General features: G+C 31.4%; 53 protein-coding genes and 1 other RNA gene (2 of these 54 cut by a window edge). 4 read left to right on the top strand and 50 right to left on the bottom strand.

Annotated features, from left to right (window positions below):
* The 21 genes from BMX03_RS00530 to BMX03_RS00430 all read right to left on the bottom strand — a co-directional run.
* Positions 1-563, bottom strand: partial view of an ABC transporter ATP-binding protein gene (locus BMX03_RS00530; protein ID WP_022228081.1) — the 5' end (the start) only. The gene continues 1171 nt to the left of window position 1, outside the view; the window shows 563 of its 1734 coding nt (coding positions 1-563); the start codon lies at positions 561-563; its stop codon lies beyond the left edge, outside the window.
* A gap of 5 nt (positions 564-568) precedes the next feature.
* Entirely contained in the window at positions 569-1723 is a 1155-nt protein-coding gene (lpxB, locus tag BMX03_RS00525; RefSeq protein WP_022228082.1) for a lipid-A-disaccharide synthase, read from the bottom strand.
* Between the two features lie 76 nt (positions 1724-1799).
* Positions 1800-2606, bottom strand: a complete 807-nt coding sequence (locus tag BMX03_RS00520; protein ID WP_008539757.1) for an LpxI family protein — start codon at positions 2604-2606, stop codon at positions 1800-1802.
* A gap of 15 nt (positions 2607-2621) precedes the next feature.
* Complete coding sequence (lpxA, locus tag BMX03_RS00515; RefSeq protein ID WP_008539756.1) at positions 2622-3425, bottom strand: acyl-ACP--UDP-N-acetylglucosamine O-acyltransferase; 804 nt, start codon at positions 3423-3425, stop codon at positions 2622-2624.
* Between the two features lie 93 nt (positions 3426-3518).
* A complete protein-coding gene (gene fabZ / locus BMX03_RS00510) occupies positions 3519-3959 on the bottom strand; it encodes a 3-hydroxyacyl-ACP dehydratase FabZ (RefSeq protein ID WP_008539755.1) in 441 nt (146 codons plus the stop codon).
* Positions 3960-3978: 19 nt separating this feature from the next.
* Positions 3979-4806: a UDP-3-O-acyl-N-acetylglucosamine deacetylase gene (lpxC, locus tag BMX03_RS00505; RefSeq protein WP_015561623.1), complete on the bottom strand. Its 828-nt coding sequence runs from the start codon at positions 4804-4806 to the stop codon at positions 3979-3981.
* A 49-nt stretch (positions 4807-4855) separates the two neighbouring features.
* Positions 4856-5746, bottom strand: a complete 891-nt coding sequence (locus tag BMX03_RS00500) for a lysophospholipid acyltransferase family protein (RefSeq protein ID WP_091693180.1) — start codon at positions 5744-5746, stop codon at positions 4856-4858.
* Positions 5747-5880: 134 nt separating this feature from the next.
* Positions 5881-6912 (bottom strand): UDP-3-O-(3-hydroxymyristoyl)glucosamine N-acyltransferase, encoded by a 1032-nt coding sequence (gene lpxD / locus BMX03_RS00495; protein WP_022228084.1) that lies wholly within the window; start codon positions 6910-6912, stop codon positions 5881-5883.
* Positions 6913-6926: 14 nt separating this feature from the next.
* The gene (locus BMX03_RS00490) at positions 6927-7388 is read right to left on the bottom strand and encodes an OmpH/Skp family outer membrane protein (RefSeq protein WP_008539751.1); all 462 of its coding nucleotides are present in this window, start codon (positions 7386-7388) and stop codon (positions 6927-6929) included.
* A gap of 24 nt (positions 7389-7412) precedes the next feature.
* Complete coding sequence (locus tag BMX03_RS00485) at positions 7413-8525, bottom strand: hypothetical protein (RefSeq protein ID WP_091693177.1); 1113 nt, start codon at positions 8523-8525, stop codon at positions 7413-7415.
* A gap of 87 nt (positions 8526-8612) precedes the next feature.
* On the bottom strand, positions 8613-9164 hold the full coding sequence (locus BMX03_RS00480) for an OmpH/Skp family outer membrane protein (protein WP_075554784.1): 552 nt from the start codon (positions 9162-9164) through the stop codon (positions 8613-8615).
* Between the two features lie 131 nt (positions 9165-9295).
* Entirely contained in the window at positions 9296-11302 is a 2007-nt protein-coding gene (locus BMX03_RS00475) for a BamA/OMP85 family outer membrane protein (RefSeq protein WP_091693174.1), read from the bottom strand.
* A 142-nt stretch (positions 11303-11444) separates the two neighbouring features.
* Positions 11445-15764, bottom strand: coding sequence for a translocation/assembly module TamB domain-containing protein (locus tag BMX03_RS00470; RefSeq protein WP_091693172.1), 4320 nt, complete (start codon positions 15762-15764; stop codon positions 11445-11447).
* 125 nt (positions 15765-15889) lie between these two features.
* Positions 15890-17221, bottom strand: coding sequence for a TolC family protein (locus BMX03_RS00465; protein WP_015561634.1), 1332 nt, complete (start codon positions 17219-17221; stop codon positions 15890-15892).
* Positions 17222-17238: 17 nt separating this feature from the next.
* Positions 17239-18519 carry an MlaD family protein gene (locus tag BMX03_RS00460; RefSeq protein ID WP_018998778.1) on the bottom strand — a complete coding sequence of 427 codons (1281 nt, stop codon included), beginning with the start codon at positions 18517-18519 and terminating at the stop codon, positions 17239-17241.
* A gap of 4 nt (positions 18520-18523) precedes the next feature.
* Positions 18524-19261 carry an ABC transporter ATP-binding protein gene (locus BMX03_RS00455; protein WP_008539741.1) on the bottom strand — a complete coding sequence of 246 codons (738 nt, stop codon included), beginning with the start codon at positions 19259-19261 and terminating at the stop codon, positions 18524-18526.
* Positions 19262-19270: 9 nt separating this feature from the next.
* Entirely contained in the window at positions 19271-20041 is a 771-nt protein-coding gene (locus tag BMX03_RS00450; RefSeq protein WP_015561637.1) for an MlaE family ABC transporter permease, read from the bottom strand.
* Between the two features lie 143 nt (positions 20042-20184).
* Positions 20185-22278, bottom strand: coding sequence for a SpoIVB peptidase S55 domain-containing protein (locus BMX03_RS00445; protein ID WP_091693169.1), 2094 nt, complete (start codon positions 22276-22278; stop codon positions 20185-20187).
* A 28-nt stretch (positions 22279-22306) separates the two neighbouring features.
* Entirely contained in the window at positions 22307-22609 is a 303-nt protein-coding gene (locus BMX03_RS00440; protein WP_008539736.1) for a biotin/lipoyl-containing protein, read from the bottom strand.
* A 103-nt stretch (positions 22610-22712) separates the two neighbouring features.
* Positions 22713-24152, bottom strand: a complete 1440-nt coding sequence (locus BMX03_RS00435; RefSeq protein ID WP_091693166.1) for a phosphodiester glycosidase family protein — start codon at positions 24150-24152, stop codon at positions 22713-22715.
* A gap of 83 nt (positions 24153-24235) precedes the next feature.
* A complete protein-coding gene (locus tag BMX03_RS00430; protein ID WP_008539734.1) occupies positions 24236-25273 on the bottom strand; it encodes a rod shape-determining protein in 1038 nt (345 codons plus the stop codon).
* Positions 25274-25601: 328 nt separating this feature from the next.
* Here BMX03_RS00430 and BMX03_RS00425 point away from each other — a divergent pair, with 328 nt between their 5' ends.
* Complete coding sequence (locus tag BMX03_RS00425) at positions 25602-26552, top strand: L-lactate dehydrogenase (protein WP_091693163.1); 951 nt, start codon at positions 25602-25604, stop codon at positions 26550-26552.
* 128 nt (positions 26553-26680) lie between these two features.
* On the opposite strand, the gene sucD is transcribed toward BMX03_RS00425, so the two are convergent.
* The 10 genes from sucD to BMX03_RS00375 form a co-directional block, all read right to left on the bottom strand.
* A complete protein-coding gene (sucD, locus tag BMX03_RS00420; RefSeq protein WP_008539732.1) occupies positions 26681-27583 on the bottom strand; it encodes a succinate--CoA ligase subunit alpha in 903 nt (300 codons plus the stop codon).
* An 18-nt stretch (positions 27584-27601) separates the two neighbouring features.
* Positions 27602-28774 carry an ADP-forming succinate--CoA ligase subunit beta gene (gene sucC, locus BMX03_RS00415; protein WP_022228093.1) on the bottom strand — a complete coding sequence of 391 codons (1173 nt, stop codon included), beginning with the start codon at positions 28772-28774 and terminating at the stop codon, positions 27602-27604.
* 296 nt (positions 28775-29070) lie between these two features.
* Positions 29071-29826 carry a glucosamine-6-phosphate deaminase gene (gene nagB, locus BMX03_RS00410; RefSeq protein ID WP_008539730.1) on the bottom strand — a complete coding sequence of 252 codons (756 nt, stop codon included), beginning with the start codon at positions 29824-29826 and terminating at the stop codon, positions 29071-29073.
* 38 nt (positions 29827-29864) lie between these two features.
* Complete coding sequence (locus tag BMX03_RS00405) at positions 29865-30722, bottom strand: MurR/RpiR family transcriptional regulator (RefSeq protein ID WP_008539729.1); 858 nt, start codon at positions 30720-30722, stop codon at positions 29865-29867.
* Between the two features lie 15 nt (positions 30723-30737).
* Positions 30738-31634, bottom strand: coding sequence for an ROK family protein (locus BMX03_RS00400; protein ID WP_091693160.1), 897 nt, complete (start codon positions 31632-31634; stop codon positions 30738-30740).
* A 36-nt stretch (positions 31635-31670) separates the two neighbouring features.
* A complete protein-coding gene (locus BMX03_RS00395; RefSeq protein ID WP_015561644.1) occupies positions 31671-32810 on the bottom strand; it encodes a cyclically-permuted mutarotase family protein in 1140 nt (379 codons plus the stop codon).
* Between the two features lie 27 nt (positions 32811-32837).
* A complete protein-coding gene (locus tag BMX03_RS00390) occupies positions 32838-33287 on the bottom strand; it encodes a NanQ anomerase/TabA/YiaL family protein (protein ID WP_091693158.1) in 450 nt (149 codons plus the stop codon).
* A gap of 103 nt (positions 33288-33390) precedes the next feature.
* Positions 33391-34896, bottom strand: coding sequence for a sodium:solute symporter family protein (locus BMX03_RS00385; protein WP_008539725.1), 1506 nt, complete (start codon positions 34894-34896; stop codon positions 33391-33393).
* A 132-nt stretch (positions 34897-35028) separates the two neighbouring features.
* Positions 35029-35910 (bottom strand): N-acetylneuraminate lyase, encoded by an 882-nt coding sequence (locus BMX03_RS00380; protein ID WP_008539724.1) that lies wholly within the window; start codon positions 35908-35910, stop codon positions 35029-35031.
* A gap of 14 nt (positions 35911-35924) precedes the next feature.
* Positions 35925-36605 carry an N-acetylmannosamine-6-phosphate 2-epimerase gene (locus BMX03_RS00375; protein WP_022228095.1) on the bottom strand — a complete coding sequence of 227 codons (681 nt, stop codon included), beginning with the start codon at positions 36603-36605 and terminating at the stop codon, positions 35925-35927.
* 389 nt (positions 36606-36994) lie between these two features.
* On the opposite strand from BMX03_RS00375, the gene ssrA reads away from it, so the two are divergent.
* Both ssrA and BMX03_RS11195 read left to right on the top strand, forming a co-directional pair.
* Positions 36995-37345, top strand: a transfer-messenger RNA (tmRNA) gene (gene ssrA, locus BMX03_RS00370).
* Positions 37346-37977: 632 nt separating this feature from the next.
* A complete protein-coding gene (locus BMX03_RS11195; RefSeq protein ID WP_218138516.1) occupies positions 37978-38310 on the top strand; it encodes an ion channel in 333 nt (110 codons plus the stop codon).
* A 49-nt stretch (positions 38311-38359) separates the two neighbouring features.
* On the opposite strand, the gene BMX03_RS00360 is transcribed toward BMX03_RS11195, so the two are convergent.
* The 12 genes from BMX03_RS00360 to BMX03_RS00305 form a co-directional block, all read right to left on the bottom strand.
* Entirely contained in the window at positions 38360-39235 is an 876-nt protein-coding gene (locus BMX03_RS00360) for a DMT family transporter (RefSeq protein WP_091693155.1), read from the bottom strand.
* 73 nt (positions 39236-39308) lie between these two features.
* A complete protein-coding gene (locus tag BMX03_RS00355; protein WP_091693153.1) occupies positions 39309-40355 on the bottom strand; it encodes a glycosyl hydrolase family 18 protein in 1047 nt (348 codons plus the stop codon).
* Between the two features lie 29 nt (positions 40356-40384).
* Entirely contained in the window at positions 40385-41254 is an 870-nt protein-coding gene (gene sdaAA, locus BMX03_RS00350; protein WP_008539715.1) for an L-serine ammonia-lyase, iron-sulfur-dependent, subunit alpha, read from the bottom strand.
* Positions 41255-41266: 12 nt separating this feature from the next.
* Positions 41267-41929, bottom strand: coding sequence for an L-serine ammonia-lyase, iron-sulfur-dependent subunit beta (gene sdaAB / locus BMX03_RS00345; RefSeq protein ID WP_008539714.1), 663 nt, complete (start codon positions 41927-41929; stop codon positions 41267-41269).
* A gap of 18 nt (positions 41930-41947) precedes the next feature.
* Entirely contained in the window at positions 41948-42442 is a 495-nt protein-coding gene (locus tag BMX03_RS00340; RefSeq protein ID WP_091693150.1) for a hypothetical protein, read from the bottom strand.
* 171 nt (positions 42443-42613) lie between these two features.
* Entirely contained in the window at positions 42614-43279 is a 666-nt protein-coding gene (locus BMX03_RS00335; RefSeq protein WP_008539712.1) for a PAQR family membrane homeostasis protein TrhA, read from the bottom strand.
* Positions 43280-43523: 244 nt separating this feature from the next.
* On the bottom strand, positions 43524-44549 hold the full coding sequence (locus tag BMX03_RS00330; RefSeq protein ID WP_022228100.1) for a phosphatase domain-containing putative toxin: 1026 nt from the start codon (positions 44547-44549) through the stop codon (positions 43524-43526).
* A 120-nt stretch (positions 44550-44669) separates the two neighbouring features.
* Positions 44670-45317, bottom strand: coding sequence for a phosphate signaling complex protein PhoU (phoU, locus tag BMX03_RS00325; RefSeq protein WP_018998760.1), 648 nt, complete (start codon positions 45315-45317; stop codon positions 44670-44672).
* 33 nt (positions 45318-45350) lie between these two features.
* Entirely contained in the window at positions 45351-46115 is a 765-nt protein-coding gene (gene pstB, locus BMX03_RS00320) for a phosphate ABC transporter ATP-binding protein PstB (protein ID WP_008539709.1), read from the bottom strand.
* A 2-nt stretch (positions 46116-46117) separates the two neighbouring features.
* Positions 46118-46993 (bottom strand): phosphate ABC transporter permease PstA, encoded by an 876-nt coding sequence (gene pstA / locus BMX03_RS00315; protein WP_091693147.1) that lies wholly within the window; start codon positions 46991-46993, stop codon positions 46118-46120.
* On the bottom strand, positions 46990-47895 hold the full coding sequence (gene pstC, locus BMX03_RS00310) for a phosphate ABC transporter permease subunit PstC (RefSeq protein WP_075554797.1): 906 nt from the start codon (positions 47893-47895) through the stop codon (positions 46990-46992). The genes pstA and pstC overlap by 4 nt, the downstream gene beginning before the upstream one ends.
* Before the next feature lie 83 nt (positions 47896-47978).
* Entirely contained in the window at positions 47979-48863 is an 885-nt protein-coding gene (locus BMX03_RS00305; RefSeq protein ID WP_008539703.1) for a phosphate ABC transporter substrate-binding protein, read from the bottom strand.
* Positions 48864-49157: 294 nt separating this feature from the next.
* Here BMX03_RS00305 and BMX03_RS00300 point away from each other — a divergent pair, with 294 nt between their 5' ends.
* Positions 49158-49565, top strand: a complete 408-nt coding sequence (locus tag BMX03_RS00300) for a hypothetical protein (protein WP_008539702.1) — start codon at positions 49158-49160, stop codon at positions 49563-49565.
* 49 nt (positions 49566-49614) lie between these two features.
* On the opposite strand, the gene BMX03_RS00295 is transcribed toward BMX03_RS00300, so the two are convergent.
* From BMX03_RS00295 to BMX03_RS00265, 7 genes are all read right to left on the bottom strand, one after another.
* Positions 49615-50103, bottom strand: coding sequence for a GNAT family N-acetyltransferase (locus BMX03_RS00295; protein ID WP_255361379.1), 489 nt, complete (start codon positions 50101-50103; stop codon positions 49615-49617).
* Positions 50087-51808: a phosphoethanolamine transferase gene (locus BMX03_RS00290; protein ID WP_091693143.1), complete on the bottom strand. Its 1722-nt coding sequence runs from the start codon at positions 51806-51808 to the stop codon at positions 50087-50089. The genes BMX03_RS00295 and BMX03_RS00290 overlap by 17 nt, the downstream gene beginning before the upstream one ends.
* A 95-nt stretch (positions 51809-51903) precedes the next feature.
* Positions 51904-53229, bottom strand: coding sequence for a glutamate-1-semialdehyde 2,1-aminomutase (gene hemL / locus BMX03_RS00285; protein WP_008539699.1), 1326 nt, complete (start codon positions 53227-53229; stop codon positions 51904-51906).
* Positions 53230-53355: 126 nt separating this feature from the next.
* Positions 53356-54675, bottom strand: a complete 1320-nt coding sequence (locus BMX03_RS00280; protein WP_091693140.1) for a type II secretion system protein GspD — start codon at positions 54673-54675, stop codon at positions 53356-53358.
* Positions 54676-54712: 37 nt separating this feature from the next.
* Positions 54713-55339, bottom strand: a complete 627-nt coding sequence (locus BMX03_RS00275; RefSeq protein ID WP_091693137.1) for a hypothetical protein — start codon at positions 55337-55339, stop codon at positions 54713-54715.
* Positions 55340-55415: 76 nt separating this feature from the next.
* Entirely contained in the window at positions 55416-56870 is a 1455-nt protein-coding gene (locus tag BMX03_RS00270; RefSeq protein WP_008539696.1) for a glucose-6-phosphate isomerase, read from the bottom strand.
* 160 nt (positions 56871-57030) lie between these two features.
* Positions 57031-57671, bottom strand: the 3' end of a protein-coding gene (locus BMX03_RS00265; RefSeq protein WP_022228107.1) for a phosphohexomutase domain-containing protein. 712 nt of this gene lie beyond the right edge of the window; only the last 641 of its 1353 coding nucleotides appear in the window; its start codon lies beyond the right edge, outside the window — the gene reads right to left on this strand; it ends in the stop codon at positions 57031-57033.

Below are 57671 nucleotides of genomic sequence, written 5' to 3'. Positions count from 1 at the left end.
TGAATTAGTGAACCACTTTTTTTGAGCTTTCTACCGAAAATTTTCATAGCTTGCCCAATCAATGGTACAACTATCAACGTAACTAAACTCAATTTCCAATCCAAATAAAACATCATAACTAAAGAACCTATCAAAATTGATGATTCTGTAACTAATTCTATTAAACTATCAACTAATGCTGCTTGAAGTGCTGCTACGTCATTAGTTATATAGCTCATTATTGTTCCTGTTTGTTTTTTTTCATAATATGCTAACTGCAACTTCTGAAATTTCACATAAAGCATTTCACGAACATCAATAATTACTCTTTGTGCTATATATGATACTAAATACGACTGACCATAGAAGAATATCCCTCTAAAGAAAAATACTACCACTATGCCTACTGCAATTAAATTTAACAGTACCATATCTCTTTCCATAAGTACCTTATCAATCATATCCTTTATAATCCAAGGTACATATAAATTTGCTGCTGCTGACATTATGATACAAACAATAGCTAATAAAAGCCTTTTCCAATATGGTTTTATAAATAAAATCAATCTCTTATAATCATTCATATCATTTATCCCTTAATCTCATTTTTAAATCTATCAGCTGTTTGTAATATTAACTCAGCTGTCTTATCAGCCACTCCTGGTGAACCTAGCTTTTCCTTTACCATTAATAATTCTTCTTTTACTCTTTTAGCAGATTCAGTATCTTTATATAAATCTCTAGCAAGTCGAGCTATATTTTCACCATTTACTTCATCTTGTAACAATTCTGGCAAAACTTGTTTATCAACTAAAATATTTGGCAAACTAAAATATTTTATCTTCACAAAAATTTTAGCTATGCGATATGTGATAGCAGACATCTTATATAAAACAATTGATGGAAGTCCCATAAGTGCAGCTTCCAAAGTAACTGTTCCCGAAGTTGCAATAGCAAAATCACAGCAATTCATCAAATCATATGTCTTTGTTTCACATAATTTTACTGTTAAACCATATTCATTTATCTTTTCTTCTAAATATTTTTTATCAATACCAGTAGCTACAGGTAAAAAAAACTTTATTTCTGGTCGTTCTTTCTTTATTAACTGCGCAGCTTGAAGCATTGGTTCTAATAAATTAGCTATTTCTTGCTTTCTACTTCCTGGCAATAATAAAATATTATCTTCTTTCAAATCTATGCCAAAAAATTCCGCTGCCATCTCGCGACTCATTGAAGCCTTTACATTATCCATCAATGGATTTCCTACAAATGAAATATCTGCACCTGCTTTTTTATATACATCTAATTCAAAAGGAAAAATCGCTACAATCTTATCAGCAATTTTAGCTACCTCTTTAGCTCTGCCCTTGCGCCATGCCCAAGCTGAAGGTGGTATATATGAAAATACAGGTATATTCATTTTCTTAGCTTCTTTAGCGAGACGCCAATTAAAATCTGGATAATCTATTAAGACTAAAATATCAGGCTTTTGTTTTTTCATTTCTGCTACTAAAGCATCTTTTAATTTAAACATTTTACGTAAATTAACTAATACTTCCCAAAAACCCATCACACTATAATCTAACATGTTTTTACAAAGCTTTACTCCAGCTTGTTCCATTTGTGGACCACCAAAGCCAAACATTTCAATATCACTACAGATATTTTTCAAAGCTTTAGCCAAATTCGCTCCATGCATATCACCAGAAGTTTCCCCTGCTGAAAACATAATTTTATACATACAAACCTCCAGCCTTTATCAAGCAGAAAAAGACGCGATGATAACATTTTATAATGTATCGCCGCGTCCTACCATACTACATTGCCACAATAGTTATAGCATTTTCATCAGCTAGTGATAAAACTTTTTCTCTATCTACAATTAAAGTGCGTCCTGCTTCAATTACTAAGCCAGAAGCTTTTACTTCTATCATAGATTCAATTGTTTTTACACCAACAGCTGGCATATCAAAACGATTATCTTGAGCTGGTTTTGCCACTTTTGCTACAACTGCATTTCCGCAAGCGAGTTTTCCGCCACGTAAAATACATGCATCAGTTCCTTCAATAGCTTCTAAAGCCATTACTGCTTTATCTTTAACAACTACAGTCTGACCAATATCCAAGCCGCCAAGAGCTTTTGCCATTTTGAAACCGAATTCCATATCTAAATTTTCTCTCTCTGTTGGTTGACGTTTAGTCAATACACCTTTTTTAGGCATAATCATTTTCAAAAGCATAGTTTGGTCAAATGTGGTAATTCCTTCTTTAGCAAGTTCTGCCACAAATGCCAACATCATAGTATCATCACTTCTATCTTTTAATGATGATAACAAAGCTATCATTCTAGCGTCAGGTAATTCATGTTGCCCTGAAAATAAAATTTCCTTAGTAACTTTACCAATCATGACAACATCTGTTACTTCTTTGCCTTTTAAATAATCAATTATACTACCTAATTGAGCTACATTGATGGATTTAAAATCTGTTGCTACATTTTTTAAATCTTCTTCTACACCATCAACTAAACCTACAGCATAAACATCTATACCCATAGCTCTTGCTGCTTTTGCTACTTCAACTGGTAATCTACCTATCCCAGATAATAAACCTATTGATTTCATACTAAAATCCCCACTTTAATTATTACCTTCATGGTTTTCTCTGCAAATACCACGATCAGCATTTCTTAAGAATCGTAAAAAATGTTCTACTTCAGCACAAGAATCAACTTCTTGTTCAATTACAGATATTGCCTGCGCTAATTTTAATCCTGAACGATACAAAATTCTATATGCTTGTTTAATAGCTTTTCTTGACGATACAGAAATTCCTGCACGAGCTATACCTACACTATTTAAACCACAAACATTTGCAGGTCTACCATCTACAATTGTATATGGCACAACATCTTGTACTAATTTAGAAAAGCCTCCAACCATTGCATTTCTACCAATTTTTACAAATTGATGAACACCGGCAAAGCCACCAAGAACAGCTCTATCTTCTACAATAACATGCCCTGCAACAGATGCATTATTTGCCATAATAACATTATTACCAATAATTGCATTATGTGCTACATGCGTATAAGCCATTAATAAGCAATCATTGCCAATACGAGTTTCTTCTTCAGCTCCACAAGCTCTATGAATTGTAGCATATTCACGAACTTTTGTTCTATCGCCAATATATACATAAGATTTTTCGCCCACAAATTTTAAATCCTGTGGTTCTGCACCAATAGATGCTCCTGGAAAAATCACGCAATCTTTGCCAATTTTTGTCCATCCAGTAATAACCGCATGTGGTTCAATTCTTGTACCATCACCGATTTCTACATTTTCGCCAATAACTGCAAATGGACCAATTTCTACATTTTTTCCGATTTTGGCATTTTCATGAACTATTGCTAATGGATGTATTTTGCTTTCTGCCTCCATTTGTATTCACTCCTTAAAAACTACACCATTTGGTGAAATTCCATCATAGTAAAAGAGCCAATTAATTGGCTCTTTACACCTTAATTAATCATTTTATAAGTTTTCTGGTTTTTGTAAAGCAAAAGTAAAGTCACCTTGAGCTACTAATTTATCATCAACAAAACCTTCACAATGAACTTTACCAAAATCGCCACGAATTTTCACAATTTCAGATTTCATAATAAGCTGATCACCAGGAACTACTGGTTTTTTAAATTTAACATTATCCATACCGCCAAAATAAGCTAGTTTACCGCGGTTTTCTGCTGGATATAATAAAGCAAAACCACCAACTTGTGCCATTGCTTCTAAAATTAGCACGCCTGGCATAATTGGATGACCTGGAAAATGTCCTCTAAATTGGTCTTCATTTATAGAAATATTTTTTATACCTACTGCATATTTCATAGGTTCTAATTCAATAATACGATCGATCAATAAAAATGGGGGACGATGTGGTAAAACTTTTTCAATTTCAGGAATATCAATTCTCATAGTATAACCTCTCTTCTGCTTAAGTAAAGTCTGCAAGAATTTTCTTTGCTAACTTTGTATTTAATTCATGACCTGATTTTACAGCAATTACATGACCTTTTATTCTACCTGCTAATCTCAAATCACCAATAGCATCTAAAATTTTATGACGAACTAATTCATCTGGGAAACGAAGTTTATTCATCCAACCTTCATCATTGTAGACGATTACATTATCTAAATTTCCACCTAAACCTAATCCCATTTTACGTAAAGCTTCTACTTCTTTTTCATAAGCAATAGTTCGTGCTATAGCTATTTCCTTCTTATATAAATCTTTACTAGTAAATTCAAAATCATGATATTGTATACCAATTAATGGATGTGGATTTATGGAAGTAAAGCTCACACGAAAACCATCATAAGGCAATACCATTATAAATCTTTCTTTATCATCTATGCGATATACTTTATTAATTGTTATTATATCTGCTTCTTTTTCCTGTTCTTTTATTCCTGCTTTTTCTAGCAATTCTAAAAAAACATTTGCTGAACCATCTGTTACTGGTGGTTCTTCACTGTCAATTTCAATATAACAATTATCTATATCACTAGCAAATAGTGCTGACATTAAATGTTCTATTGTAAAAATCTTGACATCTCCATTACTAATCGTTGTCGCTCTTAATGTAGATGTAACATTACTTGCTATTGCTTTTATCTGTGTTTTTTCTGGTAAATCCGTTCTAATAAATACAATTCCTGTATCTACTGGAGCAGGACGCAATTTCATATTAACCTCTGTGCCTGAATGCAGACCAATTCCAGTATATGAAACATCTACCGCAATTGTTTTTTGCTTTATCATCGTCGTCCTCCTAAAAATTATATATAATTATTTTACAAGACAACGCTATTTACTGCAAGTTATTTGCTTCTTTTTTCTTTCTTTCAACATATTTCCATCTATCATGAAGCCAGAACCACTCTTCTGGATAATCTCTTATATGTTGTTCTACTAAACTAGTTAAGCTTGCCATCATATCATATATATCTTTTTGTTTGTCTTTTGTTTTAGCTGTAAAAACTGGTTCTAATACTGTTAAAATATGATGTCCTGGTCTTTTTTTATCTTCAGTAATAAAAGCTGGTAATATCGGTGCCGATTTAAATCTGCTCATCACTGCTGGACCTTGCACACAAGATGCTTCATAACCTAAAAATGGCATAATAATCCCTGTAGAACCACCATCTTGGTCCATAATTAACCCAATAAAATATTTTTGTCCAAGCATTTTCATCATTTCTTTGATATCCAATTTATCTGTTATATGCATACCTGTAAATGCTCGACAATAATTTATAAAATTATTTACACCTTCATTGCGTTGATGTTGAGCCACTCCTGCTATCTTCATTCCTTTATGAGTGAGTGCTGCTCCTATAATCTCCCAATTTCCACTATGTGCTGTGGCAATGACACCACCATTTCCATAGAACATAGCTTTTTTTATATTTTCTTCACCTTTTATAGTTACATATTTATCAATATTTTTACATATAACTTTAAATCGCAATACTTCCATGATCATTGGTCCAAATCTAGTCCAACTTTTCTTGGCAATTTGCTCAGCTTTATCAGTTGATACTTTTAAACAACGCTCAATATTATGGATTGCCATTTGTTTTCTTTTTTTAGGAACAACAATCCATGTTAATTCACCTAAAATCTTACCTATAAATCTTGCTACACTAGCTGGTAATAAACAACAAATATCACTTAAAAATACTAATATATGATATAGCATTTGTATCTCCTTTCACTTTATATTCCTATCTTATTTTTTCACAATATCAATTACTTTCTAAACTAATAAAATCTATAAAAAAAGTAGCTAAGCATTAGGGCTTGGCTACTTTAATAATCAAAGAATTACTCGATTTAATTATTTTTCTCTTCTAACGCTTTTAAACGCTTTTCCATTAATTTCAATTTTTTCATCATATCTGGCAAACGAGATTCATTTGCTTTAATTCTAAGCCATTCTTGATGAGGGCGAGCAGGAAAACCTGCATAGAATGAATTTTCTGGTACATCTGCAATAAGACCTGTACGTGCTGCCATAACTGAATTACTGCCAACCTTTATATGACCTTTAGAGCCAACTTGACCTGCAAATGTAACATTATGACCAACAATTGTTGAACCAGCAAGACCTGTTTGTGCTACAACTAAACAATTTTCTCCTAATACACAGTTATGACCAATGTGAACAAGGTTATCTACTTTTGTTCCTTTGCCAATCACTGTTGAACCTGTTGTTGCTCTATCAATTCCTGCATTACAGCCAATTTCAACATCATCTTCAATTACTACATTACCTACTTGTGGTACTTTTGTATGTTTTCCATCTTTAGTTATAAAACCAAATCCATCTGCACCAATTACTGTATTATCATGAATAATTACATTTTTTCCTACTTTGCAATATTCGCGAACACTAACACCTGAATGAAGAATTGTATTTTCATCTACACTAGCATATTGACCAATATAAACATTTGGATATATTTCCACATTATCGCCAATAATTGCATTATCATCAATATAGGCAAAATCCATTATAGCTACATCTTCACCAATTTTTACATTTTTACCTATATGTGCCTTAGAGCTGATGACTTTTTCTACTTTCAATTCAGGTTTAAAAATATTTAATAAAATATTGAAAGCTTCTCGAGGATTTTTTACTTTTATACAAGTTTTTGAAAAACCATCTACATCTTCTTGTATAATCACTGCAGCCGCATTACAAGCAATAGCTTCCTCTAAATGTGGGTCTACAGCAAAAGTTATTTCACTTGGACCAGCTAAAGCAATTCCTGTTGCACCTGTAATGACTAAATTCTCATCATAATCCCCACAAAGTTTACCATTTATTAAATTTGCTATCTCTGCTAGTGTTCTTTTCATAATATTACCCCTTTTTATTGCAACTTCTGAATTACATCGTCTGTAATATCAATTCCACCTTGAACTACAAACTCTTGTTTTTGAACTTGCATACCATTTGAACGCACTAATGTTTTTGGCACTACAGCAGATAATTCTTTTTCTGTTGATACTTCTGCGAGTACCTTATCCATTGTATTTTTTACTTGAGATTTATATTGCATATCTAAGCCTTGATATTGACGTTGAATATCCATCTGTGCTTTTTTAAATTCTTCATCAGACATAGTTGCTTTTTTGCTCATTAAATCTGTTTCTTTAGCTTCGATTTCTTTATTCTTAGCATCAATATTATCTCTAATTGTTTTTATTTGTGGTGCTTCATTCATAACTCGTTCAGCATCTAAATAACCTAATTTAGTTTCGCTTCCACAACCTGACATAAATACACTCATCAATGTAACAAGTGCTATTACTAACATTAATTTTATTTTCATGACACCCTATCGCCTTTCCATATATTATTTACCATTATTATTTTGCATTTGCTCATTTGTAAGTTCAGCCATTACATCGTCTGTAATATCAATTGCATCAGCACCAACTACCATACCATTTAAAACTGTATCATCAAAATTATCTATTTTTATATTACCAAAAAAATCTAATGTAGCTGGAACATCAGCAATAACTAATTTTAGATGTTTTTGAATTGCTATTTTCATAGCCTTACTAGCAATGTCTTTTAATATGCTTCTCTTTAATAAATTTATTTCATTTTCTTTTGTATGCAATAATATTATTAATCGTTCACTATCTTTTTTTCTAGCTTGAAGCATCTGCAATCTATCTTGAAGATATTGTGCCTCTCTTTTTTGTTCAGCTTGTTGTCTTTCTAAAGAGTTTTGTACATCTATTTGATGTATCTTTTGAACATTTATACCTAATTCTTGTTCTCGTTGTGCTCGCCACTTCATTAATTCATCAGCAACTTTTAAATTATATTGTTGCTCAATCAGCGCTACATTTTCTCCGCGTTCTTTTTTTAGCTGTTCTAATAATGTTAATAGATTATCTTTTTCTTCTTGAGTCAATCTCAAGTTTTCAGCATTATCTAATTTCATAGTGCAATTAAAAATAGCGTTTGTATATTTATCAGTTATTAATGTTTCTGCTTTATTTTTTTCAATAGATAATCTTTGTCTTATTTCATGTTCTTTTGTTATCGTTTCTTCTTTTAATTGTTGTTTAGCTTTTATTTCTTGTAAATTATTTTGTTCATCTACAACTTGTTCAAATACTTGACTTGCCGGATTTACTTGCGGTGGTTGCAATTGTTCTGTATTTAATGCATATGATTTTAATTTTATTAAAATCAATATCTTCTCGGCTTGCAATTTTTCTAATTTAGCATAATCACTATGTTTAGACATCAATTTATCTATATCTACCGTAGCTATTGCTGAATTAACATCTAATTGCACTGGAGGTTTTTGTGTTTGTTTATGCCAAATATATAAAGCTCCTATAATACATAATAATACACAAATACCACCTGTAATAATAGCACTTTTTCTACTCTTATCCTTTTTGTTCTCTTGCATATCATCATCTTTATCTTGCTCATTTGCCATAAAGCCACCTCCCTACAAATTTATTTAGATTATTAAAATACCGAGCATCACTGCATTTGCTCGGTATTTCATCTAAAAGCATAAAAATTAATTTTGACCAGAAGAATTTGTTGTATCTGTAGCTTCAGCAGAAGTTGCATCAGAACTATTAGTATTATCTGTAGTTACATCACCCTGAGCTTGAATTTTTGTTAAAACATCTTGAGTGATATCCTGTCCACCATATAATACATTGTTTTTATCTAATACAACATTAATATCTCTAGAATCAGCTACTGCTTTTACTTGTTCTTCTATGCTATTGCGAATAGGATCGATTAATTCTTTTTGCTTATCTTGCATTTCTTTTTGTTTTTGTTCTATAAATTGTTGCTGCTGTTCAGGTGTCATATTTGCAGCTTGATTTTGGAAATCTTCTTGAACTTGTTTTGCTGCTGCTTCATATTTTTCACGAGCAGGTTGCATTCCTGGATGTTCTGCAATAAGTTTGGAATAATCTACAATACCAACATTAGAAGAAGATGCTCCTGCCATACCAGATTGATATTGTGAAACTCCAAGAGCGACAATACTAAATACAAATACTGCTGCAATAATAACACTAATAATTTTTACTTGTTTCTTTTCGAAATTAATCAACTTTATCTTCTCCCTTTATAAGGCTTTTGCCTCTTAGTTAAAACACTTTAATTATAACAAACTAAAAATTCTTATTCAAGGAAAGAATTAACTGCAGAAAAAATTCTGCAGTTAATCTAAAAATATTACTGTTAGAAGTTTCCACCTACATTAAAATGAAGTCTTCCGCCATCTTCACCCCAACCATAATCAAGGCGAAGAGCACCTATTGGAGTTTGCATTTGTAGTCCTAAACCTACACTAGCATGTAAATCCAAATCATCTTCAATGGAACTCCATGGTCCCCAAGATTTACCACCCCAAGCATCACCTACATCTGTAAACAAAGCACCTTGTACTTTATTTACTAATGGGAAACGATATTCTACTGTACCCATTAACATTTTATTACCAGAAAATTGTCCATCACGATAGCCACGAACAGAATTTTGACCACCTACTTCAAATAAAGCAGCTTCTGGTAAATCTTCATTTGCATAACCTGCACTACCACGCAATGCCAAAACTTGTGCATGACCTACTTTATAATATTTTTGTATACTACCTGTCAATTTAGTATAATCAAAATCTCCACCTAAACCAGCATATTCAACAGATAGACTAGTTCTAGTTCCTTCTGTTGGATAGAAAATATTATCTCTTGTATCGCGTACTTGAGAAGCTATAATACTTCTAGTTTCCCCAAAATTATTATCTCTCCATGCTTCATACTGGCTAGTATCGCGATTATATGGACCATCTTCATGTCCACGATATTCTGTATTATTTATTTTAAAACCTAAATAATTCATTGTATATTCATCTGTTGGACGACCAAAGTTTAATTCATACCCTTGATTTTTTTTATCGTAAGTTTCAATAAGATCACCGCCATTATCGTAATCATCATATTCAAACTTACGATCATAAATACGGAAAGTACCTGTAGTTTCTTTTTCATCAAGCCATGGTTTTGTATAAGAGATGCTATAACCACTGTCATCGCCATCTTCTCCACCAAATTCGTACATAGCTTTTACAGAATCACCAATTCCCATAAAGTTGCTATCACTAACACTAACCATACCTAAAAGACCATCTTCACTGCTATAACCAGCACCAATACCAAAAGAACCTGTACGTTTTTCAATAACAGTCAATTCCATGATGATATTATTTGGATCTTCTTTACCTGGTAAAATTTTTACACTAACATCTTCAAAAAATCCTAAATTATATACACGTTGCATACTACGACGTGCTTTCTTAGCATCAAATACTTCGCCTGGTTTTATACGCATTTCACGAGTAATAACATAATCTTTTGTTTTATCATTACCTTTTACTACATAACCTTCAAGAATACCTTCATTAAAAGTTAAAGTTAAATTACCACTTTCATCAATAGATATATCTCTTAATTTTGCCAAAATATATCCATCTTGGCGATAGCTAGCTTCAATATTTGCTAAATCTGTATTCAATTGACGAATATTTAAAATTTCGCCTTTTTTTACAGTTAACATATCTTCAATTTTATCTGTGGAATAAACTTGATTTCCCAAAATCTCTACAGAATTCAACACAGGATTTTCCATTACATGATAAGTTATTTTTACACCTTCAGGAACAATTTCATAAGAAGGATAATTATCATAAAAATAGCCTGTATTATAAATATTATTTCTATCTTGTTCTATATTTTTTATATTGAATTTGTCTCCAGCTTTTATAGTTAAAACATTTAAGATATCTTCTTTAGCTATTTTTTCATTTCCCACAACATCTACACTGACTACTGTCATATCTGTATATGCACTATTATTATTTTTAATAGTTTCTTCTGTTGGTCTTTGTTCTTTCCAAGTATTCATTTTAGCAATAGCTTCAGGATCTTGTACTTTATCCACTTTATTTTTTTTGTCATTATTGATAACAATTTCTTTGTCTTCTTTTGCAACCTCATTGTCCGCAGATACATCTTGCATTGTTTCATCAATTTTTGCTGCTACTACTTCTTCAGTTAAGCTTTCAGCAGATACAATATTTTCATGTACATTATTATCTGCAACATTTGCAAAACAATTATTTATACTAAAGGCACTGATATTAGCCATGGCTAACGCGCAGACTAATAATTTATAATTTTTCTGTTTCAAACAAAAAACCTCCTTAATTTGGCAAAACTCACCAATATTGTAATTTTATCACAACTATATTAAAAATAATATCTTTCATATGAAAAAAGTTATGATACTCAAGAAAATATGAGTATCATAACAAATTCATCTTAAAAATAAATTAAAATTTCCACTGCATTTCTAATTTTATATTATATACACCATCATCTTCTACTTCTGTGATAATACCTACATTATTATTCATATAATATTGTAAGCCCACCCTATTTAAATCATAATTTATGCCTTTTGTATAACGAAGCATAACCTTATCTGACAAATATTTTCCAATTTGAACACTATACACATCGCCATCATCTGTATCAAAGCGTTTTTTAGCACTATCAGATAAGCTATCTCGAGAAATTCTAAATTCATCCAAATTCAATACATTTCTTAATGTACCCTCAATTTCATTTAAGAAACTCATCTGTAATCCCACAGATGCTAAGGATAGTAAATCATCTTCTGTTATTTCTCCAGAACTGCCTTCTTTATAATCTGTTCTAAATGCCAATAATTTTATTATTTCTGCATCATTCATTGCTGGTTCAGAAAACAATCTCGGTTCTAATTGCTTATCTAAAGGACCTTGTAGGCTTGCAAATATTTTTGTTCTATCAAGTCTAGTCACAGCTAGAAAATCTATACTTGGGAAGAACGAATCTACTTGATTAAATACTATATTACCTACTTCAATCTTAAAGATATTTTTCAAAACATTAATTGTTCCTTTATCAACAGTTAAACTACCTGAAGATTTTGGATGAATAGTTGTTCCTTTTATGTTAAAAGCACCTTTTATATACAAATCATATAATAAGGCATCATAAGCATGTACATTGTCACCTAAGGTAACATTTATATCTAATAACATTTCAGGAAGCGGTGTATCCGTTGTTTCTGGAAGCGGTGGCATAGAAACTTCGATATTATTAAAGTCAAGATTAGTTATCAATTTTGGCAATCTTCTACCATGAAATTCTTCTTCGATTAATTGTAAATTGCCCACTAAATGACCTGTATAATAATCTGACACAATATCCAAATTATTTAAATCAAGATTAAAGCTGTAACCTGTAATACCTTGACTTGTGAGATGTGCCATTCCTACTAAATTATAATCTCCTTCTCCCATTTTACCTGTGAAACGCTTAACGGTCATTAAGTCTTGGTCAAAATCTATATCCACATTTATATTTTCTAATGGACTATCTATATATTTAAATTTAATAGCACTATCTACTGTAGATATATTTCCTTTAAAATTAGGTTTTTGTACTGTTCCTGTAATATTTAAATCACCTTGGACATTACCCATAGACCATTCAACAAATGGTGTTAACGATGGCAATATATTTAAATCTGTATTTTCCAAATAAACCTTTAAGTTCATCTGTTGATTTATATTTTGCTCATTTCTTTTATCCATTTCTAAAGCTGCTATCGGTATACTGCCTTCTGCTTTTATTGCACATTGACCTTTATTCGCAGCCATTTGATTTATATAAATTACACCATTTTTTAAATTTGCTAATGCATAAGCATTATCAAACTGAGTACCATCACCTTGCGTATAAATAGAAATATCTGCTGTCGGCTCATCAATTGTACCGCCAACTTGAATATCACCGTTCATAACACCATTTATATTTATATTCATATCACATAAATGAGTTAATAGATTTACATCCATATTACTAGCTGATATTCGTGCATCTATAGGGCCATTTTCTAAATCTATACTGCCTTGAGCCGCCACTTTACCTGCACCTTGTTCAGCATAGAATTTATCTATTTTCACGACTTTATTATCCAATTCAGCATCGATTTGAATATTTTGTAATGGATAATCTTTTAACGTGCCATCTATCATCGTACCATTCAAATCAACATGTGGATTTTCATAAGTACCATTTAATTGTGCTATACCGTCAAAACGACCATTTAATAAATTATTTTTTAAATTAGCCATGGACATTGCTGCATTGATATCAGCTTGAACAATAATCGCTTTTCCTTCAACTTGCTTAGTATTTAAATTTACTGCTCCATTGAAATCAAATTCACCATTATTTTGTTTAAATTTAAATTGCTCTAAACTTAAAATTCTATTAGCTAATTTTAAATGACCATAAATATCATCTATATTTTCACCATTTAAGACAATATCATCTGCCTGCAAAATACCATCAAAATTTAAAGCACCCACTTTACCAGTTAAAACACCATCAAAGCTTGCTTTTCCTGATACTGGATAAGGTAAATCTACTTGTAATTTATCAATTAAGATTTCATCTGCTTTAAATTTAAAATTCATTTCTTTATTTTTATCTAAATTACCAGATAAAGTAGCTTTAATAAATGGTGATGTTATTACAAAATCTTTTAAGACTATATCACCATCATTATATTCATATGTCCCATCTACTTGCGTAATTAATATACCATATAAACTACCTTCATAAAAATGCACATTACCTGTAGCTTTTATATCTTGTAAATTACCTGTTAGATGTATACTATTATCTACATTTCCTGTTATTTTAAATTCTGGCATAACAACTTGCATCAAATTTTCTACGCGTGCTTGTTTTGTTTGCACTACCATATCAATAAATTGTTTGCCTTTAAAACCTAATACTCCAGTGGCTTCATGCGTAATTTCACCATCATTGATAAACTGACATCTGTCTACACGCATACCATCTAAATTACCCACCGCATTTACTAATAATGAATCAAATGGCTGATTTAATATCGAGCCATCTTTTGCCATTAAATCAATTCGCAATACAGGATTATCTAAATCACCAGACAATCTACCACTAAAATTAGCATCTCCAGAAATCTCCATATCTGGTAAATAATTTTTAACTAAAGACATATCTACATTTGAAGCATAAAAATCTGCATTTATATTATCATTTTGCAGACCACCTTTAGCTGCCAATTTTCCTCCATTAGCAAAACTAGCCGTTAAAGCATCAATTTGAAGTAAATCTTTTTCTTTATAAAAAGAGGCTTCTAGTTTTTCTACTGGTATATTATCATAACTTCCATTATTTACCTCTAATCGACCACTGAGGTCTAAGTTTTCAAATTCTACACCTTGACCTTTAAAATCGCCACGAATAATCGCATTACCTGTAATTACTTGTGGTAAATAATTATTAAAAACAGACATATCTATATTAGATGCTCTAAATGAACCTTTATATGATAAATCAGCTAAATCACATTGACCAGATGCCCAAATCCAACCATTGGCAAAATCTGCTCTAAAATCATCAATGAATACTTTATTATCTCTATATCTAGCCTGAATATTTATATCTTCTATAGGATAATCATATATATATCCTAATTTAGAATTAACTTGAGCACCAATACGTATATCATCTAAAGTACCATAAATAGCACTTACAAACGAAACTTTGCCATTAAATGGTATACCTTCAATAAATAATTCAGGTCTAAAACTTTTACTTTCTGCAATTAAACGCAAACGCGGTTCAGTCATATAGTCTTCAATATTTCCATGAACAGCTACTTTTTGTCCTTGAGCACTTCCACTTACAAATAATTGTATATTTTTATTATTTAATAAAATAATACCTCGTATATCTTCTACATTTTGACCTAAGACTTCACATGCACCATCTACAAAACTAACAGAACCATCTAAAGTATATTGATTTTCTAAATTACCACTAATTGTTATATTTGCCTTATTTATAAAACCTTGTTTTATATTAACATTAGCTAAATACTCTTCTGGTATAAATGGCAAGTATTTCAAAATATCTAAATCTTGCGCTTTTATTTCTAAGTTAGTTTTGATTACTTCACCTACAACACCATCAAATTCTACTAAAGCATCTTCATGATTTAAACTACCATCAAGATTTATAGCTGTTAAATCTGCGCAATCTGCTTCTAAATTAATTTTATCTATGGATAATTGCTTTCCTTCAAAGCGCAATTTAGATTGTCCATTTTCGACTTTTACAATTCCTTTGAAATCAACAGGTGTATCTGAATCTTTATCTATTAAATCTTCTACGTTCCATGAACCATCACTGCGCTGAATAATATTAACCTCAGGATTGATGACATCTACTTCACTTAATCCTGCCAATGGAGATTGTCTCAAAATCTGCCAAAAATCTATAGTAAATACTACCTTATCCGCTTTTGCTATTAATTCATTTTCTTTATCATAAATTTCTACATCATCTATAGCTGCTGAATTTGTAGATACAATATATAACGAATTTATATTTATTTTCGTACCTAAGATATTTTCTACTTGTTTAGATATTAAATTAGCCGTTTCTTGTTTGAAAGATTGAGAGTTTATCCATAAAAAAGTCATTAAACTTATACAAAATATTATAAATACACTAGCTCCTACAATAATTTTAGACTTTTTTTGCATCTAACTCACCTCTATATTAAATAGTTAAATAATCTCTATACTAAGAAACGGGAACTATTTTAGTTCCCGTTTAAATAGTTTATTCTGTTTTTAGTATAGCATGAATTTATTATAGAGAAAATATCTTAATATGTTTTTGCTGCTACTGCTTGAACATCTAAATCAACAGGAAGACCCATTGCTTTATCTAACTGAGCTTTACTTACATTGTAATCATAAAGAGCTTGTACATAATTTGTTTTTGCTGTAGTCAAAGCAACTGCTGCATCCATAACATCGATATTAGTACCTACACCTGCAGTATAACGAACTTGTGCGATAGTATAATCTTCACTTGCTTGATTTACTGCTACACTTGTTGTTTGAATATTTTTTTCAGCAGAAAGTAAATTCAAATATGCTTGATGTACTTCTAATTGAATGCCTTCATTTACATATTGAGCATTTTCTTGAGCTTTAGCTAAAGCTGCTTCTGCTTGTCTTACCTGCGCTTTAGTTACATTGTTATCAAAAAGGTTCCAACTAGCTTTAACACCAACTTCTGATTTTTCTGCTGCATCATTATTAAAAGCATCATCGCCATCAACAGTGTAACTTGCATAAGCAGAAAGTTGTGGTAGATTACCAGCTTGGGCTGCTTTTACACTTGCTTTAGCTTGTTCAATAGCTTTAGCTGCTGCAACACCATCTGGACGATTTGTCATTGCTAAATCCATGCATTCAGCTAAGCTTAAATCATATTTTGTATATTTTAATTCATCTTGAATATTAATTTTAGTATCTATAGGTAAACCAATTAAATTATTCAAAGAAGAAATAGATAAATCATAATTATTTTCTGCATTTACAAGATTTTGTTTAGCATCTGCTAATTCTACTTGAGAGCGCAATACATCAGATTTAGCTACTGTACCTGCAGCATATTTAGCATTAACTGTATCTAAATGTGCTTGCAATTGATCTACAGTTTCCTGATTTACACCTACTAAATTACGACACTGTAAAATATTATAATAACCTTTTGTTGTATCATATTTAATCTGTTGTTTTGTATTTTCCAAAGTCAAATCGCTGATATCTACACCGATTTCTTTACTTTTAATATTATTTTCTAATTGTCCACCTGTATATAATGGAATAGAAGCTTCTACCACATTTTGATAAGTAGAATCTCTATTTTGTAAATCATATGTTTCGCCACTAGCAGCAGCTGCTACTGTTTGCCAATTGATAGAAAAGCCTTTTTGACCTTTTGCTTCACTCAATGCCCAACGAGCCGAATCTGTATCATATACAGATTGTTTTATAGTTCTATTATTTTCTAATGCTAATTCTACTGTATTATCTAAAGTTAAATCTACAGTATCTTGTGCAAAAGCTAAATTACTACCACCTAAAAATAATGAGCCACTTAATAACACAGCTGTTATTGTTTTATTTAAAGACTTTTTATTCATTTTCAAATCCTCCCAAATTAAAATTCATGTCTTAAGCCTACATAAGCGGCTCTTTCATCTGAATCATTAATATCTTTTATCTGACCTATTAAATATGTGTCTTGCGCCACTTCATATTGACCTTTTAATTTAACTCTTAAATCATTAGGATCATAAGCATCTACAGAAATTTTTCCTTTTTCTCCTGCTTTTAAGTCAACACCTACGCCGACTTTATCATCAACTAATCCACCTCTACCTGTAAAAATGCCATTACCTGTTCCTATCTGTAGATTAGTACCACTATCATCACCGCCAATATCATCGGCGCCTATTAGCAAAAAAGAATTTGGATCTGTATAAACTTTTACATCAGCATTTACCATCCATTCAGATTGCCCACCACTGTACAATGCTTCTACACCTGGCTTAACTTCAATAGAAGACACTTTACTCATCATATTATCTGCACGCTGTGATATATTATCTGCGTTGCTGATTATGTTTTTCAAGCTTTGTGCTGTCTGTGGGTCTGCAACTACAGTTTCCATATTAGTTGCCATTTTTTTTACACTTTCACTAGTTGCTGATAAATTAGCAATAGCAACTTTCATATTATTAGCAGTTTCGCCATCACCAGCAAAATCATTTATCATGATTTCAATTTCATCTGCAGCCTTAGCCATACTAGCTGTCATTGCAGATAAATTCTTAATCATATTATCAATGTCTTGCTGATTATTAACTGCTAATGTAGACATCACTTGCATTAATTGGTTCATATTTCCAGTTAAATCTTTAAGATTTACTGCTGTTTGAATTAAAGATTTCTGTACATCTTGGTTACCTAAAATGTCATTCATACTTTTTATCAAACCTCTTACATCATCTAAAGTCACACTAGCTTGAACCAATAAATAATCTAATCCCTTTTCATCAACACCATGTACTTCTTCTCCACCTACTAGATACTCACCAGATGGATGTTGTGGTGGCATGATGCTAATAAATTTTTCACCCATTAAACCATCACTACTGATGGTAAATAATGAGTCTTTTGCAATCTGCATATTACCTTTTATGACAACAGTAACTCTTGCCTTATCTTTATAAGCTTCAATCGCTGATACTCGCCCAGCATCAATACCGGCATAACTAACACCAGCACCTATCTTTAATCCTGTAACTTGATTAAAAGTGATATCAAAAGTATAGTCTTTTTCTTTGCCAAAACTAAAGCCACTTAAATAAACTATAATACCAATTAATAAGGCTAAGCCGATTGTCGTAAAAATCCCTACTTTTGCTTCATTGGACATTTTTTCACCTCTTTCTAATTTGGCTAACATTTATAAATTCTAAAACTCTACTATCTGTGGAATTTCTTATTTCATCTGGAGTGCCAATTGCTATCATCTCACCTTGATACAACATAGCAATTCTATCTGCAATATAAAAAGCACTTTTCATATCATGTGTTACCACTATAGAAGTAACACCTAATAATTTTTGCATCTGTACAATAAGCTCATCAATCTTAGCAGAAGTTACAGGGTCTAAACCCGAACTTGGCTCATCATACAATAAAATTTTTGGCTCAAAAGCAATTGCCCTAGCTAAACTAACACGTTTTTTCATACCACCAGATAATTCATTCGGCATGTAATTTGCAAAACCAGATAAACCTACTAAATTTAATTTTTCTTCTACAATTTCTTTGATTTCCTTGGCAGATAATTTGCTATGCTCTTGTAAACCAAAGCCTACATTATCGCCTACACTCATTGAATCAAATAACGCAGAATATTGGAAAACCATCCCCATATTTAAACGTACTTTATCTAGTTCTTCTTCTTTTAATTTTGATATTTCTTTGCCATCAATGAAAATCTGTCCTTGCTCAGGTCGTAACAGCCCTATTAATAATTTCAATAAAGTCGATTTACCTGAACCGCTACCGCCAATTATAACTAAGGTTTCACCTTTATTAACCTCAAAATTAATATTGTTTAAAATCAATCTATCCTTAAAAGATTTATATATGTTGACTACTTTTATCATTATACCACCTCAACGATAAAGCAACATAGATAATAAACAATTACTAAAGAATATAACAATAATTGAAATTACGACAGAACGAGTCGTTGCTTTACCTACACCTTCTGCACCATTTTGAGCATTTAAACCATAATAACAACCTACAATAGCGATAATTGCACCAAATACAATGGATTTTAATAAACCACCTGTTATATCATGAACATCTACAAAAGTATCTATCGAATGTAAATACATATAAATATTAATATCATAATATTCTGCTACCATCCAACCACCAATAGAACCAATGACATCGCCAAAAACTACTAAAATAGGCAACATAAACATACAAGCTATCAATCGAGGTACTACTAAATAACCAATTGGATTAGTAGCCATAACTTTTAAAGCATCAATTTGTTCCGTTACCTTCATTGTACTGATTTCAGCTGTTATAGCTGCACCAACTCTACCGGCTGTTACAACACCTGCTAAAACTGGCCCAAGTTCACGTCCTACAGCAATAGTTACTATACCACCTACTGTAGATTGTGCCCCTAAACGAATAAATTCTGTAGCAGTCTGCAATGTTATTACCATACCCGTAAATAACATCGTAAGCGTTATGATCGGCAATGTATCTACACCTAAATGTGACATTTGCTGAAAGACATGTCGCATTCTCGGAGGATATCTTAATTGTGCAATCGTATTGCCTATTAAAATAGTAAATTGCCCTAAAGTTTCTAAATGACCAATAACAAATCTCCCTATTTTTTCAAAAAATCTTATTATCATTTTATAAATCCTCAACTTTATAGCTATTAACTTTATCGAAAAAAATATCCGTGAGAAAGACTCACGGATATTTTCTCACTATTCGATTTTAGCAATGAATTTAAAAATAGTAAATAGTTATTTACTTTTTTTTAAGCTTTTAATCATTTTTTAATATTTATACTCGTTTGGATAAAATTATCGATTACATAATCTGTAGATATTTTACTTTCACGATTTTTATTGAACTCTTCTCGTTCTTTTTTACTCATTTTACCAATTTCTTCAGATAATTTTATAGCTTCTTTTATCGCTTTATCTTGATCTTTTTCGCTTTCTATATCAATTGTTGGTGAAATAACTATTTCATTGTTTTTATTCAAATTTTTTATTTCATTCAAACGGTCAACTGTAGATAATTGAGCTATATCTTGCGGTGTTACAACTAATCCACTTTGTAAAACTTGTCCTAATTGTACAAAGCCACCACCTTTTACTTCTAAAAACATTTGACCTTCTTTTTGAGTTTTAGGAATGGTGTATGGTATAGTTACTGTCACATTTTCTCGACGATATGGTTTTAATGTCACATTAAAATTAACTAATTCACCTGGTTTAGCTTCTTCTCTATCTGGAATAGCACTAACAATAGAAGCAGTTTTTCTACTAGAAGTAAAATCTACATCTACTTTTACATCTAAAATATTAGAAGGTTTATCCATATTTGTGCATAAGAAATACAATGCTTGTGTCAATTCTCCCACCGTAAATTGACCGACATCTTTAGGATCATAAAACATATTTTCTCGCTCAAATTTTCCTTCAGGAACTTCATCTGTCATTATGGTAAATTTTATTTTTGATGTACCATAACTTGCTCTATCTGCCGTTCTATCCATGGAAGCATATACAATACTTGATGCTAAAGTTGGCAAAATATCTTCATCATATGCAATTTTGGATACAAAGGTTTCTTCTTTGCCTAAATTTCTATCTTTTACTTTAACCCTTACAGGAATAGAAGATGGATATTCATTTAAAATTCCACCTACACCACTGAAACGGTCTTGATTAACTCTACCGATAATTTTTCCGAAAGAACTTACCTTCACGCCATTTAATATACCACCTGCTGAGCCTATAATATCAGCTTCAGTCATAAAATAATTTACATTTCCCTTGTAAGTCATTGCATGACCAAATCCCAATATTTTATTGCCTTCAACAGCTGTTACTGTACCTGTTCCCCCAGCAGAAAAATCACCATAAGCCATAACTACGCCTACAGGATCGCCAGCTTTCAAAGTTGCGTTTTGCTTGATATCACTATCTTTATTTCCCATAGGAGCACTGATAAATTCCCCTGTATTATACGGTGTCATATTTTTATATTTTAAATTATTAGCTAAGAAATTTAAGGCATTATCATTAAAACCTGAAACATAAATCGGCATCATCGAAGTATTATTAAAACTACTTGCTTGAGCTTTATTTTGTTTTTCTAAGCTTTTCAAAATAAAATCAGTCAAAGATATATGTTCTTCTAATTTATCAGCATTAACATCTGTTTTAGAATTATCTTCTAAATCTTTTATGATTTTATCTGTTTGCACAATGTCAGCATCAACATCTGTTTTATCTTCTTGCGTTTCTATATCAAGACCACTTAATATTTCTTCTAAGCGTTTTTGTGCCTTACCTTTTACAGCTTCTTGCCCTTCTGGTGTCGCTAAATGTTTTGATTTATATTTTTCTACTTCTTTATCAATATTTTCATCGTAATTATCTTGATTTTTTTCATACTCTCCTAGTGAAGGTATTTTTACTTTTTCTATATTAGATTTATTTATCACAGCTAAAGAGTCTGGCAAAGTCCAAATCTTTAACATTTCTTCAATAGGTGTTATATAAAATTTATATGGTAATACATCTTGACCGACAGCTCTAGCAACTGCACCAATTAATTTGCCATCAACGTATACAGGACTACCACTCATGCCATGAATAACGCCATTTGTTTCATCAATAATCGGTCCATATGCACGCGCTAATATCTGTTTTGATGAGCCTTTTCCATTATTGACTACACCTATTATTTCTACATCGAAACTAACCTGCTGTGCTCCTTGAACTACAGTTTCTGCATAACCTTGCATCCCTGGTTTTAATTCTGACGTTGTCATTATTGGAGGCATAGCTAATGCAGAATTTGTATACAATAACAACATTAAACATATCGTTACTAAATATTTTATCATTAATACTACACCAATTCTCTTTCTCTTATTATTCTAGCTGTTCAACATATACTACTACTTGATTTGGTGTTATATTATCACCAACTTTTACTAAAACTTGTTTTACTACACCATTAACAGTTGCTCTAGCAGCTGCTGAAGTACCTGTAAGTGTAGATATTTCCACTAGAGAATCTCCCATTTTCACAGTAGTACCTTCTGCCACTGTTGAACTTACTGTCCCTGCAATTACTGCTTTTTGTTCCACTTGTTTATTTCCCATAGCTAATCCTACTGTAGTCAACAATATTAAAGCTATAATCGTCGATAAGATTAAATATTTTCTTTTCATCTCAATCACTTCCTTTAATAAATCTTTTATTTTTCCCATTAAATTCGTTTTAAAATAAAATTATTCTAATTTGATAATACCATATCCTTGTATTCTTAACAAGCTAACGGCGTACAGCTGTAAGTGCTGTTGCTACAGGTCTTTCCATTCCATCTGATGGAGAATTTACTATTTTCCCACCGATAACTAATTCAGATGAACCGCCACCATCAAAATTAACAGCATCAACAACTTCCATACCAATTAAAAATCTAGCAAACTCATCAAGCATCATACCTTTACTATGAGCTTGTCTACCATCTAAAACTGCAAATAATACATTTCCATTTTTTAAGATGCCCACTGCTGTTCTAGGCGCTCTAGCCCCTGTAACATCTGGACCAATCTGTTCTATAGATGAAGTTATATCAACTTGACCATTTTTCACTAAACGAGGACCTGCGCCTAAAATATCTGTAGCGCTATCCCATGGAGTATTTAAAATCTGATTTACTACTAAATCATCGCCTACATCTAAACCTGATAATATATTTTTCCCATTACCTGTTGCAGATACAACAATTTCACCAGGTCTTAAAAGGCTATTGCCACTATTTATTTTTACAATTTTATTATCTTTTACTACATATTCAATACCACTATTATCTGTACCTGTGGATTTTCCATAATATTGATTATATAACATTACACTATCACTTGTTCTTGTGCCGTTTAAACCAGAAACGTATACATCTCCATTTTTACTTTGCACAATACCACTATAACTTACATCACCAATATAAGGTGTTCCATCTGCTAATACACCAAATCCAGTGCGTGTCAAATACATAGAAGAAACTAAATCTCCTGCAATTTTAGTTACACCATATAATTCCTTACCAGAACCAAAATAAGAAGCATTTTCAGCTACTGCCGCATTTACATAATCAGACATAGCAGAAACTGTATTTTTTGCCATCTTATCTCCGCCACCTAAAACAGGTACAAATTTAAAATATTTAGGACTAACTTCTACTAACTGAGCATGTTGTTTTACACCTGATTTTTTGCTGTAATAAGAAATCTGTGTTAATCCTGGCTCTAATTCTTTAGTAATGCTATATTCATAATCTTTTTGCACATCTATATACAATCTTCGAGGATTATTTAATTCTCCCATATCAAATGCGCTATTATCTGTTACTTTTATAACAACACAACTTGTTTTATCATCACTATATACTTCTAAAAACGGAACTGTATCATCATTTACATTGATACCACTTAAATATTGTTTATTTATAGGTTCAGAAAAATCTACCATTATATCGCCATTTGGCTGTTGTTTTACATCATATTTTGTATCAGCATTTATATCAAAAACAACTCTAACTTTATCTGATGCTTTACTAAAACGAATAGAATTTATCATAGATTTTTCTATTTTTTCTGTAGTTATTTTAGTTTGTATATTCTTGGCTGAATTATTCTTTGCATTTGCGACAGGTAATTGGAATAAACATATTCCCACCATCATAAATATAAATATTTTTTTTAAATTCATCTTTTTATTCCTTTTGTATCTCATATATTTTATCAATTAAATTTATTTTACTAAGAAAAAAAGACTGCTAAAGCAGCCTTTTTTTATTCTTCTATTTTACGTTCATGTCCATTTGATTTTTTACTAATTCTAGTAATTTTATCCATATATTCAAGAGCTTTACCCGTACCAATAGCTACGCAAGTCAATGGATCATCTGCTAAATAAGTAGTAATGCCAGTTTCTTTTTGAATTAAGCTATCTAATCCATAAAGCATAGCACCGCCACCAGTCATGATAATACCTCTATCCATAATATCAGAAGATAATTCTGGTGGAGTATCTTCTAATACACGTTTTACACATTGTACAATGGAAGATACTGGTTCAGCCAAAGCTTCACTTACTTCATCAGATTTTACTTCAATTGTTTTTGGAAGTCCTGTAATCAAATCGCGACCACGAATTTCAATTTTTTCATCACGAGCTCCTGCAAAAGCTTGTCCTACTTCAATTTTAATAATTTCAGCTGTGCGTTCACCGATCATTACATTATGTTTATTTTTTATATAAGTGATAATGCAATCATCAAATTTATCACCAGCCATGCGAAGTGAATCGCTTACTACTACACCACCTAAGCTGATTACAGCGACATCAGTTGTTCCTCCACCGATATCTACTACCATGCAACCATTTGGTTCAGCTACATCAAGACCTGCACCCATAGCAGCTGCCATTGGTTCTTCAATAAGTTCAGCATGACTTGCTCCAGCTTGCATTGCAGCTTCTTGAACAGCTCTTTTTTCTACTGTAGTTATACGAGAAGGTACACATATCATGACACGAGGTCTAAACATAAAACGACGTCCAGATACTTTACCTATAAAATATCTAATCATTTGTTCAGTAATATCATAATTAGCGATAACACCATCTCTAAGTGGTCTTATAGCTACAATATTTCCAGGAGTACGTCCAATCATACGACGAGCGTCTTCACCAATAGCTAAAATACGATTAGTATCATTATCTATAGCCACAACGGAAGGCTCACGCATAACAATACCTTTACCTTTTATATAAATAAGGACATTCGCTGTTCCAAGGTCAATCCCAATATCCATGGACATTCCAAACATTTATCCTACTTCCCTTCTCTTACCAAATTATAAGTTAATTATCTAGTTTTAATACTTTATAATATATAATACATATATTAATTTGGCAAGAAAAAGCTACTTTAAATACGATTAGCTCAAAATAAATATTATTTCTAAATTTTAATATAATTCCTTCTATATATAGTTATATTTATTAAATTTATCTTAATATATTTTCCTTTTATTATAATAAACATAACTTATATTTATATTCATAAAAGTTATGGATAAGATAATTGACAATCAATATTTCAAGTGTTATTATGTGGTCATAATAATTAGTATAAAACTTAGGGGGTATATTATAATGTTTAAAGGTAAAGTTGTCATTGTTGGAGCTAGTAATGTAGGTTCTGCTGTTCTTACAAAACTTTTAGATTTCCAACTTGCTTCTGAAATTGCACTTATCGACTTAAATGAAAATAAATGTAAAGGTGAAGCTCTTGATGCTAATGATGCCACATCTTGTATTCATAGCTTAAATATCAGAACTTACTATGGTGATTACTCTGATTGTAAAGATGCTGACTTAATCATCATTACTGCTGGTCCTAGTATTAAACCTGGTGAAAAAGCTGACCGTCTTATCTTATCTAAAACAAACTGCAAAATCATGAGCAGTGTTATGTCCGAAATCACTAAATACACTAAAGATGCTCTTATCCTCATGATTACAAATCCTCTTGATGTAGCTACATACCATGTTTCTACACAATTTGATTATCCACGTGAAAAAATCATTGGTACTGGTACAATGCTTGAAACTTTCCGCTTACGCAGAATTATTGCTGACCGTTATCATATAGACCCTAAAAATATTCATGGTTATGTTCTTGGTGAACATGGTAACTCTGCATTCACTGCATGGAGCACAGTAAATGTTGCAGGTCTTGGTCTTGAACATGTTGATGAATACTTCCATTTTAATGACAAACTTGATAAAAAAGCTATTGAACAAGCACTCGTAAATAGAGCATATGATATCATTAACTTAAAAGGTTATACAAACACTGGTATCGCTATGGTAGCTGCTCGTTTCACAAAATCCTTTATGTACAATGAACATACTATTTTACCTATGTCTGCTGTATTAGAAGGAGAATATGGCTTAAGTGATGTAGCTCTCAGTATCCCTCGTATGATTTGTGCTGATGGTATCGTTCGTTCCTTCGCTCCACATCTTCCAAAAGAAGAACTTGATTTGCTCTATGCTTCTGCTGAAAGTGTAAAAAAAGCTATCGCAAGTGCTAAAGAATAAATCATTTTAAAATTAAAGCCCTCAGATTAACTGAGGGCTTTTTTATTAACTAAAATCATCATTAAACTAAATAATATAAAAAAATGCGAACTTAAATTTAAGTTCGCATTTTTTATAACTTACTTTAATTAGCAAGTTTTACATTCTTCGTAGATACCAGCTTTTTTTAGTGTTTCAACCATAGTATCACCCATATGAGCTACAGTTTTAGCAACTTCAATACCTACTTCGTTCAAAGCTTTGATTTTATCTGCTGCAGAGCCTTTGCCACCTGCAATAATAGCACCAGCATGACCCATACGTTTACCTGGAGGCGCCTGCTGACCGCTAATGAATGCAGCTACTGGTTTTTTCATATTTGCTTTAATCCATGCAGCAGCATCTTCTTCAGCATTACCACCAATTTCACCAATCATCATAACAGCTTTTGTTTCAGGATCTTCATTAAATGCTTTTAATACATCAATGAAATCTGTTCCTTTTACAGGGTCTCCACCAATACCTACGATAGTTGTCTGACCAAGACCTGCTTTTGTCATCTGATCCATTGCTTCATAAGTCAATGTACCAGAGCGAGATACGATACCGATATGACCTTTACGATGAATTTTTCCTGGAATAATACCAATATTACATTCATCAGTTGTCATAATACCAGGGCAGTTTGGACCGATAAGACGAGTTTTCTTGCCTTCTAAAGCACGACGAACTTTTACCATATCTAAAACAGGAATATGTTCTGTTACACATACTACTATATCAAGATTAGCATCAATAGCTTCTAAAATACTATCTGCTGCAAATCTTGCAGGTACGAATACTACAGAAGCATTTGCACCTGTTTTTTCAACAGCTTCTTCTACTGTATTGAAAATTGGCACACCGCCTACAACTTGACCGCCTTTTCCTGGTGTTACACCACCTACGATATTTGTACCATATTCAAGCATATGTGCTGTATGGAACATAGCAACTTTACCAGTTGCCCCTTGTACAATTACTTTTGTGTCTTTATTAATAAAAATTCCCACGAACTATTCCCTCCCTCATCAGGCATTTTTTACTAATTCTACGATTTTCTGTGCACCTTGTTCCATGGATTCTGCCATGATAAGACCTGGTACATTTGCATTTTTCAAAATTTCACGACCTTCTTCAACGTTAGTACCTTCAAGACGTACAACAATTGGAACATTGAGGTCAATTAATTGACTTGCTTTTACTATACCTTCTGCAACTTTATCACATCTGTTAATACCACCGAAAATATTAACAAAAATACCTTTTGCTTGACCACCTTCAAGCATAATTTTAAATGCTTTAGCATTATCTTCTGGAGAACTTTGACCACCAATATCCAAGAAGTTTGCAGGTTCTCCACCGTAATATTTAATAATATCAACAGTAGCCATTGCAAGACCTGCACCATTTACCATACAAGCAACGTCGCCACCTAAGTTTACATAGTTAAGACCAAGCTCTGCAGCTTCACGTTCTTTATGATCTTCTTCTGTTTCATCGCGCAATGCTTGAATTTCTGGATGACGGAATAATGCACTATCATCAAAATTCAATTTAGCATCAAGAGCCATTACTTTATCATCTTCAGTGATTACAAGTGGATTGATTTCTGCTAAAGAACAATCTTTGGCAATGAATAAATTATAAAGATTTTGCATTAAAGCTGCTGCACTACGTACAGATGCTGGAGTAAAGTTCATTTTAAATGCCATGCGAGTTGCTTGGTAAGAAGTAAGCCCTAATAATGGATCAATATATTCTTTGAAGATTTTTTCTGGAGTTTTAGCTGCTACTTCTTCAATTTCCATACCGCCTTCTTCAGAACCAATCATAACAACTCTAGAAGATACACGATCAACTGTGAAACTTAAATATAATTCTTTTTTAAATTTACAGCCTTCTTCAATTAAAAGACGATTTACTTTTTTACCTGCTGGGCCTGTCTGTTTTGTTACTAAAACTTTGCCCAAAATTTCATTTGCATAAGTTTGCACTTCATCTAAAGACTTAGCGAGTTTTACACCGCCAGCTTTACCGCGACCACCAGCGTGAATCTGTGCTTTTACAACATATACTGGACCTTCTAATTTTTCTTTTGCACCTGCAACAGCTTCATCAACGGAAAAAGCAGGTACACCATTTGGCACTACAACACCAAATTCTCTAAAAATTTGTTTAGCCTGATATTCGTGAATGTTCACTCAAAATAACCTCCTCGGTTTTTTATTGCAATATAAAATATAATATTAAATCGCCTTAAAATAATAGCTAAAACACCATTATTTCAACTTGATTTTTATATTTAATTGTTTTTGTTACTAGTTAAAAAATTAATAATTAATTTATTTAATTATTATTATACACTTTTTTATAAAATAGTAAATATCTATACTTAAAATAATTGTTCATATATTTTATTTATAATTGCATAATAAAAAAACAACCTTCAATAATATAAAAACTTATAAATTCTTGAAGGTTGCTCTTGATTTTTATTTTATTTTACAAAAACCTTTTTATCTTTTTCTGGCAATAAAGAAGCTGCATCTTTATCTACGATTACAACCACATCTTGATGTAATTGTAAAATAGAAGCTGGTGCATCTGGTCTTACGCTACCATATACTGCTTTGTAAATTGCTTCTGCTTTATTTTTACCACTAGCAAGTAAAATGATTTTTTTAGCGAGCATGATAGTTTTAATACCCATACTGATTGCATATTTAGGTACATCTTCTTCATTTTCAAAGAATCTTGAATTTGCTTTGATTGTTTCTTCATCTAATTTTACTTTATGAGTAGTTGCTTCAAATTTGATATCTGGTTCATTAAAGCCAATATGAGCATTTTGCCCTATACCTAAAACTTGAAGGTCTATACCGCCTTTTGCTTCAATTAACTTATCATATTTTTTGCATTCTTCTTCTAAGTTTTCAGGATTTCCATTTGGTATATGAATATTTTCTGGTTTGATATTTACATGGTCAAATAAATGTTTGTGCATAAAATAGTAATAGCTTTGTTCATTTTCTTTGTCTAATCCAATATATTCATCTAAGTTAAAGCTAATTACTTCTGAAAAATCTAGACCTACACTTTGATGAACTTTTACTAAGTTTGCATACATACCTTCTGGTGTAGAACCTGTTGCAAGACCAAGTACGCTATTTGGTTTTAAATATAACTGACCTGCTACTATTCTTGCTGCTACTTTGCTCATTTCTTCATAAGAATCTGTAACTATTATACGCATTATATATACCTTCCTTATTTTCCTTTAATTTTAAATTTTTATTTTTTATTATCTAATCTTAAAATATTGATTGCTTCTGTTGTTCTTTGTTTGAATGCAGAAGCCAAGTCCATAGTATCTTTAACAACCTGAGTATATAATAAATCAATGATAAAAATTTGCGTTAATTTTGTGGTAATTGAGCCAGTTTCTAATATAGATTCTCTTGTTTCATAAAAAATACAAGCATCAGCATATTCTTTTAAAATAGTATCTCTATTTGATGTTATTACGATTAATTTTGTACCATTTCTTTTAGCAAGCTCAACAGCTTTTATAATTTCAAAAGATTCACCTGAATGAGAAATAACAACTACAACATCATTTTCATGTAAAAGTGCCATATGAAGCATTATAAGATGACTATTATCTATGCCTCTTGCATTAAAACCAATGCGCATAAATTTATAAGCTGAGTCATCAGCTACAAATCCTGAATTTCCTAAACCTATAAAAAATATACGTTCAGCTTTTTTTAGCATATTTACACTTTTCAATAAAATATCTTCATCTAAACCACTTACTGTTTGTTCTAAAGTTGCTATATTATTGGCTAATAACTTATTTGCTGTTATGATAATACTTTCATCACAAGTAATATCTTTGCTGATTATAGTTCGTTGTTTATTATTAACCATTTCTTCAGTCAATGTAAGTTTAAATAATTGAAGACTTGCAAAGCCCATTTTTCTCACAAAACGTGTAATAGTTGCTTCGCTAACTCCACAATTTATTGCCAAAGAAGCTATAGGTGTTGTACAAAATTCTTCTGCATGTTCTTTTATATATCTTATTAAGATTTTATCAGATTTTGATGCTTTGAAATTTGGTCTATCTAATTGATGTAAGATCTTCATAATATTCTCTCCAAATCACATTGTTTGATGTAATAAATTGTATAATGCACCTAACATTCCAGCATCATTTTCCAATTTGGCAAAATCCACTTTTGTATGGGTATATACATCTTCTACTAATCTTTGTTTTAAGGCATTATTTATCAATGGTCTCAAATATTCACTTTGTGCCATTATGCCACCACCTAAAATAATCATTTCAGGATTTAAAACAGCTGTTATATTAGTAATGCCATCTGCTAAATTTTTCATCAATGTATTAATAGCAAATTTAGCATCTTCATCACCATTTTTTGCCCAATCAAAAATGATTTTACCATTTAATTCTTTTTCATCTAATTGTTTTGCTTTTGCTACATCTTTTACTAATCGAGTTGTTGAAACTACTTCATGCATTGTTCCCTTAGGAATTCTCATATAAGCAATTTCTCCAGCACTATTACAAACACCATGTATTACTTGATGATTATATACAGCACAACCGCCTGCGCTTGTTCCTACAGTTATGCAAAATAGTGAAGAACAACCTTTCCCTGCTCCTAACCACATTTCGCCTAAAGCCGCACAATTAACATCATTTTCTACCGCACAATTTAAATTAAACTCAGTTTCAACAATTTTCTTTAACTGTACTCCTGTATAATCAGGTATTGCATCTGGTAAAGCATAGAAGATACACCCTTCTTTAGGGTCTACCATGCCAGCTGTAGATATGGCAACTCCAGCAACTTGATAGTTCGTAATATAGCCACTAATAATTGTTTTTATTTTTTCTACAATACCTGGACCTCCATATAATTTAGCTTCTGTGGGCATTGAACTTTTTTCTATAAAATTCCCCTGTTCATCAGCTAAACCATATTTTATAGCTGTACCACCGATGTCTATGCAAATATACTTTTGTTTCTCCATAATCTCGCCCTTCTTTGCAATAAATTTATCTTAATCTTATTTTACAATAAAACCTTGATAAATTCTATTGCTGCGAACACCTGGTTTTACTTCGCCATTGATAGATATAATACTATCTCCTGCATAAACAAGACCTTCACCACATGGTGCATTAAATGGAATTTGTCCAATGGAGCGCCATGTATTTGTTTTAGCATTGTATACTAAAATTTGATTATTCCATTTAAATTCTGCTACATCTGCACCAAAATATTTAGCTTTAAAATCTGCCAATTCTTGATCTTTTAAGCTTCCTAAATTACTTACAGCCCAATCGTAAACTTCTTTATTAAAGCCACCAATTACAAGCATTTCATCTTCATTTAATTTTATAGAGTTTCCACCATATACAGAGATAGCTTTATTATCAACTTCTACACTAGCCACTTTATCCCATGCATCTTTTTGAATATCATATACATATCCATCTGTTAACGCAGTATTTGTACCACCACCAAATACATATAATTTATTATTCAAAATTTGAGATACTGACTGTTCACGTAAAGCACCTGTGAAGCTTGCTAATTTTGTTAATTCTTTTGATTTTAAATCAAATTTATAAAAATCTGCACTTGCTTTACCATCTTGATTACCAAGACCAATATAAAGTGCTCCATTTGCATAGCCAGCTACACCATTTTGTATTTTAAAAGGTAATTCTCCAACTTTTTCAATTTTCAATTTACCTTTTGCATCAGTAGTTAAACGAGTTATAGTTTTTGCACCTACTGCATCTGTACTACCACCGATATAATAAACACCATCTTTAGTAGTTACAGACATACCATAAGCAATTTCAAAAGGCATTTGTTGATGGTCAACTTCTGTTAAACCTTCTTTACTAGCTTTAAAAACATATACATCAGAATATGTTTTTTTCGGACCACCTACAGCAGGGCCACCATTAGGGAAATTAGCTCCACCACCTGCAATGATATAGCCGTTATAATTTCCAGATAACATACCAGCTACACCGATATTTTCAGTCTGACCTTGTGCTGGTGATAAAGTTCCTACAGACTGCCATAAAATCTGTGGTTGTCCAACTGTTTCTGGAGCTGCAAATGCTGAAGTTAGCGGTAAAGTAGCTGCTACTGTAGCAGAAACAATCAAGCTAGCTAATAATTTTTTCATATTAATCCACCTCATATATTATAAAAATTAAATTTTTACTTTAAAAATGCCTTTTTTCAAATCACTTACTTTAGTTGCTATAACGCCTGTGCGATGTGCATCTTCTGGATAACAAATCAAGAAATCACCTGGTTTTAAAGTTATACTAGCTTGCATATCACCTTCCATAGGTAGAAAATCGTCCGCTTCTTTATATTCACCAAGTTTCATATTTTCAATGAAGTTAATATCTATAGTTTCTTCACCTTTGACTAAAATATGAATATCTAAATATGCTTTATGTGCTTCCCAAAAACGTTCTTCACGTTTTACTGTTGTATATTCAGCAACATTCACATAAAGATTATCCCCATCAATTTTATGTGTTCCTTTTTCATAATTTAATAAATCATATTCTTTTACATATTTAAAACAAGCTTTCACATTTTCAGGCAAAAACTCATATGTTTTTTCTTGATTAATATTGCCAAAAATCATTAAAATGCCTCCAAACTATATTTAAAATCATAAAAAATTATCTAAACATTAAATGTTGAAATTGCATTAATGAAAACACAATTTCAACATTTATTTACATCAATTATTTACTAGATGGAGCTTTACTTGTATATACAGTAGTTCCTTTTGGAGCCACAAAGCTTTTATCTGTTAAATAGCTTACAATATTACCAACTACTAAAGAGCTAATAATTGTAATAATTGTATATGTCCAGTAAGAAACAGATGGTACAAAATATTTGAGATAAATTACAATGATACTAGATACGATGAACGCTGCAACAGCACCTTTAGCATTTGCATGTTTGCTAAATGCACCAAGTACAAACATACCTACTAAAGCGCCAAGTGCTAGACCAATAAAGCTATTGAACCATTCATAAGCAGATTTAATATCTCCACTAGCTAAGAATATAGCTACGATGATAGCTAAAATACCAATACCTAAAGAAATATATTGAGCTATTTTTGTTTGACGTTCACTAGACATTTCAGGATTGATTACAGATTGAATATCTAATACCCAGCTTGTAGCTACGGAGTTAATACCTGTAGATAAAGTGGACTGAGATGCTGCGAAAATTGCTGCAAGTAAGATACCAGTAATACCTGCTGGTAATTCATAAGTGATATAAGTTGCAAATACTAAATCTTGACGAGTAGTCATCAAAAGGTCTGGGTTCTGAGTATAGAATACATATAAACTTGTACCAACTAAATAGAATACAGTTGCTGCAAAAATGGATAATACCCCATTACCTAAAGTCATTTTATTTAATTGTTTAATATCTGTTGTAGTTGTAAAACGCTGTACAATATCTTGGCTGGATACATAAGAAGAAAATGTTGTTAAACCGCCACCAACTAAGATTACAAATACACTTGTAGATAAGATATCAGAGCTAAACCAAACTTCATTTTCTAATAAGAATTTATGACCAGTAGTCAAAGTATCCATAACAGTGCCAAATCCACCATTAATGCTTGCAATCATAACTACTAAAGTCAACGCAATACCTACGATTAAAACTACACCTTGGATAAAGTCTGTCCATAAAACGGCTTTTAAGCCACCGCTATAAGAATAGATAATTGCAATAATACCCATTACAATAATTAAAATATTTACATTTATACCAGTAAGTTCAGCTAAAGCAATGCAAGGTAAGTACATGATGATAGACATACGACCAGTTTGGAAAACAATGAACATTAACGCACCTAAGATACGTAATCCTTTGCTACCAAATCTTTTTTCTAAGTAATGATAAGCTGTATCAATTTGAAGAGTGCTGTATATTGGTAAGAAATATTTAATAGTTAATGGAATGGCAATCAACATACCAATTTGAGCCCACCATAAAATCCAAGAACCACCATAAGAGTTACCTGGTAATGATAAAAATGAAATAGGACTTAACAAAGTAGCAAAAATAGATACACAAGTTACCCACCAAGGAATAGTTCCGTCACCTTTGAAAAATTCTTTGCCTTGATGTTCTTTGTTAGAAAACCATAATCCAGCAAATAAAACGCCAAGTAAATATATTACTAACACAGCAGTATCTATCCATGTAAATCCCTGCATCTTTTTTCCCTCCTAAATTATCATTTATTTTTTCAAAATTCTTTATTTTAAATCTTTTTTTAAAAAGGTGCATTAAACCAATGATTAATGCACCTTTTTATGAGCTAAAATTTACTCAATTCTTAATTAAAATCAAAAATATTTTTTATAAATTTCTTTAGCTCTAGCTCTCATTTCTGGAGAATATTTTTTCATTGGTTCACGGCAACAACCAGCTTCAACACCAGCTTCTTCAAGCAATAATTTTATAGTGCCATATAAACCATTGTCTAAGATATCTGTGATTAAATCATTTGTAACATGTTGAATTTCAAGAGCTTCAGAAATTTTTTCTTGTTTTGCCAATTCAAAAATCTGACGAGCACGTACACCATTTACGTTATAAGTAGAACCAATAGCACCATCTACACCTAATACTGTAGCAGGTAAGAGCATTTCATCAAAACCAGCAAAAATTAAAACATCTGGATAAGTTTTTCTCATTCTTTCTAATAAATAGAAATCTGCTGCTGTGAATTTAACACCAACGATTTTTGGATTAGCAAATAATTCACCAAATTGAGCAAGACTCATATCTACACCAGTTAAGAAAGGAATAGAATAAATAATCATTCTGTTATCTACATCTTTGATGATTGTTTCATAGTAGTATTTAATTTCATCAAAGCTGAATTTATAATAAAATGGAGTTACAGCACTGATTGCATCATAACCTAAATCTGTAACAAATTTAGCAAGTTCTACGGATTCTTTAAGATTAATAGAACCAACTTGAGCAATCAAAGTGATATCATCTTTTGCTTCATCTTTAGCAATTTCAAAAATACGTTTTTTCTCTTCTGTGGAAAGCATAAAGTTTTCACCTGTGCTACCACCAACATATAAACCGTCCATTTTGCATACATCAATATTATGACGTACAATCTGACGTAAACCTTTTTCATTTATATTGCCATTTTCATCAAAAGCTACTAATAAAGCAGAATATAATCCTTTTAAATCTCTAGTTGACATTTTATTTCCTCCAATTATTTTATATCAATATCTTTTAAAACATTAACAAAATTTTTAGCTATCAACTGTGGTCTTGTGATTGCTGAACCGACAATCGCACCAAAAGCACCACATTCATAAGCTATTTTTAAATCTTCTGGTGTATTTATTCTACCTTCTGCAAAAACTGGGATATCAAGTCTATCCACCATTCTTGCTACCAACCCAAAATCAGGGCCTTTTAATTTAGGTGTATAATCTGTATATCCAGATAATGTTGTAGATACACAATCAAAACCTATTTTCTGAGCAAAAATCCCTTCTTCATCATTAGAGATATCAGCTAAAGCGATTTTACCATTATCTTTTATCAATTTAACTAAATCCTCTAATTTTTCATCATTTGGACGTTTACGCAATGTCGCATCTAAAGCGATTATTTCACAACCACTTTCCAATAATTCTTCTACTTCTTTTTTTGTAGCTGTGATATAAATTTCAGAATCATCATAGTTTCGTTTAATCAAACCGATAACAGGAAGACCTGTTACTTTTTTAACTTCTTTTATATCTTCTACACCTTGTGCTCGTATACCCACTGCACCAGCCTGTTTTGCTGCTAACGCCATTCGTCCCATAATAAACGGGCTATGTAATGGTTCATCAGGAAGAGCTTGACAAGAAATTATTAATTTTCCTTTAAACTGTTCTAACAATATTGATAACTCCTCTCTCTATTTAAATTAAATTTATTATTTATTCCTTATGTTTTTTCTTACAAGCTTATTATAATACTACTATATTAAAAATGCAATATTATTTCAAAATATTTTTAAGAAAATTTTATAAATAGCAATTTTATTTAACATAATAAAAATTATTAAAAATAAATCTAAAGCTAAAAAGACTTTCAAAATCAACATTTTAGCTTTAATAATTTCTTTTGTACATCAAATTTCAATCTAGAAAAAATCTTTCATTAGCAAAAGAATTTTCATTTCAAATATATCATTCTAAAATTTTGATATAAAATTTCATTTTACATCTATATCCGCCTTATTTTATTGCTTTTAGTCATTATTTATGATATAATATATTAACTCTCGGGGATGTAATGGTTTCGACGGGGGTAGTTGGTGCATGGTAAGCGAGTCGGGAGGTCATCAACCCGTTAGTAAGGTGAAACTTTTATTTAAATATAAAAGCTAACAAAGAATACGCTTTAGCAGCTTAATGCTAACCTCTTTCTATTCTTTTCCCACGTGAATAGAAAAGAGGCCAACAGTGGGATACTTAAAAATCAATTCTCGGAGATTTTTAGGGAATTTTATCGAGATAGTAAAATTGTAGCCTGTCTATAGGCGATGATTTTATAAAATTAAAATATAGACTGCACTCGGAGAAAGCTGTGAAACAATACTTTCGGACAGGAGTTCGATTCTCCTCATCTCCACCAAAATCAACAATAATTTTTTAACATAAAAAACCAGTATACTAAACAGTAATACTGGTTTTTATTTATTTTAAGGAGTATTTACTTTGATACAAATTCTTCAAGAACTCTCTATTTTATGTTTAAGCACTATTTTCATGTTATTTTTCTTATTGATTAATATTTATCATAAAGAAATTTATTTCACTATAGATAGTACAACACTATTTATCAAGGCTCATATCATAGCCAAACAGCCCATTAAATTTTTATATACTACAATTTGCAAAAGCTCTATCTTATTTCGTTTATTATCGCTCATTTTAATATGTGGTCTTTGTCTATGTCTATTTTTCTATCTCACTAAAAATTTTTCTCTTATTATCTCTACAATATTAGTAATACCTCTATCTTTATTCATTATTTACATCTTTTATTATTTGATCTCTTTACTTTCTATTATATTGATAAAAATCATCAATGTTGGTTCTTTTAGTCTAAATTTCATTTTTGCCTTAATCTACATAAATCTATGTTTAATCTATTTTGCTTATCCATTTAGCTCCAATTTTTTAATTCACAATATTGCTTTTTACTTATCTTTTATCAATCTAATTCTCTGTTATTTACTTTTAGCTAATACATTAAAATTTATTTTGCAAAATATCTTAGCTTACACGAATATCTTCAATCTTAGCAATTTATGGAAAGTAGCCCTACTTATCATTTTTTATTTTCTCAGTACCTTAACATTATTTTGCTATATTGGCAGTATTTATTATGTTAATGCCTACTCTATAAACAATCCAAATATCTTTGATTTATTTTATTATGTAGTCATTACTTTTGGCACAATAGGTTATGGTGATATTTATCCTACTTGCTATTATACTAAAGCAATCGCTATTCTTATTGTATTTACAAGTATAAGTTGTATAAGTATTATGCTCAGTAGTTTTCTTTCTGTTTCTCATGAAAAAAATAAATAAACTTACAAAAAAGAAGTTATACCTAAACATAGATATAACTTCTTTTTTATTATTCATTTCTAACTGTAACTAAAAATACACCTATAAAAATCAATATACTTCCTATCCAGAAATTCAAAGTGATTTGTTCATCTAAAATTAACCAGCCTAAAAAAGTCCCTACTATAGGTTGAAAAAAGAAAAATAATCCACTAGCACCAGCTTCCATCAATAAAAGACCTTTATTCCAAAGCAAAAATGCTCCTGCTGTAGATACTGCCCCTAAATATACTACCGAACCAATCGCTACAGGATTTAAGATTTCATCCCATGGCAATAAATCTAATGTCGGTATATTAAGTGGTGCTAAACATACAATTCCTGTTATTACAGCATAAAAATTTATTAATAATGGCGGATATTTACTAGGTATCAATTTTAACATTACAGACATCAATGCCCATGTCAATGCTGCTATGGTAGAAAAAAGTACACCTAATTGTTTATCAAAATCCATATTATCAACGCCAGCAATCATGATTACACCGACAGTGGCTAAAATAACGGATAATATTTTACGCAAAGTGATTTTTTCTTTTAAAAACCATACAGCAAAAATCAACATAAATGCTGGTGTTGCTGAAGTAACAACTGAACCCATCTGTGCTGAAGAATACATTGTTCCATATTCTTGAGTAACAATAGAAATAGTATGTCCTATTATCCCTATACTGATTAATAATAATATATCTTTTTTATCTATTTTTAGATTAATGCCTTCATAGATTACAACCATTGATAATACCACAAAGGCTACTAAATAACGAAACCATACTAACGGTATTGGCGGTATTATATCCACTACTAATTTTACAGCTACAAACATACCGCCCCAAATACTAGCTGCTATGGTTAAAAAAATTCCTCCTAATACTCTATTTGGCATTTTTAACTCCCTCTACTTCTATTTTTCTATGTAGCTATTTGCTTATGAAATTCATCATAAACAAATAGTTTTTTTATTTCTGCAAACGCTTATTTATCATCGGCCAAATATCTTTAGTCTCAAAACCTTTTCTCCATGAGGCTACTCCTGCAAGTTTATATTTTTTGACTAAATCTACTTTTAAGCGCAAAGAATTTACATCTTCTTTCCATACACGATATATTTTTCCATCTTCATGATAAGCAAAATATATTTGACCTTCATTTTTTAGCCAAATAGGATATTTATCTTTTTCTTTCATTAATTTATTGGCATCTTCCATATTTAAGGTTTTAGCTGATATATTACCTTCATAATCTTCTTCCCATAAACGCATATACAAAGGAATTCCTAAGATGATTTTTTCTGAAGGGACTTGCTCTGTTAAATCTTTTACTCCATTTTCCACCCAATTTAATGATGCTACTGACCCTGCTGTTTTAGATAATCTACCATGCTCATCATATGCCATCAAAACAAGATAATCTACATATTCACCTAATGCTTTTCTATCATAACATTTAGACCAATTTTCCATATCCGAAGCCACTGTTATATCCATAGAGATTATAACTTTATCTTGATGTAGTGCCTCAGTTACTTCTTTCATAAATTCAGTCAATTTATCTCTATCTTCATCATAGATATTTTCTAAATCAAAATTATAGCCTTCAATATTATAACGATGTGCATAAAATATCAATTGACGAATGATATAATCCTTTGCCTTTTTATCATTTAACCATTTATGTGTCATTTCGGCATTAAAATCATTATGAATTAATGGCCATATTTTATAACCTTTTTCTCTTACATTTTTTAAATAATTTATATCTATCTTATTTTGAATATGCCCTTGTTCACTATCAATTACAAACCACGATGGTGATACGACATTTACTCCTGGAATCTTATCAATTTTTGATAAATCATTTTCTTCATCAATAACTGGTTGCCATACTAAATTTATTTTTTCTGATGTTTCTTTAGATAAATTATCACTTTGACCTGCTAAACATATTGATATCATCATCATATATATTCCCAAAGTCATATAGATAATTTTTTTACATAAATGCAACTGCTCTTCCCTTCTCCTTATATCAATCATTATTTGCTATAGATTTTTTCTTTTAAAGCTATACCTGTAGGTGTAGTAGCTAAACCGCCAGTAGCTGTTTCGCGTATACTTTTTGGCATAGATTTGCCAATGCGATACATAGCATCAATTACTTCATCTACTGGTATCACTGATTTTATACCAGCAAGGGACATATCTGCTGCCAAAATCGCTACTGTCGTTGCAAATCCATTGCGTTTTACACAAGGAACTTCTACAAGCCCTGCCACAGGGTCGCAAGCTAAACCTAATAAATTTTTAATCGCTAAGGCTACTGCATTGCCAATCTGTTCTGGAGAGCCACCTGCAAGATGAACTAACGCTCCTGCTGCCATACCAGCTGCTGAACCACATTCAGCCTGACAACCACCTTGAGCGCCTGCAATCATGGCATTATTTTCAATCACCATGCCGATACCTGTCGCTGTAAATAATGCATTACAAATCTGCTCATCATCATAATTATAATGATTTTGAGCAGCAATCAAAGCCCCTGGAACAATACCACAAGAACCAGCTGTTGGGCAAGCAGCTATTTTCCCCATAGCAGCATTTGTTTCTGCTACAGCTACTGCATAAGAAGCTGCTTCTTTGACAAAATCGCCAGCAAAACTATCTTTAAATGTGAATAATTTTTGAGCATCTCCGCCGACCATGCCACTGACAGATTTTTGCGTATTATTTATACTTTTTTCTGCTGACTCTTTCATTACTTGCCAAATAGTTTGCATATTTTCTTTAATATAAATCACAGATTTAAAACTATGTGTTGCTTCATATTCTACAACGATATCATCAATAGTTCGCTCTTGAGCATTTGCTATATCTATCAAATCTTGTATGCAAGAAAAATTTATCACAAAATCACCTCATTAAATAGCATCAATTCGCAATACTTTTTTTACACCAATAACTCTACTGCAAGCTTTTACTGCCTCATCAGAAATTGTATCATCAACTTCAATATTCATCAAAGCTTCTGCTCCTCTTTCGCTTCGAGAAACTTTCATATAGGCAATATTTATATTATAGCGTGCTAAAGCTGCAGTAACACCATTTACTACACCTGGCATATCTTGATGTACGATAATTATTGATGGATATTTCCCACTTAATTGTACTTCATAATTATTAACAGCAGAAATAATTATATTGCCTCCGCCAATGGACGCACCTGTAACTTCTATTTTTCTATCTGTTACACCTATCAATTCTATAATAGCTGTATTAGGATGTGCATCTTCTAAATCCACTTTAGAAAAATTAAATTCAATATTTTTCTCTTTGGCTATTTCTAAAGAATTACGTATTCTTTCATCATCTGGTTTAAAACCCATTATACCTGCAATCAAAGCTCTATCTGTACCATGACCTTTATATGTTTGCGCAAATGAACCATATAATTTTATATTTATAATTTTTACTTCTTCACCTAAGATAGCTCTAGCCATCAATCCCAATCTCACAGCACCTGCTGTATGTGAACTTGATGGCCCTATCATTATTGGCCCAATAATATCAAATGCACTTCGCATTATTTCTCCTCCTTAATATTAAAATTTAATTTTTTTATCTTCATCTCCCAATGGTTTATCTTTATCAGGATTATTTTTTAAACTAGGTATGATATTTTTTACATCTTCTTTTGCCTTATTAAAAATATTTTTATATTTATCAGCATATTCGCTAATATCTGGCATGTCATCTTTTATCCATGCATTAGCAGCCTTACCTACAGCATAAGTTACAGCCATACCGATTGGAATTTGTAATGGTGGAAATGGTATCAAAGTCGCTAAACTTTGACCTACAAATGTACCGCCTAAAGCTCCTACAAAAGCACAGCTAGCCGTTTCATCGAAATTTTTATCATATACATTTGCTATGCGTTTTATCAAATAGATTTCATTAGCAGCTAGAGCAATTTGACCAAGTACAGGTGCTACGACAATTACGCCAGCTCTAGCAGCAGCCCAGCGACATAAAGATTCTACTTCTTGCTCTATTTCCTCTTCCGATTTTATTACCTTCATCAAATCTTTATTCATCAAAAACACTCTCCTTTTATAAAATTTATATCCTAAACTATATATTTTCTCTTTATATAATTAGCTCTTTTTCTCGTCAATCCTCTTATTTCTAATTAAAACAGAAAATAAGAAAAAGCTCAACTATCTATCATTATTTTAGATAATTGAGCCTTTATTTTATCAAAATAATTAATCTATACTAAGTGGCAATACATAACAATAAATTGTAATAAAATGAGCTGCACTGCCTAAAATCACAAAAACATGCCAAATAACATGATTATATGGTATCTTGCGGATTAAATAAAAAATCGCACCAATACTATATAAAACACCACCAGCTACAAGCCACCAAATAGCTTCTACAGACAAAGTATCAAGTAGCGGATTTACGATGGTGACAGCAAGCCAACCCATGACTAAATAACAAATAGTACCAATGACGCGGAAACGATTATAAAAGAAAATTTGAAATACTATTCCCGCTAAAGCCAATCCCCAAACTACGCCAAATACAGCCCAGCCCAAAGTACCATATAGAGCTATCAAAGCAAATGGCGTATAATTGCCTGCAATGAGTAAATATATTGCCGAATGGTCTATACATTTAAACACAGATTGCACTTTTTGACTGCAAAAACTAAAACTATGATACAGTGTCGAAGCTAAATATAATAATATCATGGAAACACCATATACTATGATACTTGTTAAATGCAAAATTCCTTTATCATAGCCATAATACAACATTGCAACCAAACCAATAACTGCTAGTAGCGTTCCCACTCCATGGGTAATCGCATTTAAAATTTCTTCTATTTTTTTTGTGGACTTATATACATATTCTGTACTCATTTTATCGCCTTCTTTCCTACAAGCTTAAATCTTTTTAACATCAACATTATATCACAATAAAAAATTATTAATAGATAGTATTTACATATTAATTTAATAGGTTTTAATTCTAAAATATAAAATACTACACTTATCAACTCTCATGATATTTTTCTTATTTTAAAGCATATTATAGGAATTTATTATCTATTTTTATCAATTAAAAGTTTTTATAAATATATATCTAAATTAAATATTAGCCTATTTATAAACTATGATTTTTAAGCCAATCTGACCATAAAACTTGGAAATTATTCTGATGATTTTCCTGTACATATTGATAGAAAACTTCTATCATTTTTGCTTTTTGATTATAATAAGGCGCCTTCCAATTACTGCTAGCAGAAATATCTTCTGTATATGCCACATAATTTCCACCTAATAATAATTGACGATATAATATATCTTTTAATGGCACCTGTGGATTTTTCATCATATCATACATTGCTAAAAATGTTGTTGTTCTTCCTTTACCAGCTTCACAATGAAAATGTAGCCATGCATCTTTAGGCAAAGATTTATATAGTTTGATAAATTCATCTATATTTTCAGGACTTGGCCAAACATGGTCAGTTGCTGCTATTCTCACATAATGTAAATTACTTTTCTTCACTAGATTTTTTTCAGTTGTTACTGTTTTTATCAAGGAAGTATCTACTTCATCAGCATTTTTATCATCATTTAAAGTAGCTCTTTTTGTATTTTTATTGAGATTAGCTTTCAATAAATTCATTTCCTGACGAATAATTTCTTTTCTTGATTTCCCTATATTTGCCCAATCTCGTTTACCATACCAGCTAACAGCATCATTATTAAAAAACCCATGATTTTCCTGTCTTAAATCCACTATATAAATATCTTTAGCACCATTTTCCTGCAAAGCTTTAGTTAAAGCCGAAAATTGATTTAACGAAAATTGCGCACTACCTGAAGCTTGTAATTCATCTAAACCTTCTCTTGTAGGCACATAATTAACATCAATTCCATATTTATCACTTGCTTTTTTGAATTTATCCTTTGATGTACGAAAATTTCTAGGCAAATTATCCTCATCTTTTGCATCTATGCGCCAAAGATAACCTTTATACTCTGCTGTATCTTTTATATCTTCCAGATCAATTGCTAAATTAGATTTTATTTCCATAGCTTGTGCATTTGCCAAAGAAGGTACTGTCATAAATTGCATAATACAAATTGAACTCAATAATAAACTTAAATATTTCAGTTTCATTTTTATCACCTCATATTTAAGTTTAATCATATATATTTTAAAAGACAATAAAAAACTCATAATAAATAGTTTTTGTACGAAAATATTTCTAATATAACTATCTATTATGAGTTTTACTTTTTATTTTAATTCATTTTTAACAATATAGATAATCCATTCAGCTACATTTGTAGAATGGTCGGCTATACGTTCTACATATTTACCAATCATCAAATAATTGAGATATGCCTCTACATTTTGTGGATTTTCTTTAATCAATCCAGCTATATCTTCACGAAATCTTTTAAAGTAATTATCTACTACATTATCTGTTTCAATAATTTTTTTAGCTAAATCAACATCAGAATCTCTGAAACATTTTACGCTATCAAAAACCATTTCACGCATAACATTTACCATATCACCAAAATAATCTGGCAATGTTACAGTTTCTTCTTTTGCTAAGCTCATAGTGTATTTAGAGATATCTGCACAATGGTCAGCCATACGTTCAATATCACCAATCATTTTCATGATGGAAGCAATTTCACGCCAGTCTGTAGCTACAGGTGCTTGAGTCAATACTAAACGCAAGCATTTTTCATTGATATCATGTTCAGCTTTATTAAACCATACATCATTTTTTATGATTTTTTTTGCTAAAATCTCATTTTTTTCTACTAAATTGTTTATAACTTCATCTAAAGTTTCTTGAAGTTGTGCTCCTACTAATTCTACATCTCTAATTAAACAATCTAATTCATTTATATATTTTATTCTATTAGCCATTTTTATCTCCTTTAAATAAACGCACTATACAAATCAACCAAATCTACCAGTAATATATTCTTCTGTTTTTGGATTTTTAGGATTTGCAAATAACTCTGTAGTTTCTCCGTATTCGATTAACTCACCTAATAAGAAGAATGCTGTTTTATCGGATATACGGCTTGCTTGTTGCATATTATGTGTAACGATTACAATTGTATAATCCTTTTTCAATTCAAGTGCTAAGTCTTCAATCTTCATTGTGGAAATTGGGTCAAGAGCAGAAGTAGGTTCGTCCATCAAGATAACATCTGGCTGAACTGCTAAAGTTCTTGCAATACATAAACGTTGTTGTTGACCACCAGATAAACCAAGAGCAGATTTATTTAAGCGGTCTTTTAATTCGTCCCAAATAGCAGCTTGACGAAGACTTCTTTCCACGATTTCATCTAATTGGCTTTTTTTGCGAATACCATGAATTCTTGGTCCATAAGCTACATTATCATAAATGCTTTTTGGAAATGGATTTGGCTGTTGGAATACCATACCTACACGATGACGAAGTGTAATAGAATCCATTTCTTTATAGATATCTACACCATCTAAATGAATTCTGCCTGTTACTTTTACACCATCTTCTAAATCATTCATGCGATTTAAAGTTTTTAAGAATGTAGATTTACCACAACCAGATGGTCCAATAAGAGCAGTAATTTCATTTTTCTTGATTTCCATATCAATGCCTTTTAAGGCTTTAAAATTACCATAGAATAATTCCAAATTATCAACATTAAATTTTATATCAGCGTTATTAGCCACGTTTATTTTCCTCCATTTTTCTTATCAAGATAACTACTTAAAAAACGAGCACCTATACTAAATGAAAATACCATTATCATCAAAATTGCTGAGGATAAATTTGCAATATCTGCAGCATTAGGAGCTAAAGCTTCTGTTCTTGATGCCCAGATATTAAGCGCTAAAGTTTCCCCTGGTCTAAATGGATTGAGCGGACATGTTGGGGAAAAAATATTCCAATTTGACCAAACGATATCTGTACTCATACCAGCAGTATATAAAAGTGCAGCAGCTTCACCAAAGCCACGACCAGCAGCTAAGATTACACCTGTCATAATGCGAGGCATACAAGCAGGAAGCATTACATAACGAATAGTCTGCCAAAGTGTAGCACCCATACCCATACTACCTTTTTTATATCCAGAAGGTAATGAGCGGAAAGCATCTTCTGTTACTGTTGTAATCAAAGGTAAGCTCAAAATAGATACAGCTAAAGCACCTGCAAATAAATTCCATTGAGAACCTGTCATTACAATAAATACTAAATAACCAAATAAACCTACAACGATAGATGGCAATGAGGATAATGTTTCAATACAAATTCTTAAAAATTTTGTAGTCTTTCCTGGTTTTGCATATTCAGCCATATAAATACCAGCTGCAATCCCAAGAGGCACACTCACAAGCAAAGATAAAAATACTAAATAAATAGTGTTAAAAAACAGATTACCTATACCATTTCTAGTAAAGGAAAACATATTCGGAGTAAAGTTTGCAAAGCCTTTAATAATTACATATAAAGTAAAAGCCAACAATAATAATAAGAAAAAACCTGCGACAACATAAAAGAGGCCAGTCATAAATTTATCCATAAATTTGGCTCTTTGAATTACAGTCATGCCTTATGGCCTCCTTTAGCTGAAATATAATGAATAATGAAGATAAATACTAAGGAAATGATGAATAACAATAAAGCCATAGACCATAAAGCTATATTGTATTCACTGCCTTCCATCGCCCCACCCATATCAGAAGCAATAGCTGCTGTTAAGTTTGTAGTTGGGGATAAAAGACTTTCTGGAAAAGCTTTCATCTTACCGATAACCATTGCTACTGCCAAAGCTTCACCGAATGCACGAGCAAGACCTAAAACAATAGCAGTCATCAAACCAGATTTAGATGCTGGTATTACAACTTGACTGATTGTCTGCCAACGAGTAGCACCTAAACCATAAGATGCTTGACGAAAAGATTTTGGAATACTTCTAATCGCATCAGCAGATAAACTAGTAATTGTTGGATAAATCATTACTGCTAAAACAATACCTGCTGATAATACAGAAAAACCAAATTTTAAATCAAATAAATCTTTGATAAATGGAACTAAAATTGTAAGACCAATCCAACCATATACAACAGAAGGAATACCTACGAAAATTTCTACAGCTGGTTGAAGAATTTTTCTACCAATCCCTGGAGAAATTTCTGTCATGAAAATCGCACTTGCAATACTAAATGGTGTTGAAATCAAAAGTGCTAAAGCACAAGTGATAATTGAACCAAAAATGAATATTGCTGCACCGACTTTACCGCCACCTTGAGCATTATCGGCTGGTGCCCATTGTGAAGAAAATAAAAATTCACCCACGCTATGACCATATGTAGTGAATGTGCCTACACCTTTGTAGCATAAAAATGCCCCAATGGCTAAGGTTATAATTATCATTAATAAACCGCAAGCTGTGATAATCCCTCGCCAAATATTATTTTGACGATATACAGCTGTATGTGATGATTCCATTTTGACACTCCTTTGATAAAAATTAGCATTTATTTTGGCAAAAAAAATGGGCGAAAATTCATTCGCCCAATTTTCTATTCTAATTATCTCTGAACTTGCATTTTGCTAGTTACACCGTAACCTTGAGCTTCCATGGATTTACCATATTCATCAGACATAATGAAATCTAAATATGCTTTTACAGTAGCATTAGGTTCGCCTTTAGTATACATATGTTCATAACCCCATACAGGATAAGTACCATTGTATGTGTTTTCTAAAGTAGGAGCTACACCATCAACAGAAACAGTTGCAACATCTTGATTGTTTACAAGATAAGATAATGCTACATAACCAATTGCACCTTTGTTATCTTTAATGCTCTGAAGTAAAGTACCAGAGTCATCTGTTTCTAAGGATTTATTAGAAGCTTCTTCGGCTCCACCTAAAGCAAATTCTTTAAATAATGCACGAGTACCAGATGTAGAAGGACGAGTGATTAATACGATTTCTTCATCAGGACCGCCAACTTCTTTCCAGTTTGTGATTTTAGCAGTGAAAATATCTGTTAATTGTTGTTTTGTTAAAGATTTTACAGTTGCTGCAATATCTTTATTTACTACTGGAGCCATTGTTACAACGCAAACTTTATGGTCAACCAAACCATCAGCTACAGCTTTATCAAGTTTTGTATCAGCAGCTACATCAGAGTTACCGATATCTACAGAACCATCAGCAACTTGTTTAAGACCTGTACCAGATCCGCCACCATTTAATGTGATAGAAACTTCTGGATGTAATTCTTTAAATTTATCAGCAGCGTCTTTAGCTAAAGGTAATAACGCAGAAGAACCTGATCCTGTAATACTACCAGAAAGACTGCTAGAAGATGCAGCTTTATCATTAGAAGCAGTATCACTACCACAACCTAAAATACTAAGAGACATCATTGCGACAACGCCAAGAGATGCTAATTTTTTCCAATTCATAATACCTTAATCCTCCTAAAAATACCTTGCAATTAATTTGTTGTACTTAGTATACTCACTCAATGTAAAGTTACAATGACTTTTCTGTAAAATTTAAAATAAATATGACAGAATTAATTTATAATTCTCTTACAATGTGAAGAAAATGTAAAATTTTTTACAAATAGATTTTAAATTTAACAAAGATAAATAAAATATTTTCCAGTTTTTGACAAATCCTTGACAATTGACTTTTTGACTAATATACTTAAAATATGAATGTATTTTAGTTTTAACAATATAAGGAGAAAAATTATGCGTTGCACAAAATGTAATCACGAATTAGATGAACATGGTATCTGTCCGAATTGCTATCATATCCACGATGTGCAAACTATGAGTAATCGAGAAATCAATAATTTTGATGGTATTACAATCGAAGACGAAAATAATTATCGCAAAGAAACAACTCAAGAAAATCAGCAACAATATCAACAATCTTATAATAATAGATATTATCGTTCACCACGTTCTAGTGGCATAAAAGTCCGTTATATTAATCTTGGAGGAAAATCCTCTTCTAGCTGGCTCACTCGAGGTTTAATGGCTATCGGCGGTATTGCTATCATTGGCTTTTTCTTTTTTGTCGCACTACCTGCACTTTTAACCTTACTTGGCGTCGGAGTCGTAGCTTGGCTTATCTTTCATTTCTTTAAACGTTAAAAAAACGCTTATATTACTACAAATAATTAGTAATATAAGCGTTTTATTTTTATAAAAATTTCTCCATTATATAGTTTTTAAATAAAATATTTTGTTTTTCAACATATTGCTCTTTATTTACGATATAACCTCTATCTAGAAAAAATTTTTTAGCAGTTATAGATACATGACTATACAAAGATATTTGACCTTGTTTTTTAGCATAATTTTCTATTTTATCCATTAATCTAGTCGCTATTTTTTGTCGCTGATAATCTTTTGCTACATATAATCTATCTACATAATTTTCATCTAAATCAACAAAGCCCACTATCTTTTTTTTATCTATAGCCACCAATGTGTAATGGCTTAATAAACTCAAATGCCAACTTTTTTCATCAATATTTTCAGGTGCCCATATTTTTACCTGTTCTTGTGTATAATCTTTACTGTTTACACTATGCACAGTTTCTCTAAATAAAAAAATAATACTCTTTAAATCATTCTTTTGATAATTTCTTATATACATAATCGCCTCAAAATCATTGCCAATTATCATAATCTTTATCTAAAAAAATTCGCTTTCGCTCTTGATTATAATATGGATTTATAATACTTCGCGTTTCCTGAAATTCTGGTGTTTTTATCCCTGTAATATCTAAAATAGTATGAATTAAATCATCTGTCATATATTTTTTATCTACAGAAGCTCTAATCTGTGCATCTACTAGAGGATATTTCTGCTTAAATTTCTCTGTAGTATAAATAACAAATGGTATTTCTAACATAGATTTAGTAGGATTATCATCACTATGACCATTGAAATTTTTCAAATCATAAACTTCCTCACCATGGTCTGGCATATAGATAACTATAGCTTCTTTATCCTTAAAAGCTTCCATAACTTGAGTTACAATCGTATCATTATATAAAATAGCATTATCATACTGTGCTCTTTTCATTTTTGCTTCCTGCGTTTTTATTATTCCCTTTGTTTCATCTACATCAGAAAACTTAGCAAAATCTAGTGTATATCTATTTTCATATTCACCATGACAACCCATTAAATGCAATACATAAAAATTCTTATCACTATTATTATTCATGGCTTCATATAATAAAGGCAATAATTCACCATCAGCACGATAAGATTTTTCATATGATTGTCTAATTCCTGTAAATTTCTTATAATCACAACGATTAGCATAAGCCAGTGCCACATTTGCCCATTGACCTGAAGTCTCTTGATTAGAAAGCCAATATGTTTTATAACCTGCTTTTTTCATGATATCAAATAAATTATTACATTCGTACCATTTATTTGTGGCTTCATAATTGTGAAAAGTAAATACTTCGCGAAGTGAACCGATAGTATAAGCATGGGGACTGATTACATCTTTAAAAACATAAAGTTCATTATTTTTAGCCTTCTTATCCATCTTTGGCGTTGTTTCTAATGGATAACCATATAAACTCATATGACCTTTTGATGTTGACTCACCTAAAATAAATACAATATTTGGTATATCTCTGCCCTTATCCACTATCTGCACATTATTTTGCATATTTGTGTAAATTTCACGAAAGGCTATCGCATCTTCTACGGCTTGCTCTACAGGTGCTATAAGCCTTGTAAAAGACAAACATTCTGTGAGATTTTTCCCAGGTATGATTACATAAAATAAACTATATAAACAAAAATAAGGTAAAAATAAAATAACTAATTTATTATTTAATTTTACTTTTCTACTTATATAATTTAATAAATAAATGATTAAAGCTAAAACAAATATAAAAATCAAATAGCTCCAGGAAAAATACATAGTGATAAATTCTATCGTTTCATGAAGATTTGTACCAATGATTACACTTATTATCCCTGCTGTAGTAAAAGTATAATATTTACTAATTATAAATAATTCCATCAAAGATAAAATCATACTTATACTTAAAATAAAATATTTCAAGCATTTTTTCAATTTACCATGTAGAAAATTTATAATTAATCCCATGAAAATAATCACGCTAAAAGGCTTAAATAAACCGCCTATGGCATTTTCATATTGATTATATAAACAAAACAAGTATAAATATGGCATAAAATTGAATATCATCATTAAACTAATAAAGAAAAATTCTTGTTCTATGACTTTAAATATTTTTTGCCAACATAAATCTATTATTTTTGCAGGGTTTAATATTATATTTTTAAAATCATTATATATTTTTTTCAAATTTAATTTAAATTTATCTATTAAAATCAATTATAACGTCCTCTTATAAAAATCAAAAAATCCTTAGTATACTGTTTTATTATACTAAGGATTTTAGATTTTGCTATATATTTTTTAGTTTTTTATTATTTATTATTAAGAAATTCTGCTACTTTTTTCATTGCAACTTCTGCAGCATCAATAGTTTTTACAATATCATCATCACTATGAGCGCCAGACATGAACAATGTTTCAAATTGAGATGGAGCAAGATATATTCCTTGCTCAAGCATAGACATGAACCATACGCCAAAAGCTTCTTGATCAGAGCTTTCAGATGTAGCATAGTCATATACATCATTTTCATTGAAAAATACACCAAACATTGAACCTGCTTGATGAAGTTGTACTTTTACACCTGCATCTTTAGCTGCTTTGGCAAAACCTTGTAAAACATGTTTTGTTTTAATAGATAATTCACGTGTATAATCAGCTTTGCCCCATGCTGGGTCAGCAGAAATTATATCAAGTGTAGCAATACCAGCAGTCATAGCAAGTGGATTTCCACTCAATGTACCAGCCTGATAAACTGGGCCTTTTGGTGATACACAATCCATGATTTCACGTTTACCACCATAAGCTGCTACAGGAAGACCGCCACCTATAATTTTACCTAAGCAAGTCAAATCAGGTCTAATTCCATAAGCTGCTTGAGCACCATTTAACGCTACTCTAAAGCCACACATTACTTCATCAAAAATGAGTACAGTGCCATGTTTTTCTGTTTCTTTGCGAAGTGTAGATAAAAAGCCTTGTTTTGGAAGTACAAGACCCATATTACCTGCAACTGGTTCAACGATTACAGCTGCAATTTCATCGCCTTGTTCATTCATCAAATTAACAAAAGCTTCGATATCATTATATGGAACTGTAATTGTATCTTTAGCTGTTCCTTTTGTTACACCTGGGCTATCTGGTTGACCAAAAGTAGCTGCACCAGAACCAGCTTTTACAAGTAAGCTATCAGCATGACCATGATAACAGCCGATGAATTTTACAATTTTATCACGACCAGTATAACCACGAGCTACACGAAGAGCGCTCATTGTAGCTTCTGTACCTGAATTTACCATGCGAATTTTTTCAATAGAAGGCATTAATTCTATTACTTTTTTAGCAAGTTGTGTTTCTAATAATGTAGGGGCGCCGTAACTTGTACCACGAGTTGTTGCTTCTTGAATTGCTTTCACTACATTTGGATGAGCATGACCAACTATCATTGGACCCCAAGAACCTACATAATCAATATATTCATTACCATCAATATCATAAATTTTACTGCCACTAGCCTTAGCTATAAAAGGTGGATCACATTTCACTCTAGCAAAAGAGCGTACAGGGCTATTTACCCCACCTGGCATAACTTCTTTAGCCTGCGCAAAAGCTTGAGAAGATTTTTCTAAATTAAGCATATATTCATCTCCAATACTTATAAAAATTTTATCAAATATAAGCTATTACTAAGCAAATATTATATCATAAAAGCTATAAACTCGCTTTACTTTCTTATCTATCCTCTATTCATAAAAAATTTTCATTCAATCATCTACTTCATGTGCTGTCAAAAAAATCATAACTTCTGTATCACTTTTACTCTTTTGTATATGTTTAAATAAATTGCCTAATATTGGAATATCTCCTAAAAAAGGAATTTTACTCATTTGTTTTGCTTCATCACTACCAATCAAACCGCCAATTACCATAGTTTGACCATCTTTTAGGCGAACTATGGTATCTGCTGAACGCTTTTGGAAACGATATGCTTTCATATCTTCTACATACATTGGTGAACTTACCTCTGTATGTACTTTTACTGTGATTATGCCATCTTCATTTACTCTTGGTGTACATTTTAAAATAATACCAGCTTCACGATATTTTATCGAAGTTGTAGTTGTTGAATTTGTTGTTGATACAGTAGGCACAGGAACTTCACTGCCTATATTTATAACAGCTTCTTTTCCTTGTATTGTAGTGATATTTGGACGTGCTAAAATATTAGCTTTACCATCACTTATCAAAGCATCAATCTTAGCAGCATAATAAAATTCATAAGGATAGCCGTCTACACCTTTGCCAAAACGAATTACCCCAGGAATATTTTCATCATCATTCCATTTACGTGTTACTTCATCTACAGGTAAATAATCTGTTATTTCTTCTTTTGAACCATCTTCATTTATTACTGTATGCTTTACTGTATCATAAGTTATTTCATGCTCTGGTGATTGGGGAAGTTTAGACCATTCCCAGCTCACACCTAAATCTTTAGCAGCATCTTTTTGAATAGCCGTTACTTTTGCTTCTAATGAAACTTGTTTTTGCGGTTTGTCTTGTTCTTGTAAAAAATTTTTTATCTGTTCATATTGTTTCAAAGTTCCATAAAAACTTATTGTATTTTCGCTTTCATCAATCATCACTTTATTATTTATAGCTGTTTTTTTATCTTTATCATCTATTTTATCAGTCAAATTGCCTGTTAACATCAAATTTATAGTTTGTGCTATTTTATTTAATTCTAAATAATTTATCTGCACTGTATATAAATTTATATCTTTATCTCCCTTGCTTATATAAATGACATTATCTTTAAATTGATACGTATAATTATTATTTGCCACAATAATCTTTATCATATCTTGAGCATTTATATTACTCAATTTTACAGATACATTTCCTTGTACTTCATCACTTATTACTATATTTAAATTATTTGCTAAAGCTATACTTGTAAGTAAATTTCTAATATCTACATCTACTGCTTCTAATTCATTAGCACTTGCAGATATTATATTGCTACAAATTATCCCTAAAATTACTATTAATAGTATCAAATATTTTTTAATTAAGTTTTTCATCATTAACTCCTAAGCTATTACACTAAACTCTTTAGCTTTAAGTTAAAGGGCATTTTATTTCTTTTCCTGTACTTTCTTGCAAAATTAAATTATTTTGTCCAATCGCTAAAATTTTTATATCATTTACCATATCACCTTGTCGCACTCTATATATTTTGTCATTTATGCTAAATAAAGCTACTTTCTCTTGATTAAAATCCAAAATAGCTTTTAATTTATATACATTTTGCTCATTTTCTATTGATTTTTTTACCTTCTTTTCATTTTTATTTATCGTTGATATCTGCTGTTGCTGTGTTTTTATTTCTATATTTTCATTATTTGTATTTACTTTATCTTTTTGTTTTTCTTCAGTTGTCATTATTTTACTATCTGATTTTTCTTCATGTTCAAATGAAAAAGGATTTTTTATTGTCGATATATCTTTATCCATATTATAAATCATCTTACTATTTTTTTCCTCATCTTCACCATTTGCTGAAATAATCGTATTTTTATTTTCTACTTTTTCACTTACAGCTATTTTTGTTTTTTCTTCACCACTAAAACAATAAATAATAGCTACTATTATTACTAATACACATATTATTATCTGTTGCCATTTCTTTGGTAAATTATTCAATTTTTGAAGTTTTTCTCGTATAAATTCTTTATATTTCACCATAATAAACCTCTTTAAAAATGACAAAAAGAGGATACAAATGTATCCTCTTTCTAAAATCAACTGCAAAAATTAAAAATTATTGTTTAGCTTTTAATTCTTGAAGTTTAGGTCCCATTATGCGTTTGTAAGCTTCTACACCTGGTTGGTCAAATGCGTCAACATTTGCAAATTCACCTTCGTAAGCAACGGACATAGCAAGCATGTATAAGAGTTCACCTAAATGATAAGCATTCATTTCAGGTAAGCTGAATAATGCATTGAAACGTTTGTTAGAAGCAAGAGCATCAGCATTGGACTGACGAGCAACTTCTAAAGCATCACCCATTGTTACGCCAGAGATATCAGCAAGTTTTTTAACTTCTGGGAATACGTTAGGAATTACTAAATCATTTTCCCATTTTTCTACACGAATGAACTGAACAACTTTATCAAGCATACCTTCTTGATGTTGTTGAGTCTGAGAGTGCATATCACGTGTACCAAGAGCAACAACTGGAGTACGACCATAGCATACTTCATTGCCTTCTTTATCGAACTGTTTTCCTAAGGATTCAGCTAATAACTGAATGTACCACATGGATAAGGATTCAAGATAATCGCCATATGGCATCATAACTTCAATATGACGACCATATTTTTCAGAAGCGATGTATTTTAAAGCAGCATTTAACATTGCTGGGTTTTCCCAAACATTGTCAGATTTACAAGCTTCGTCCATATCTCTTGCACCGCGTAAGAATTCATCAATATCAAAGCCAATGCAAGCAGCTGTTGTAAGACCTACATCTGTAAATACAGTGAAACGTCCGCCAACTCCGTCTGGTACAGAGAATTGTGGCCAGTTATGGTCAATAGCCATCTGTTTTAATAATGTTGGTTTTTCAAGGTTAGGATCAGTTACTGCTACAACTTCTACTTCAATCTGTGGATTTTTCTTCAATGCATCATAAACTACCATGAAGTTAGACATAGTGTCGAGTGTTCCACCAGATTTAGAAATTACGATGAGCATTACTTTATAGTTGCGTTTGTAATGAGTTTTTGTAATTTCTGCACAATCTTCAAGATTATCAATTAAATCTTTTGTACGACGTGGGTCAATATTGTTACCGCTGAAATAGAATTTTGGATAACCATTTCTTTCTTCAGTGGATTTGCTATTCCAGAATTCACCACATTGAATATCGAATAACACTTTGTTACCAAGATAAGAGCCACCGATACCTAAAGAAACAACTGCATCTACACGATTTCTTACAGATTCACGTAAATCTTGAAGACGTTTCATAGATTCAGGAGAATTCAAAGGTCCTTCTTGAATATATGGGCACTGGCTGAATAATACTTTTTCAGGTTCACCATCTTTAGATAAATGACCTTTGATTACGCCAGTTTCACGCATTACATTCATTGCTTTATGAGCTTCTTTTAATTTTTCACCAAAAGCTTCAATATCAGCTTTAGTTACTTTACCTTCGCCAAATAAGTTATCATAGTCAAAAGTAAAGCCAGATTTCAATTTGATACTCATGTTTTTATTTCCCCCTTAACTAAAACATATAGCCTATCATAAAATAGAACTATCCAAAATATCAAAAAAAATATATTTGAATAGTCCTATTATATCATATTTAGTTTTTATTGACGATTAATTATGCACTTATAAATATCAAATATACTTTATATATTTATTAGCCACGAATAACTGCTAAAACTTCTGCTGTTTTTTCTTCAAGAAGTTTTTTATCGCCACGAGTTTCTACATTAAGACGAACAACTGGTTCAGTGTTGGAAATACGAACATTGAATCTCCATTCAGGATAATCTACACTGAAACCGTCCATTTTGCAAACTTCGCCAGTAGAACCATATTTTTCTTCAATTGCAGCCATAACAGCTTTTGCATCTGCTACTGTGCTGTTGATTTCACCGCTGATTGGATAACGTTCCATGCGTTCTTTGAGCATTTCAGACATTTTACCTTCAGCCTGACATAATAATTCAGCAACTAAAAGCCATGTAATCATACCGCTATCGCAGAAAGAGAAATCTTTGAAATAGTTATGTGCAGACATTTCGCCGCCATAAACAGCATCTTCTTTACGCATGCAATCTTTAATAAATGCATGACCGCTCTTACACATAACAGGTACACCGCCAGCTTCTTCAACAAGTTCAATTGTATTCCAAGTGAGGCGTGGGTCATAGATAATTTTAGCACCAGGATTTTTATTTAAAAATGCTTTTGCTAAGAAACCAACGATATAGTAACCTTCAATCATGTCGCCATTTTCATCAAAAATAAAGCAACGGTCAAAGTCACCATCAAAAG

The sequence above is a fragment of the Megamonas sp. Calf98-2 genome, assembly GCF_900110235.1.
GTDB classification, from domain to species: Bacteria; Bacillota; Negativicutes; order Selenomonadales; family Selenomonadaceae; genus Megamonas; species Megamonas funiformis.
The sequence above is the reverse complement of the archived record's forward strand: the minus strand, read 5'-3'. Positions and strand labels throughout refer to the sequence as shown.

Bases quoted from the DNA above. Each gene is read 5' to 3' on its own strand.
- lpxB (WP_022228082.1), bottom strand. From the start codon at position 1,723: ATGTATAAAATTATGTTTTCAGCAGGGGAAACTTCTGGTGATATGCAT.
- BMX03_RS00520 (WP_008539757.1), bottom strand. From the start codon at position 2,606: ATGAAATCAATAGGTTTATTATCTGGGATAGGTAGATTACCAGTTGAA.
- lpxA (WP_008539756.1), bottom strand. From the start codon at position 3,425: ATGGAGGCAGAAAGCAAAATACATCCATTAGCAATAGTTCATGAAAAT.
- fabZ (WP_008539755.1), bottom strand. From the start codon at position 3,959: ATGAGAATTGATATTCCTGAAATTGAAAAAGTTTTACCACATCGTCCC.
- lpxC (WP_015561623.1), bottom strand. From the start codon at position 4,806: ATGATAAAGCAAAAAACAATTGCGGTAGATGTTTCATATACTGGAATT.
- BMX03_RS00500 (WP_091693180.1), bottom strand. From the start codon at position 5,746: ATGCTATATCATATATTAGTATTTTTAAGTGATATTTGTTGTTTATTA.
- lpxD (WP_022228084.1), bottom strand. From the start codon at position 6,912: ATGAAAAGAACACTAGCAGAGATAGCAAATTTAATAAATGGTAAACTT.
- BMX03_RS00490 (WP_008539751.1), bottom strand. From the start codon at position 7,388: ATGAAAATAAAATTAATGTTAGTAATAGCACTTGTTACATTGATGAGT.
- BMX03_RS00485 (WP_091693177.1), bottom strand. From the start codon at position 8,525: ATGGCAAATGAGCAAGATAAAGATGATGATATGCAAGAGAACAAAAAG.
- BMX03_RS00470 (WP_091693172.1), bottom strand. From the start codon at position 15,764: ATGCAAAAAAAGTCTAAAATTATTGTAGGAGCTAGTGTATTTATAATA.
- BMX03_RS00465 (WP_015561634.1), bottom strand. From the start codon at position 17,221: ATGAATAAAAAGTCTTTAAATAAAACAATAACAGCTGTGTTATTAAGT.
- BMX03_RS00460 (WP_018998778.1), bottom strand. From the start codon at position 18,519: ATGTCCAATGAAGCAAAAGTAGGGATTTTTACGACAATCGGCTTAGCC.
- BMX03_RS00455 (WP_008539741.1), bottom strand. From the start codon at position 19,261: ATGATAAAAGTAGTCAACATATATAAATCTTTTAAGGATAGATTGATT.
- BMX03_RS00450 (WP_015561637.1), bottom strand. From the start codon at position 20,041: ATGATAATAAGATTTTTTGAAAAAATAGGGAGATTTGTTATTGGTCAT.
- BMX03_RS00445 (WP_091693169.1), bottom strand. From the start codon at position 22,278: ATGATAAAATATTTAGTAACGATATGTTTAATGTTGTTATTGTATACA.
- BMX03_RS00440 (WP_008539736.1), bottom strand. From the start codon at position 22,609: ATGAAAAGAAAATATTTAATCTTATCGACGATTATAGCTTTAATATTG.
- BMX03_RS00435 (WP_091693166.1), bottom strand. From the start codon at position 24,152: ATGAATTTAAAAAAAATATTTATATTTATGATGGTGGGAATATGTTTA.
- BMX03_RS00430 (WP_008539734.1), bottom strand. From the start codon at position 25,273: ATGTTTGGAATGTCCATGGATATTGGGATTGACCTTGGAACAGCGAAT.
- BMX03_RS00425 (WP_091693163.1), top strand. From the start codon at position 25,602: ATGTTTAAAGGTAAAGTTGTCATTGTTGGAGCTAGTAATGTAGGTTCT.
- nagB (WP_008539730.1), bottom strand. From the start codon at position 29,826: ATGCGTATAATAGTTACAGATTCTTATGAAGAAATGAGCAAAGTAGCA.
- BMX03_RS00405 (WP_008539729.1), bottom strand. From the start codon at position 30,722: ATGAAGATCTTACATCAATTAGATAGACCAAATTTCAAAGCATCAAAA.
- BMX03_RS00400 (WP_091693160.1), bottom strand. From the start codon at position 31,634: ATGGAGAAACAAAAGTATATTTGCATAGACATCGGTGGTACAGCTATA.
- BMX03_RS00395 (WP_015561644.1), bottom strand. From the start codon at position 32,810: ATGAAAAAATTATTAGCTAGCTTGATTGTTTCTGCTACAGTAGCAGCT.
- BMX03_RS00390 (WP_091693158.1), bottom strand. From the start codon at position 33,287: ATGATTTTTGGCAATATTAATCAAGAAAAAACATATGAGTTTTTGCCT.
- BMX03_RS00385 (WP_008539725.1), bottom strand. From the start codon at position 34,896: ATGCAGGGATTTACATGGATAGATACTGCTGTGTTAGTAATATATTTA.
- BMX03_RS00380 (WP_008539724.1), bottom strand. From the start codon at position 35,910: ATGTCAACTAGAGATTTAAAAGGATTATATTCTGCTTTATTAGTAGCT.
- BMX03_RS00360 (WP_091693155.1), bottom strand. From the start codon at position 39,235: ATGCCAAATAGAGTATTAGGAGGAATTTTTTTAACCATAGCAGCTAGT.
- sdaAB (WP_008539714.1), bottom strand. From the start codon at position 41,929: ATGCGAAGTGCATTTGATATTATTGGGCCAATAATGATAGGGCCATCA.
- BMX03_RS00340 (WP_091693150.1), bottom strand. From the start codon at position 42,442: ATGAATAAAGATTTGATGAAGGTAATAAAATCGGAAGAGGAAATAGAG.
- BMX03_RS00335 (WP_008539712.1), bottom strand. From the start codon at position 43,279: ATGAGTACAGAATATGTATATAAGTCCACAAAAAAAATAGAAGAAATT.
- BMX03_RS00330 (WP_022228100.1), bottom strand. From the start codon at position 44,549: ATGAAACTGAAATATTTAAGTTTATTATTGAGTTCAATTTGTATTATG.
- phoU (WP_018998760.1), bottom strand. From the start codon at position 45,317: ATGGCTAATAGAATAAAATATATAAATGAATTAGATTGTTTAATTAGA.
- pstA (WP_091693147.1), bottom strand. From the start codon at position 46,993: ATGACTGTAATTCAAAGAGCCAAATTTATGGATAAATTTATGACTGGC.
- pstC (WP_075554797.1), bottom strand. From the start codon at position 47,895: ATGGAATCATCACATACAGCTGTATATCGTCAAAATAATATTTGGCGA.
- BMX03_RS00305 (WP_008539703.1), bottom strand. From the start codon at position 48,863: ATGAATTGGAAAAAATTAGCATCTCTTGGCGTTGTCGCAATGATGTCT.
- BMX03_RS00300 (WP_008539702.1), top strand. From the start codon at position 49,158: ATGCGTTGCACAAAATGTAATCACGAATTAGATGAACATGGTATCTGT.
- BMX03_RS00295 (WP_255361379.1), bottom strand. From the start codon at position 50,103: ATGATAATTGGCAATGATTTTGAGGCGATTATGTATATAAGAAATTAT.
- hemL (WP_008539699.1), bottom strand. From the start codon at position 53,229: ATGCTTAATTTAGAAAAATCTTCTCAAGCTTTTGCGCAGGCTAAAGAA.
- BMX03_RS00280 (WP_091693140.1), bottom strand. From the start codon at position 54,675: ATGAAAAACTTAATTAAAAAATATTTGATACTATTAATAGTAATTTTA.
- BMX03_RS00275 (WP_091693137.1), bottom strand. From the start codon at position 55,339: ATGGTGAAATATAAAGAATTTATACGAGAAAAACTTCAAAAATTGAAT.
- BMX03_RS00270 (WP_008539696.1), bottom strand. From the start codon at position 56,870: ATGAGTATCAAATTGAAATCTGGCTTTACTTTTGACTATGATAACTTA.